General features: G+C 45.6%; 50 protein-coding genes and 1 tRNA gene. 38 read left to right on the forward strand and 13 right to left on the reverse strand.

From position 1 onward, the window contains the following. Positions 1-627: 627 nt before the first annotated feature. Positions 628-1,749: an HD-GYP domain-containing protein gene (locus ACFTRD_RS20275; protein WP_379383157.1), complete on the reverse strand. Its 1,122-nt coding sequence runs from the start codon at positions 1,747-1,749 to the stop codon at positions 628-630. Positions 1,750-1,966: 217 nt separating this feature from the next. Next, positions 1,967-4,522 carry a DNA gyrase subunit A gene (gene gyrA, locus ACFTRD_RS20280; RefSeq protein WP_379383159.1) on the reverse strand — a complete coding sequence of 852 codons (2,556 nt, stop codon included), beginning with the start codon at positions 4,520-4,522 and terminating at the stop codon, positions 1,967-1,969. A gap of 422 nt (positions 4,523-4,944) precedes the next feature. Here gyrA and ACFTRD_RS20285 point away from each other — a divergent pair, with 422 nt between their 5' ends. Continuing rightward, positions 4,945-5,889, forward strand: coding sequence for a YheC/YheD family protein (locus ACFTRD_RS20285; protein ID WP_379383161.1), 945 nt, complete (start codon positions 4,945-4,947; stop codon positions 5,887-5,889). Between the two features lie 88 nt (positions 5,890-5,977). Here ACFTRD_RS20285 and gyrB read toward each other — a convergent pair whose 3' ends face one another. From gyrB to ACFTRD_RS20330, 9 genes are all read right to left on the reverse strand, one after another. After that, complete coding sequence (gene gyrB, locus ACFTRD_RS20290; protein WP_192272193.1) at positions 5,978-7,888, reverse strand: DNA topoisomerase (ATP-hydrolyzing) subunit B; 1,911 nt, start codon at positions 7,886-7,888, stop codon at positions 5,978-5,980. Positions 7,889-8,031: 143 nt separating this feature from the next. Then, the gene (remB, locus tag ACFTRD_RS20295) at positions 8,032-8,280 is read right to left on the reverse strand and encodes an extracellular matrix regulator RemB (protein ID WP_017691405.1); all 249 of its coding nucleotides are present in this window, start codon (positions 8,278-8,280) and stop codon (positions 8,032-8,034) included. 13 nt (positions 8,281-8,293) lie between these two features. Next, on the reverse strand, positions 8,294-9,406 hold the full coding sequence (gene recF, locus ACFTRD_RS20300; protein ID WP_192272191.1) for a DNA replication/repair protein RecF: 1,113 nt from the start codon (positions 9,404-9,406) through the stop codon (positions 8,294-8,296). Between the two features lie 57 nt (positions 9,407-9,463). Continuing rightward, the gene (gene yaaA / locus ACFTRD_RS20305; RefSeq protein WP_062327663.1) at positions 9,464-9,679 is read right to left on the reverse strand and encodes a S4 domain-containing protein YaaA; all 216 of its coding nucleotides are present in this window, start codon (positions 9,677-9,679) and stop codon (positions 9,464-9,466) included. Between the two features lie 16 nt (positions 9,680-9,695). After that, entirely contained in the window at positions 9,696-10,838 is a 1,143-nt protein-coding gene (gene dnaN / locus ACFTRD_RS20310; protein ID WP_192272189.1) for a DNA polymerase III subunit beta, read from the reverse strand. Positions 10,839-11,058: 220 nt separating this feature from the next. After that, positions 11,059-12,405 (reverse strand): chromosomal replication initiator protein DnaA, encoded by a 1,347-nt coding sequence (dnaA, locus tag ACFTRD_RS20315; RefSeq protein WP_062327668.1) that lies wholly within the window; start codon positions 12,403-12,405, stop codon positions 11,059-11,061. Positions 12,406-13,233: 828 nt separating this feature from the next. After that, positions 13,234-14,781: a gluconokinase gene (gntK, locus tag ACFTRD_RS20320; protein ID WP_379383167.1), complete on the reverse strand. Its 1,548-nt coding sequence runs from the start codon at positions 14,779-14,781 to the stop codon at positions 13,234-13,236. Between the two features lie 62 nt (positions 14,782-14,843). Beyond that, complete coding sequence (locus tag ACFTRD_RS20325; protein ID WP_379383169.1) at positions 14,844-16,205, reverse strand: GntP family permease; 1,362 nt, start codon at positions 16,203-16,205, stop codon at positions 14,844-14,846. Positions 16,206-16,460: 255 nt separating this feature from the next. Then, a complete protein-coding gene (locus ACFTRD_RS20330) occupies positions 16,461-17,135 on the reverse strand; it encodes a GntR family transcriptional regulator (RefSeq protein ID WP_379383171.1) in 675 nt (224 codons plus the stop codon). Positions 17,136-17,802: 667 nt separating this feature from the next. Between ACFTRD_RS20330 and rpmH the strand changes: the two genes are divergently transcribed. The 12 genes from rpmH (at position 17,803) to ACFTRD_RS20390 (ending at position 30,087) form a co-directional block, all read left to right on the forward strand. Then, a complete protein-coding gene (rpmH, locus tag ACFTRD_RS20335; protein ID WP_024629517.1) occupies positions 17,803-17,937 on the forward strand; it encodes a 50S ribosomal protein L34 in 135 nt (44 codons plus the stop codon). A 362-nt stretch (positions 17,938-18,299) separates the two neighbouring features. Beyond that, positions 18,300-18,650, forward strand: a complete 351-nt coding sequence (gene rnpA, locus ACFTRD_RS20340) for a ribonuclease P protein component (protein ID WP_053781949.1) — start codon at positions 18,300-18,302, stop codon at positions 18,648-18,650. 74 nt (positions 18,651-18,724) lie between these two features. Beyond that, a complete protein-coding gene (locus ACFTRD_RS20345) occupies positions 18,725-19,609 on the forward strand; it encodes a YidC/Oxa1 family membrane protein insertase (protein ID WP_379383174.1) in 885 nt (294 codons plus the stop codon). Next, complete coding sequence (gene jag / locus ACFTRD_RS20350) at positions 19,606-20,307, forward strand: RNA-binding cell elongation regulator Jag/EloR (RefSeq protein ID WP_379383178.1); 702 nt, start codon at positions 19,606-19,608, stop codon at positions 20,305-20,307. The genes ACFTRD_RS20345 and jag overlap by 4 nt, the downstream gene beginning before the upstream one ends. A 177-nt stretch (positions 20,308-20,484) precedes the next feature. Further along, the gene (mnmE, locus tag ACFTRD_RS20355) at positions 20,485-21,861 is read left to right on the forward strand and encodes a tRNA uridine-5-carboxymethylaminomethyl(34) synthesis GTPase MnmE (protein WP_379383180.1); all 1,377 of its coding nucleotides are present in this window, start codon (positions 20,485-20,487) and stop codon (positions 21,859-21,861) included. Between the two features lie 213 nt (positions 21,862-22,074). Further along, positions 22,075-23,964 (forward strand): tRNA uridine-5-carboxymethylaminomethyl(34) synthesis enzyme MnmG, encoded by a 1,890-nt coding sequence (gene mnmG, locus ACFTRD_RS20360; RefSeq protein ID WP_379383182.1) that lies wholly within the window; start codon positions 22,075-22,077, stop codon positions 23,962-23,964. Continuing rightward, positions 23,964-24,686 (forward strand): 16S rRNA (guanine(527)-N(7))-methyltransferase RsmG, encoded by a 723-nt coding sequence (rsmG, locus tag ACFTRD_RS20365; protein ID WP_379383183.1) that lies wholly within the window; start codon positions 23,964-23,966, stop codon positions 24,684-24,686. The genes mnmG and rsmG overlap by 1 nt, the downstream gene beginning before the upstream one ends. A 760-nt stretch (positions 24,687-25,446) precedes the next feature. Further along, on the forward strand, positions 25,447-26,265 hold the full coding sequence (noc, locus tag ACFTRD_RS20370) for a nucleoid occlusion protein (RefSeq protein ID WP_379383184.1): 819 nt from the start codon (positions 25,447-25,449) through the stop codon (positions 26,263-26,265). 188 nt (positions 26,266-26,453) lie between these two features. After that, a complete protein-coding gene (locus tag ACFTRD_RS20375) occupies positions 26,454-27,215 on the forward strand; it encodes a ParA family protein (protein WP_379383186.1) in 762 nt (253 codons plus the stop codon). Beyond that, on the forward strand, positions 27,208-28,053 hold the full coding sequence (locus ACFTRD_RS20380; protein ID WP_379383188.1) for a ParB/RepB/Spo0J family partition protein: 846 nt from the start codon (positions 27,208-27,210) through the stop codon (positions 28,051-28,053). Before ACFTRD_RS20375 ends, ACFTRD_RS20380 begins: the two co-directional genes overlap by 8 nt. Before the next feature lie 153 nt (positions 28,054-28,206). Further along, on the forward strand, positions 28,207-29,367 hold the full coding sequence (locus ACFTRD_RS20385; RefSeq protein ID WP_379383190.1) for an aminotransferase class V-fold PLP-dependent enzyme: 1,161 nt from the start codon (positions 28,207-28,209) through the stop codon (positions 29,365-29,367). A gap of 219 nt (positions 29,368-29,586) precedes the next feature. Then, positions 29,587-30,087: a DUF4446 family protein gene (locus ACFTRD_RS20390; RefSeq protein WP_379383192.1), complete on the forward strand. Its 501-nt coding sequence runs from the start codon at positions 29,587-29,589 to the stop codon at positions 30,085-30,087. Here the strand turns inward: ACFTRD_RS20390 and yyaC are convergent. Next, on the reverse strand, positions 30,062-30,667 hold the full coding sequence (gene yyaC / locus ACFTRD_RS20395; RefSeq protein WP_379383194.1) for a spore protease YyaC: 606 nt from the start codon (positions 30,665-30,667) through the stop codon (positions 30,062-30,064). The two genes, ACFTRD_RS20390 and yyaC, sit on opposite strands and share 26 nt — an antisense overlap. 106 nt (positions 30,668-30,773) lie before the next feature. Between yyaC and ACFTRD_RS20400 the strand changes: the two genes are divergently transcribed. The 4 genes from ACFTRD_RS20400 (at position 30,774) to ACFTRD_RS20415 (ending at position 32,412) form a co-directional block, all read left to right on the forward strand. Continuing rightward, positions 30,774-31,037 carry a putative Se/S carrier protein gene (locus tag ACFTRD_RS20400; protein ID WP_029880815.1) on the forward strand — a complete coding sequence of 88 codons (264 nt, stop codon included), beginning with the start codon at positions 30,774-30,776 and terminating at the stop codon, positions 31,035-31,037. A gap of 14 nt (positions 31,038-31,051) precedes the next feature. Then, the gene (locus ACFTRD_RS20405) at positions 31,052-32,011 is read left to right on the forward strand and encodes a mechanosensitive ion channel family protein (RefSeq protein WP_192272162.1); all 960 of its coding nucleotides are present in this window, start codon (positions 31,052-31,054) and stop codon (positions 32,009-32,011) included. Then, positions 32,001-32,210 carry a DUF951 domain-containing protein gene (locus ACFTRD_RS20410; protein WP_192272160.1) on the forward strand — a complete coding sequence of 70 codons (210 nt, stop codon included), beginning with the start codon at positions 32,001-32,003 and terminating at the stop codon, positions 32,208-32,210. The genes ACFTRD_RS20405 and ACFTRD_RS20410 overlap by 11 nt, the downstream gene beginning before the upstream one ends. 111 nt (positions 32,211-32,321) lie before the next feature. Continuing rightward, positions 32,322-32,412: transfer RNA gene (locus ACFTRD_RS20415), tRNA-Ser, on the forward strand. Between the two features lie 418 nt (positions 32,413-32,830). Here the strand turns inward: ACFTRD_RS20415 and ACFTRD_RS20420 are convergent. Next, positions 32,831-33,025: a YjzC family protein gene (locus tag ACFTRD_RS20420; protein ID WP_379383197.1), complete on the reverse strand. Its 195-nt coding sequence runs from the start codon at positions 33,023-33,025 to the stop codon at positions 32,831-32,833. Positions 33,026-33,226: 201 nt separating this feature from the next. Here ACFTRD_RS20420 and rpsF point away from each other — a divergent pair, with 201 nt between their 5' ends. The 21 genes from rpsF to ACFTRD_RS20525 all read left to right on the forward strand — a co-directional run bounded on the left by rpsF (position 33,227) and on the right by ACFTRD_RS20525 (position 57,112). Then, a complete protein-coding gene (rpsF, locus tag ACFTRD_RS20425; protein ID WP_024629534.1) occupies positions 33,227-33,520 on the forward strand; it encodes a 30S ribosomal protein S6 in 294 nt (97 codons plus the stop codon). 48 nt (positions 33,521-33,568) lie between these two features. Beyond that, positions 33,569-34,054, forward strand: a complete 486-nt coding sequence (ssb, locus tag ACFTRD_RS20430; protein ID WP_024629535.1) for a single-stranded DNA-binding protein — start codon at positions 33,569-33,571, stop codon at positions 34,052-34,054. 55 nt (positions 34,055-34,109) lie between these two features. Further along, on the forward strand, positions 34,110-34,382 hold the full coding sequence (gene rpsR / locus ACFTRD_RS20435) for a 30S ribosomal protein S18 (RefSeq protein WP_017691433.1): 273 nt from the start codon (positions 34,110-34,112) through the stop codon (positions 34,380-34,382). A 221-nt stretch (positions 34,383-34,603) separates the two neighbouring features. Then, positions 34,604-35,197, forward strand: a complete 594-nt coding sequence (locus ACFTRD_RS20440; RefSeq protein WP_379383200.1) for a M15 family metallopeptidase — start codon at positions 34,604-34,606, stop codon at positions 35,195-35,197. A 729-nt stretch (positions 35,198-35,926) separates the two neighbouring features. Next, on the forward strand, positions 35,927-36,925 hold the full coding sequence (locus tag ACFTRD_RS20445) for an ABC transporter ATP-binding protein (RefSeq protein WP_379383202.1): 999 nt from the start codon (positions 35,927-35,929) through the stop codon (positions 36,923-36,925). Between the two features lie 4 nt (positions 36,926-36,929). After that, positions 36,930-37,862: an ABC transporter ATP-binding protein gene (locus tag ACFTRD_RS20450; RefSeq protein WP_379383204.1), complete on the forward strand. Its 933-nt coding sequence runs from the start codon at positions 36,930-36,932 to the stop codon at positions 37,860-37,862. Positions 37,863-37,869: 7 nt separating this feature from the next. Further along, on the forward strand, positions 37,870-38,832 hold the full coding sequence (gene opp4B, locus ACFTRD_RS20455) for an oligopeptide ABC transporter permease (protein WP_379383206.1): 963 nt from the start codon (positions 37,870-37,872) through the stop codon (positions 38,830-38,832). A gap of 29 nt (positions 38,833-38,861) precedes the next feature. Further along, a complete protein-coding gene (locus tag ACFTRD_RS20460; protein ID WP_192272150.1) occupies positions 38,862-39,767 on the forward strand; it encodes an ABC transporter permease in 906 nt (301 codons plus the stop codon). Between the two features lie 19 nt (positions 39,768-39,786). Then, entirely contained in the window at positions 39,787-41,613 is a 1,827-nt protein-coding gene (locus ACFTRD_RS20465) for an oligopeptide ABC transporter substrate-binding protein (RefSeq protein ID WP_379383208.1), read from the forward strand. 300 nt (positions 41,614-41,913) lie between these two features. Continuing rightward, positions 41,914-42,804, forward strand: coding sequence for a D-alanyl-D-alanine carboxypeptidase family protein (locus ACFTRD_RS20470; RefSeq protein WP_379383210.1), 891 nt, complete (start codon positions 41,914-41,916; stop codon positions 42,802-42,804). A 166-nt stretch (positions 42,805-42,970) separates the two neighbouring features. After that, the gene (locus ACFTRD_RS20475; RefSeq protein WP_379384417.1) at positions 42,971-45,391 is read left to right on the forward strand and encodes a S9 family peptidase; all 2,421 of its coding nucleotides are present in this window, start codon (positions 42,971-42,973) and stop codon (positions 45,389-45,391) included. A gap of 233 nt (positions 45,392-45,624) precedes the next feature. Next, positions 45,625-47,202 carry an MFS transporter gene (locus ACFTRD_RS20480; RefSeq protein WP_379383212.1) on the forward strand — a complete coding sequence of 526 codons (1,578 nt, stop codon included), beginning with the start codon at positions 45,625-45,627 and terminating at the stop codon, positions 47,200-47,202. Between the two features lie 254 nt (positions 47,203-47,456). Then, complete coding sequence (locus ACFTRD_RS20485; protein WP_379383214.1) at positions 47,457-48,491, forward strand: LCP family protein; 1,035 nt, start codon at positions 47,457-47,459, stop codon at positions 48,489-48,491. Between the two features lie 185 nt (positions 48,492-48,676). Next, positions 48,677-49,102, forward strand: coding sequence for a CBS domain-containing protein (locus ACFTRD_RS20490; RefSeq protein WP_192272138.1), 426 nt, complete (start codon positions 48,677-48,679; stop codon positions 49,100-49,102). 260 nt (positions 49,103-49,362) lie between these two features. Further along, positions 49,363-49,665 (forward strand): MazG-like family protein, encoded by a 303-nt coding sequence (locus ACFTRD_RS20495; protein ID WP_024629547.1) that lies wholly within the window; start codon positions 49,363-49,365, stop codon positions 49,663-49,665. After that, positions 49,662-50,582: a DUF2232 domain-containing protein gene (locus ACFTRD_RS20500; protein WP_379383216.1), complete on the forward strand. Its 921-nt coding sequence runs from the start codon at positions 49,662-49,664 to the stop codon at positions 50,580-50,582. The genes ACFTRD_RS20495 and ACFTRD_RS20500 overlap by 4 nt, the downstream gene beginning before the upstream one ends. Before the next feature lie 11 nt (positions 50,583-50,593). Next, complete coding sequence (locus tag ACFTRD_RS20505) at positions 50,594-52,582, forward strand: DHH family phosphoesterase (protein WP_379383218.1); 1,989 nt, start codon at positions 50,594-50,596, stop codon at positions 52,580-52,582. Beyond that, positions 52,579-53,022: a 50S ribosomal protein L9 gene (rplI, locus tag ACFTRD_RS20510; RefSeq protein ID WP_192272132.1), complete on the forward strand. Its 444-nt coding sequence runs from the start codon at positions 52,579-52,581 to the stop codon at positions 53,020-53,022. Before ACFTRD_RS20505 ends, rplI begins: the two co-directional genes overlap by 4 nt. Position 53,023: 1 nt before the next feature. Then, on the forward strand, positions 53,024-54,385 hold the full coding sequence (gene dnaB / locus ACFTRD_RS20515) for a replicative DNA helicase (protein ID WP_024629551.1): 1,362 nt from the start codon (positions 53,024-53,026) through the stop codon (positions 54,383-54,385). Positions 54,386-54,828: 443 nt separating this feature from the next. After that, positions 54,829-56,115, forward strand: coding sequence for an adenylosuccinate synthase (locus ACFTRD_RS20520; RefSeq protein ID WP_379383221.1), 1,287 nt, complete (start codon positions 54,829-54,831; stop codon positions 56,113-56,115). Positions 56,116-56,326: 211 nt separating this feature from the next. After that, positions 56,327-57,112, forward strand: coding sequence for a hypothetical protein (locus ACFTRD_RS20525; protein ID WP_379383223.1), 786 nt, complete (start codon positions 56,327-56,329; stop codon positions 57,110-57,112). The last annotated feature ends 559 nt before the right edge of the window (positions 57,113-57,671 follow it).

Genomic DNA, 57,671 nt, shown 5'->3' on the forward strand with positions numbered 1-57,671 from the left:
TGTATTAGGCATGCCGCCAGCGTTCGTCCTGAGCCAGGATCAAACTCTCCAATAAAGTATTGAAAAGAGCGATTAGCTCATTTTGAATCTGACGAGATTAAAAATCTCATTTGTGCTTCGAAATCATATCGTCCGAAGACGAATACTGATTTCTCAGCGTCGATCTTGCAAGCAAGATCGTTACTCACTCGTTGTTCAGTTTTCAAAGATCAAACTTATTTCACTGCCGAGCGTTGTTTTCCTCAGCAACTTTTATATCTTATCACATCCGAACCAACTTTGCAAGCTCTTTTTTCTTAAGTTTCTTACGAAGCTTATTTGATTTGCTTGCCGCACCGTGTTTCTCGTGTTTTCTTGGCCGGAATTAGAATATACCATGTACAGATTCCGATTGCAAGCTTTATTTTCAATAAACTTACCTGTTTCTACTCTCTCTCGAATATAGGTCCTATCTCTGGCTAAACATCTATATATTATTTTGCTTTATTACATCGCGAGAGAACTACTTCACCCCGCATTTACTTGCTATCCTTATGCTTCTCTTACTTTACATCACATTAAGTTAATAAAAAAAGCCTCCCCATATTGGAAAGGCCCTATTCACATATATATGAACTGAAGATTAAGCTAGCCAATGACTTCCTGGATATGTAGCTGCCTTTGTTGCATCAGATTGATAATCGTTCCCTCTACCGATACCATCGGCCGTGTAGGATGATCCCGATCCGAGAATACGATCTCACCGATTTGATTATTGCTAAGCTTCACTCGAATACCATTATGGATCTGTGTGGAACGTTGAATGAATACATTCACGATGGCAGGATCCAATTTGCCAAAAGCCTCACTTTGAATTTGTTCCAATACCAGGTATGGTGACTGTGCCTTGCGATAGATCTTCTCCAAGGTCATCGCATGGAAAATATCCACAATCGCAACAATCTTGGCATAAATATGTATCTGCGTGCCGCTGAGTTGCAGCGGGTAACCTGATCCATCCACTTTTTCATGATGCTGCAATGCTGCGAGTCTGGCTCCTTCATTGATTGCCTTCGCCTGTTTAAGTACCTGATAGCCATATTTCGTATGCTGACGGATTTCCTCCTGCTCTGAAGCAGTTAACGTTGAGGGCTTATAGAGGATCTGTGGGTCCACCTTGTTATTACCGATATCATGGAACAATCCTGCAAAAGCCACCTGCATCCAGTCCTTGGACGGCAAATCCATCCACTGGGCCAACTGATAGGACGTAATCGCACTTAATACGGCATGGTGATAAACATAATCATGTTCTTGCATGACTCGTGGACTAAAGGTGAGCACATTATATTGTTTGAGATGAGTAAACAAAACTTCAAGCTGTGTCCGAAGCTCATATACAGGCAATTCAGCTGCCAGAGATGATAGGAACGCATTTTTAGTTAATGCCACCATCTTCTCATACTCTTCGTGCAGGGACGGTAATACTGGTGCAGAGACAGTGCTACTGCCTTTACCTCCCCGCTCTCCGTTCTTCTCATTACCTGCTGCCTGGCCTGAAGACGTTGATGAAGCCTTAGAACCTGAACTGCTTGCCCCCGTTCTCTCTTGCTCAATGTCCACTTGATGAATCATAAAGGCTCTGAGCACTTCCACATCCTTGGGCAAAATGACTTTGCCCTTTTGAAACAAAACATTGCCACGAAGCGTTTGCACGTCATTTCCCAGTTTAAGTCCTGGTTTGACTTCAGACAGGGTGATTAATCCCATGTTTATTCCCCTCACTCATCATTCTTCTATAATAATTAACAAGACCATAGTCCTGGTTTTTCACGTTATTTCCCATTATATTACTCAAAAATCAGGCTGTACATCCCGATTTCAAGGAGAATGGTCCTGAAGCTGTGTAAATAACAAAGGGCTCCCATATGGGAGCCCTCCAACTTCATTGCAATCATGAAATATTTTTCGTTATAGAATATGGATCCTAGTTGTCGGAACCTGAATCATCGCCCTCAACTTCAGCATCGGAAACCACGCCCTCATCCAGAGTTGACTCTGGACCTTCAGAATCAGCGGCTTCTGTACCTTCAAGCAATTCATCGTCGTCTGGTTCTTCCTCATTCTTGTCAATTCGGCTGACTGTAGCTACGGCATCTTCATCACGAATATGAATCAGCTTCACACCTTGCGTGTATCGACCCATAGTGGATATGCCTTCCATACTCATCCGAATTAACGTACCGCTGGAAGTGATGATCATCAGATCTTCTTCTGTCTTAACCATTTTCAGGCTGACTACCGCACCGTTCTTATCTGTGACGTTAATGGTTTTGATCCCTTTACCGCCACGAGTCTGCATCCGATAATCGCAGACAGGGGTACGTTTACCATAACCTTTGGCTGTAACAATCAGAACATCCAGTTCCTGATCTACAACGTCCATACCAATTACGACGTCCTGCTCATCCAGCGTGATCCCTTTAACCCCGGTTGCACTCCGTCCCATGGAACGAACATTTCCTTCCGAGAATCGGATCGACATCCCGTGAGCTGTACCCATAATGATCTCTTGCTGTCCGTCTGTCAGCTTAACATCAATAAGGGCATCATCATCACGCAGGGAAATCCCGATCAGACCGCCTTTGCGAATATTCGTGTAATCCTCAAGTGGTGTCTTCTTCACAACCCCTTGACGGGTAGCAAAGAACAGATACTTGTCACTTTCGAATTCCTGAACCGGAATCACGGCATTGACCGATTCGCCCTGCTCGATCTGAATCAAGTTGATAATCGGTGTTCCCCGTGCTGTACGTCCAAGCTCTGGAATCTCATAAGCTTTGAGACGATACACCTTACCCTTGTCCGTAAAGAACATGAGGTAATTGTGAGAATTGGTCACAAACAGATGCTCAACAAAGTCGGTATCTTTGGTGTCCATTCCCACAACCCCACGTCCGCCACGCTTCTGGCTGCGGTACGTGGATACTGGCAGGCGTTTCACATAGCCGGTATGGGTAATGGTGATGATAACTTCTTCACGAGGAATCAGATCCTCATCAAGAATGCTCTCTTCACCCACAGTGATTTCGGTACGACGATCGTCACTGAAGCGATCACGGATTTCTTGCAACTCCGTGCTGATAATTTCAAGCACCAAGTGCTCGTTGGCCAAAATTTCACGATATTCCTTAATTTTGACCATCAGTTCGTTATACTCATTTTCGATGCGCTCGCGTTCCAGACCTGTCAGGCGTTGCAGACGCATATCAAGAATAGCTTGAGCCTGATCATGACTGAGCGAGAAACGCTCAATCAGACCTTCTCTGGCTGCATCTGTATTGCTGGATGAACGAATCAACGCAATGATTTCGTCGATATGATCCAGCGCGATACGCAAGCCTTCCAGAATGTGTGCGCGTGCTTCGGCCTTTTTCAGTTCGAACTGCGTACGTCTACGAATAACCTCAATCTGGTGCTGCAAGTAGTGATACAAAACCTCACGCAGATTCAAAATCTTAGGCTCTTTATTTACAATCGCGAGCATGTTAATCCCAAAGGTGGACTGCATCGCTGTATGCTTGTACAGGTTATTCAGTACTACACCCGGATTCACGTCTCTGCGAAGCTCAATCACAATCCGCATACCGTTACGGTCAGACTCATCACGGAGATCCGTAATGCCATCAATCTTTTTATCACGCACCAACTCGGCAATTTTCTCAACGAGTCTTGCCTTGTTCACCTGATAAGGAAGTTCCGTAACGATGATCCGTGCCTTGTTATTATTTTCTTCGATGTTGGTTTTGGCCCGCATCGTTACTGAACCACGTCCGGTTTGATACGCCTGGCGAATTCCGGAGCGTCCCAAAATATAACCGGATGTAGGGAAGTCTGGTCCATGAATGTAATCCATCAATTCCATGGATGTAATGTCTGGATTTTGGATCATCGCCTGTACGCCGTCAATGACCTCTCCCAGGTTATGAGGGGGAATGTTGGTTGCCATACCTACCGCGATTCCACCGACACCATTGACAAGCAAGTTAGGAAAACGAGCAGGTAGAACGATAGGTTCACTTTCCTCACCGTCATAGTTCGGCTGGAAGTCAATCGTATCCTTGTTGATATCTCTAAGCATTTCCATGGCAATTTTGGACAACCGTGCTTCCGTGTAACGCATGGCTGCTGCCATATCGCCATCCACCGATCCAAAGTTACCATGTCCATCTACATGCATGTAGCGCAGGGAGAAGTCCTGTGCCATCCGTACCATCGTTTCGTACACAGCAGAGTCACCGTGCGGATGATACTTACCGATAACTTCGCCGACGATTCTGGCTGATTTTTTATGTGGTTTATCGGGTGTCATGCCGAGCTCTGACATTGCGTACAGAATACGCCGGTGAACCGGCTTCAATCCGTCACGAACGTCAGGTAAGGCACGGCTCACAATAATGCTCATCGCATAATCCATAAACGATTCACGCATCTCGACGCCAATATCCCGATCTTTAATCTGCGAGTTCATTTCTTCCGCCATGCTGGACCTCCTTCTTGTCCTTCAACAAACATTCCATTCGTCATTCAAAATCGATTATATGTGAAGAGCCTAACAAGGCTAAAACCGCACAAGGACGCTACTCTTTATTATATTACTTTCACAAAAGGTAAACAATTAAACGTCCGCTGGGCAATAGCCTTTCTTTCGGGAACTTCAGAGCGTCTGGGGGTTCGCCCTGCCTTCCTCCCCATTCACACATACAATGCTAGAAAAGCGGCAGATGTACGTGTGTATTCAGGCATAAGCCGTTCCCGTATTACGATCAAACTACAAATGTGCAACTAAACCGCACAAAACGCCATATTTCTCTATTATACCACTGAAATCATCTCTTGTCCTTTGATTTCTCCGCGTCTATCACTCTTAGAAAGCACCACATAACAGGAAAGGACTGATGGCTCTTGGGCATCCAGCGTGTCTCCAGCAAATGGACCAAGACAGCTGTGTTACAACGCAGCCGTAGTGTGAATGGATATATACCGGTAACCAGACAATATAGCCGCCAAACCCTGGAACGGATGACTGAATTATTTGAGTCAAACTACATCAAGCCGGATCGGGGAACCTACGGCAATGGCGTAATGCGGGTGAAAGCCACCCGTGTACAACCGCTGCCGATCCATTCCGTGAATTCCGACACGGAAGAAACAACATCCGAAAACGCTGATGAACGACTCTCTCCTTCCACAGCTGAAGTTGACGCCGAAATCTCTGCTGAGTTCCCCATAACAACGTATGAGCTTCGATATGGGACAGAGGAGAAATACTTCAATTCCCTCGATGAACTGGCTTTGGCGCTTAATGAGCATATCCAGAAGCGGGATTACATCATTCAGCAAGGCATCCCGCTGATGAAACATAATGGGTTGCCTTTTGACCTCCGGGTACTGACTCAGAAAAATCTACAACACAACTGGGAAACGACAGGTATCCTGGGGAGAGTTGCTGCGCCGGGCAAAATCATTACCAACATTCATGGCGGCGGACGACTGGCCACCTTTAACGAGTTGGTGCGCCCCCATTTTGACCTGAAACGATTCGAGCAATTGCGCAGTGAGCTATATCGCTTAGGCATTCATTCAGCGGTACAGTTACAGAAGTCATTTCCAAGAATCAAAGAGATTGGTATCGATATCGCTCTGGATGAAGACGGACAGCCATGGATTCTAGAAGTCAACACATTGCCGGGCATCTATGCTTTTGGCTTACTCCCTGATAAAGAAACGTACCGGAAGATCAAACGTTATGCGAGGGCTTACGGCAGATTACCCTCCAAAAAAGGGAAAACGTCTCGTGCATCCCATAAAGCCAAGGCCTCTTCTGCCAAAAGCAGTGTACGCCGATAGGAGAAACACAACTGTTCATCTTTATATTCTCTATTTCATGACTCCATAATGTAAAAAGGCGCCCTCGCAGGCGCCTCTTCCGATATCGTTAGATGTCGAGGTTTTTCACGTATTTTGCATTTTCCTGAATAAAGTCACGACGAGGTTCAACATTATCTCCCATCAGGGTGTCAAACATGGCGTCAGCCAACATCGCATCGCTGATCGATACCTGCAGCATGGTACGGCTCTCAGGGTCCATCGTTGTTTCCCACAGCTGTCCGGCATTCATCTCACCGAGACCTTTGTAACGCTGGATATTGAACTTCGCATTTTCGCCGAGAGTTGCAATAATTTCATCGCGTTCCTTCTCGGAACCAGCATAACGAATCACTTTATTACGCTCAATCTTGAACAATGGCGGTTGGGCAATGTATACATAGCCTGCCTCAATGATTTTACGCATATAGCGATAAAGGAATGTGAGAAGCAATGTCCGAATGTGAGCGCCATCGACGTCGGCATCCGTCATCAAGATAATTTTGTGATATCGCGCCTTGGCAATATCGAAGTCATCACCAATTCCTGTACCCATTGCGGTAATGATTGCTCTAATCTCTGCATTACCCAAAATCCGGTCAAGACGGGCTTTTTCCACGTTCAGAATCTTACCACGCAGTGGTAAAATCGCCTGGAAATGACGATCTCGTCCTTGCTTCGCTGATCCACCTGCGGAGTCACCTTCGACAATGTACAATTCGCTGATTGAAGCATCCTTGGATGAACAGTCGGCCAATTTACCTGGCAAAGAGCTGACTTCGAGTGCACCTTTACGACGCGTCAGTTCACGCGCTTTACGAGCTGCTTCACGGGCACGGGCTGCTTGCAGTCCTTTTTCCAAAATGCGACGGGATACGGAAGGATTCTCTTCCAGGAATTCCTGCAGCTTCTCAGCAAACAGGGATTCGACAATTCCGCGCACTTCACTATTGCCCAGCTTGGTCTTGGTCTGTCCCTCAAATTGCGGTTCAGGAATTTTGACCGAGATGATCGCTGTCAGACCTTCACGTACATCATCCCCAGAGAGGTTACCCGTGCTGTCTTTAATTACGCCCGCTTTGCGCGCATAATCATTGATAATCCGGGTAAGGGCACTCTTGAATCCAGATTCATGCGTTCCGCCCTCATGTGTGTTGATGTTATTCGCAAAAGAATAAATATTCTCGGTGTAGTTGTCATTGTATTGCAACGCAACTTCCACTTGGATGTTGTCTCTTGATCCTTCCACGTAAATCGGGTTTTCGTGCAACACTTCGCGCTTCTGGTTCAGGAAGGAGACATACTCGATAATACCACCTTCATACAGGAACGAGTTGGTTACACCTGTACGCTCATCGGTTAAGGTCATGCCAATGCCCTTGTTCAGGAACGCCAGCTCACGAATACGCGTAAGCAAGGTTTCATAATCGTATACCAGGGTCTCTGTGAAAATTTCCGGATCTGGGTGGAACGTTACCGTTGTTCCCGTTTCGTCTGTTGTCCCGATCGTTTTCAAGTCATACTGTGGAGCACCACGACGGTATTCCTGTTGGTAAACATGGCCATCAACCTTAACTGTGACAACAACTTTTGCAGACAGAGCATTGACGACGGATACACCCACACCATGTAGACCACCGGATACTTTGTATCCGCCGCCACCAAACTTACCTCCCGCATGGAGAACAGTCATAACCACCTCAAGTGCAGGACGTTTCATTTTGGCATGTTCGCCTACGGGAATTCCACGTCCATTATCGACTACAGTGACGCTGTTATCTTCATGGATTGTAACTTCGATATGATCACAGTAACCTGCGAGTGCTTCATCGATACTGTTGTCCACTACTTCCCAGACTAGATGATGCAGACCTTTGGCACTGGTGGAACCAATATACATCCCTGGACGTTTCCGAACGGCTTCCAGTCCTTCAAGAACCTGAATTTCATCTGCACCATATGACGGTTGATTCATAGACATGCTTTCACCTACTTCTATAGATTCAATATCGTAAATATGCGTTAACTAAGAATGCATGCTGAAATGGGGATCTTCCCTTGATTTCGGCATGCTGTCTAAATAAAGACAAGCAGCAGAAGGCACAATAACTCGTACCGCAGATGCTAGAGATCAGGAAAAATGTGAGCCCGCTTCTTGAGCGTTGCTGAGGAAATAGGCGAGTAGTACACAATGTTTTTGGTCACGACAATGGACTTGGCTTCCTCTTCGCCAATATGCTCCACTGTTTTTTCCTGTTCGGCATGTGTGACATACTGCTTGGAGATTTTTGAGGATTTTTCAATCGATATATCAAAAATAGCGACCAATTCGGAAGAACGGATGATTTTCTCACCGCCCAGATGAATGTACATAAGCCCTCACTCCTTAGCGTTCAACCTGTCCGGCATGAACGTGATAAATACTGGCATCTTTGAGCTTGTCAACGTTCAGGCTCTCGATCCCGGTAGCCGTAATAAAGGTTTGCACCTTGCTCTGGAACGTTTCAATCAGCTGTGTCTGACGAAAAGGGTCCAGTTCAGACAATACGTCATCGAGCAGCAGGACCGGATATTCTCCAATTTCTTCATGAATCAGTTCAATTTCCGCAAGTTTAAGGGACAACGCCGTTGTGCGCTGCTGCCCCTGCGAGCCATATGTTTGTACTTCCCGATCGTTAATGAAAAAGGACAGGTCATCCCGATGCGGCCCACTAAGGGTTGTGCCTCGGCGAATCTCCTGCTCTTTCATTTGTGATAATTTTATCATAAATTGGTCCATTAAGACAGCTTCATCTTCCTCAGCAGCTTCGCTGAAGGAAGGAAGGTAGGCCAGACGCAGTACTTCTCCGCCTCCAGTGATCCCCTGATGGATCGTTTCTGCCCACTTTTGCAGTTTCTTTATAAATTGTTTCCTTTTTTTGACGATTTTAACACCATGCTCCACCAGTTGTTCGTTCCACACCTCAAGCATGGTCTGGGCTGAAGCACTCTTTCCCCATAATTGCTTGAGCAGATTGTTACGCTGGACGAGCACTTTTTGATATTGCTGCAGATGATACAGGTAGCCTGGGGCCACCTGTCCGATCTCCATGTCAAGAAACCGGCGGCGGACCCCCGGTGTGCCTTTGACAATTTCGAGATCCTCCGGTGCAAACATCACCACATTAAGTGCTCCGACAAAATCACTCAGTTTGCGCTGTTCCAGTCCGTTGATCTTTGCTTTTTTCCCTTGTTGCGACAAAGATAACTCGAGCTTGACCGATCCGTACTTTTTGTCGACCTCTGCTGCAAGTCTGGCACGTTCTTCTCCGAAACGGATTAATTCCTTGTCGCGGGAAGTACGGTGGCTTTTGGTGAGTGCGAGCACAAAAATGGCTTCTGCAAGATTGGTTTTACCTTGGGCATTTTGCCCGATCAACAGGTTCACAGGACCGAAAGAGTCCAGTCTCAGATGTTCATAATTGCGGAATTGCTGCAGATCAATGCTGTTGACAAACACGCGGTACCCTCCCTTTTATCCCGTCCGTCAGGAGGCAGCAGGATCCAACTGGTTTTCTTATTGTGCGACAACTTCGAACGAACCTTCTCCGTCCACCTCAACGATATCCCCAGGGTATAACTTGCGTCCCCGGCGTTCCTCAGGCTCTTTATTCACACGTACAAGTCCATCCTGAAGCAGTGCTTTGGCCATACCTCCGGTTGGTATACAATCGGCCAGTTTCAAAAATTGGTCAAGCTTAATATATTCTGTTCGAATCGGCACTTGATTCACTATGATCTTCCTTTCGTTAGTTGGTTGTCCGGTAAGGCAATATGACGTACAAGCTGTGACTGTCGTCAAGTGGTTTGAGGATGATCGGGCTCATGACGCCGGTAAAAGCGATCATCAGCTGCTCACTCTCCACCACTTTCAGCACATCCAGCATATATTTGGAGTTGAACGAGATTTTCAGTGGTTCACCGTTAAAGTCGGCAGGCTCGATTTCTTCTCTTACTTTACCCAGCTCGGAAGAGCTTGATGAAATTTCGATCGACCCGGAATCCATCGTTTGCATCCGCACAATGTTTGTTTTTTCTTCACGCGACAGCAAATAAGCCCGGTCAATGGATTCGCTTAATTTTTTTGTATCCAAAACCAGTTCTGTTTTGTACGAAGTCGGAATAATTCTAGAAGTATCCGGATAAGTTCCGTCCAAAATACGCGAATAAAAGAGAACACGATCGATTTTGAACAACACCTGATTGTCAGCGACAACGATATCCACAAGGGTATTTTGATCAGGCACAATTTTGCTGAGTTCATTCAGCGTTTTACCCGAAATCACCACATTGTTGAAACGTATGCCCTCTGCATTATCCAGCATTGCTGAACGAGTAGCAAGCCGGTGACGATCTGTTGCCACAAATTTCAGTTCGTTATCACCCAGACTCCAAAGGACGCCTGTCAGAATCGGGGTTGTTTCATGTGTGGAGATGGAGAACACGGTTTGTTTGATCATATTTTTCAGTAAATCTCCTGGAATGGAGACGGTTTGGTTTTCTTCGATACTTGGCAATACAGGGAATTCTTCCGGATCTAGGCCAACCAGCTGAATTTCAGTGGCCCCAGCAGAGATAAAGGTGTTGAAGTTTTCTTTGACCTCCATGTGCACTTCTTGTGATGGCAGCTTCTTAATAATCTCGACAAAAAACTTGGCTGGAAGCACAACGCTACCTGGTTGTTCCACCTGAACAACACTTTTATCGCCATCTTCAAGCGGAATAAAAGATTGGATGGAAATATCGGTGTCGCTTGCTGTCAACGTCACGCCTTGATGATTCACGTCGAATTTGATGCCGCTCAGAATTGGAATTGTTGTACGGCTTGAGATGGCTTTGGATACTTGCTGGATGGAATCGTTCAAGTAGTTTTTCATTATGCTGATTTTCATGGTTTCACTCCTAGCGGTTTTTTTGGGTGTTTGGTGTTGAATTGTACTTTTCAAAAGGCCGGAGGCCGAGCTTCGAAATGGCTGTTTTGGAGATGATATCTTTTAGATCTTTATAGTAATAATAGTAATAGGGGCACTGAATATGTGGATAAGTGGGTATAAACCCGTAATCCCAAGCCTATCCACATGTGTACACGTTGTGCATAGGCTTGGGACTTGTTCAGGTTGGATTCTTAATTTTTTCGGTTAAGTTGTTGATAACTTTATAGAGATCCTGATCGTTTTTAATCGCCTGTGAGATCTTTTCGTGCGCATGTATGACCGTCGTGTGATCTCGGCCTCCGAATGCCTCCCCAATCTTGGGTAGAGAGAAGTCTGTTAGTTCTCGAGAGAGATACATGGCAATCTGTCTTGGAAAGGCAACGGCCTTGGTCCGTTTCCGTGCTTTGAAATCTTCAAGCTTAAGGCTGTAATACTCGCCGACCTTTTGTTGGATGTCGTGAATAGTGATCATTTTTGGACGGCTGGACGGAATGATATCCTTCAATGCTTCAGCTGCCAGATGCGTGGTCACATCTTGATTCGTCAGTGAAGAATAAGCAACGACCCGAATGAGGGCCCCTTCCAGTTCGCGAATATTGGTGTCAATCTGATTAGCGATATACATCATCGCTTCATTCGGAATATCCAGGTTTTCCGCACGTGCTTTTTTCCGCAAAATTGCAATCCGTGTCTCCAGATCCGGAGGCTGAATATCCGTAATTAATCCCCATTCAAAACGGGAACGAAGCCGTTCTTCCAGTGTCGGAATTTCCTTCGGTGGTCTGTCGCTGGAGATGATGATCTGTTTCCGTTCCTCATGCAGCGCATTAAACGTATGGAAAAATTCCTCTTGTGTCGATTCTTTTCCAGCTAAGAACTGAATATCATCTATGAGCAGGATATCGACACTACGATATTTGTTGCGGAAACTCTCCCCACGGTTATCACGGATGGAGTTAATGAACTCATTCGTAAATTTCTCAGACGACAAATAAACGACTTTGCTGCCCGGATCATGTTCCAGTACGTAATGTCCGATCGCATGCATCAAGTGAGTTTTGCCGAGACCTACCCCCCCATATAGAAACAGAGGATTGTATGCTTTGGCGGGCGCTTCAGCGACCGCCAGCGACGCGGCGTGGGCAAAACGGTTGCCCGGACCAATGACAAATGTATCGAACGTATATTTTGGATTAAGCATGCTGAGTACCGCTTCTTCCTGTACAACCGTAGGCGTTGGTGCCGGCAGTTGAGGGTCCGGTTCAACAGGCTTATTCTCTTCGATGACAAATTTCACATCGACCTGTTTGCCAAGCAGTTCATATACCGTTGATCCAACCAGTTTCGTGTAACGGCTCTCCAGCCATTCGACGGCAAACGTGGTTGGCGCGGAAATGACGATCGAACGATCATTCAGCTTGGTTGCTTTGGTTGCTTTGAACCAAGTGTCAAAGCTGGGTTTGCTGAGTTTGTTTTGTATGATTGATAAAATTTGCTGCCATAAATCAGAAGTATGGCTGTCCACAGACTGTCACTCCTTTTACATGTTCCAAGTGTGGCTTAAGCCATGATGCAGTGTCGAAATACGAGATATATTGTTGAATTTATCCCCAAACCCCCGCAGGTCGAAAACAAAAAAAGAATGAACAACGGAAAATTGTTCACAACTTTATCCACAGGCTGTTGATAATATTATGGGTCAGATCACATATTCACATCCAAAAGTAATACAATCATAGCAAAAGAAGCCCGGCATTTCAATGTATCGCGTGATTTTATCCACAAATTCAATAACTTGTGTATAATTTTTAATCACAACACAATATATTGTTTATAAATTGTTTAACTTTCGACAAGATGACCCAAAAACCCAAATTATTTTATACACAGGTTATCCGTCAGATTATGCTGATTTGTGTGTAAAAGTATTCTCTGTTTGTGAATAACCTCTCTGTGGATAACCGTGATGTGGAAATGATCGTATATGTGGGATTCAACAGGGGGCTGATCTTCATCCTCATTTTCATTTATCAAAGAGACAGAATAGAAGGACGGCAGAATCAGACGCCTGAAAGGGACGAATTGATGGAGGTCACCTTAATCAGTGAACATGAAAGTAGAGCAGTTTAACGAAAGCCTGTTTGAATAGAAGGTCTTTTGAAATGCATTTTCTAAGCAGATTTTGAATACTGGTAGTAAAAGAGGTAGAAGAGGCCTGAGAAAATTGGAGGCACTAAAGTGGTCGGGACCATTTTCAATGGATTTGAACGCATACCAAAAAGAGGTTGCTCCTTAAGGCCGAATGGGGGTCTAAGGGAATAACCTCTTTTTGGGTTGTTATATGAGGAAGGAATTACTTCGTATGGACGGACCATTTGCGTTGAAATTCCGCGATGTCTGCATATTCTTCTTCCAACTTTCGCGAGATGCGAATGAAGATGGGGAGCAGTTCCTGATAGATCGATGCGTGTTCTTTAACAGGGGTATGCTTATGCGTTGTACCTACCATAGATGAAACGGCATGAAGCGACTTAATACGCCCTGTTGCATAGAGACCAAGCACAACAGCACCCAGGCAGGAACTTTCGAAACTTTCGGGCACAACGACTTCCTGGTTGAAAATATCCGACATCATCTGACGCCAGAGGGGGGAACGTGCGAAGCCGCCAGTAGCCTGAATGGAGGTAGGCTGCCCAATCTGTTCCTCCATGGCGAGCAAAACGGTGTACAGGTTGAAAATAACCCCTTCCAGCACAGCACGGATCATATGCTCTTTCTGATGATGGAGGGTCAAACCAAAGAAGGAACCACGGGCGTCCGGATTCCATAAAGGGGCGCGTTCCCCCGAAAGGTATGGATGGAACAGAAGTCCCTCCGAGCCGGGACTGACCCGTTCCGCAATCTTGGTGAGCACGTCGTAGGAATTGATGCCGAGCCGCTTGGCTGTCTCCACTTCAGATGCAGCGAATTCGTCCCGCACCCAGCGGAACAACATTCCGCCATTATTCACGGGTCCGCCGATGACCCAAAGATTTTCGGTGAGAGCATAACAGAAGGTTCGACCTTTTGGATCTGTAATGGGACGGTCAACGACCGTACGAATGGCACCACTGGTACCGATGGTCGCTGCGACAACACCGGGTTCTATCGCATTTACCCCGAGATTGGACAATACACCGTCACTCGCTCCGATGACGAAGGGAGTAGAGGGGGAAAGCGCCATTTTATCAGCCCAGGTCGTATCCATTCCCTCTATAGTATGTGTGGTCGGAACAAGCTTCGACAGATGGTCTGGTGTAATGCCTGCAACCTCAAGGGCCTCGGCATCCCAATCCAGTTGTTCCAGATTGAGCAGGCCTGTACAGGAGGCGATGGAGTGATCCACCACATACTGACCGAACAAACGAAAGAACAGATATTCTTTAATAGAAATGAATTTGGCTGTGCGCTGAAAAAGTTCCGGCTCATCGTGGCGCAGCCACATTAATTTGGTCAGTGGAGACATGGGATGGATAGGGGTACCTGTTCGCAAATAAATGCGATGTCCAAGCCCATTCTCTTGCAGTTTCTCCGACCAGGCGGCACTCCGGTTGTCAGCCCAAGTGATGCAGCGGGTCAGGGGGCTGCCATCCTGGCTCATAGCGATGACACTGTGCATGGCCGAGCTGCAAGAAACGAACATGATTTGTTCCGCGGGTACGCCGCTCTGATCCATGACGCCGCGTACAGAGCGAATAGCAGCTTGCACAATTTGTTCCGGATCCTGTTCGGCAACATCGGGAGCCGGAGTGTATAAGGGATACTCCTGAGTTGAAGTACTTACGACTTCACCCTGTTCCGTAAATAGTACGGATTTTGTACTGGTTGTCCCAATATCCATACCAATCATATAGTTGTTCATTCTATATTAACCTTCTTTCCAGTGGACCTTTCAGAATTTTTCCTTCTATATATCAAGTGAAGTTAAACGACTGTACTTAGCAGCAAAATAAAGATCAGTCCAACGACAGACAATAGTGTTTCCATAACGGTCCACGTCTTGAGTGTCTGGGACACGCTCATATTAAAGAACTCCTTGATCATCCAGAAGCCAGCGTCATTCACATGGGACAGAACAAGGGAGCCTGCACCGGTAGCGAGTACAACCAGCTCAATATTGGCCCCTGGTGTGAGCGCAAGAACTGGAGCAACAATACCAGCTGCTGTCGTCATCGCAACGGTTGCTGAACCGGTGGCTACCCGAATGAGTGCGGCGACAAGCCAGGCGAATAGAATGACGTTAATATTCGCATGTGTGGCCACTTCTGCAATGGCATTTCCTACACCACTATTGATCAGGACCTGCTTGAATGCACCACCACCACCAATAATGAGGATGATCGTCGCCGTAGGCGCCAGACATTCACTGGTGAAACGGGAGATTTCATGTTTGTCGAAGCCGCGTGAGAATCCGAGTGAAAAGAGGGCAAACACAACGGAGATCAGCAAAGCTATAATTTCATGGCCGATAAATTCACAGAAGACCGTAAATCCGCTTGTAGCATCCGGGTCCACAATATTGGCGATGGAACCAATGAGCATCAGAATGACCGGCAGCAAGATTGTAAACAGGGTGATTCCGAAACCGGGCAAGCTGTTACTTTTTTTCGCAGCAAATTGTTCAGCCAGCTCCGCTGGCGGCTCGGTATGTATTCTTTTACCGATAAATTTACCGAACAGGGGTCCTGCGATAATGGCTGTTGGGATACCTACAATAAGGGAGTACAGGATCGTTTTACCCAAATCGGCGCTGAATGCTTCGATGGCAATCATGGGAGCCGGATGAGGCGGAACCAGACCATGTACTGTGGAGAGACCTGCCAAAATCGGAATACCGATTTGTAGCAGTGACATATTGGTTTTACGTGCAACGGTGAAAATGATCGGAATTAGCAGAATGACGCCGACTTCGAAGAAAACGGGAATACCGACGATAAATCCAACGATCATCATTGCCCAGTGCACACGTTTTATACCGAAACGATCCACAAGCGTAGTGGCAATCCGTTCAGCACCGCCGGACTCAGCCATCATCTTACCGAGCATGGTGCCCAGACCGATAACGATGGCGATTGTTCCGAGTGTGCCGCCAAGTCCTCCCGTAATTGATGTAATGACGTCGGCAGGCTTCATGCCTGCAAGTAAACCAAGCATTAATGCAGATATCAAAAGAGTAATGAAGGGATTCCATTTGTATTTGGAAATCAATACGATCAGAAATACAATCGCAATCAATGTCCAGATCAACAATGTTGCATTGTGGGATAGTCCAAAAAGAGTGCTCATGAGGTATGCTCCTTTTATCTGATATATAACGCTTACAAGTGAGATAAACATCGGTCAGTGAAACGGAAATTTTATGAACCATGCAGTTCAGGTGAGCTTGATTCACCCTTAATATACCCAAAAATTAAAACAAAATCGCATTTTGTATACTTGTCGACAAGTTATGGCGCAATCATTCACAATGGATATGATTGCGCAGCCCCCAACACTATAGATGAACAACCCATAGGTGAATGGAAATTCATCATAGCTTTGTTAGGAATCAAAGCTTTCATTCAACGTCTTGCCGGAATCCTTAAAATAGGTGTGGACTCCAGCCTGAATCCGTGCTTTGTCACCCGATTCAAGCGCCTCAATCAGCAAACGATGTTTGTTAATTACAGCGCTTACCTTCTGTTCACCTTGAACAAATACCCTGCGGGTCGTCAGCAGCATGACGGTCATAACGACATAACGGATGCTTTTCCATAGATGTAAAATACGAGCATGCTGGGCAGCTTCGATAATACTCTCGTGAAAAGTCAGGTCCTGGTAAGCGAATTCAACTGCATCCTGATGACGCCCGGCGAGTTCCATCTTGTCCAACACGTTGCGAAGATGTGTGATTAATGGTTCTGGAACATCACTTGCGAGTCGCTGTTGTACAAAACTCTCAATCAGGAAACGGACATCATACAATTCTTCGACATCCTTAATTTTCAATCCCAGAACAACTACACCCATGCGTTCCAGCCGAATAAGCCCTTCATTCGACAAGGTTCTTAACGCTTCACGTACAGGTGATCGACTGCTGTCAAAATCAGCGGCAATCCGATTTTCTGACAAAATCTCTCCAGGATGAAGGGTTCCGCTGATGATCCGCAGCCTTAATTCGCAGGCGATCGCTTCCCCGCGGGAAGCTCCCTGAAGCCAGGAAGAAGGAAATAGCATATTGGCTAACGCTCCTATTGTAAGTAATCAGTTCAATACTGATCATATCACAACTATTTTACGGGTTAAGCATTTTGTCCCAATCCGGAGAACGATCAAAACGCCAGAATGCACCATGCATGTTTAATGTCTTACATTGTATAAAAATATAAATGGATTTTTCAAGGAGCTACAAGGTGAGATATCTCCCCTTAAGTATACTTGTATACAAGATGTGATTTTTATCCTACACCTTTCTAGAAAACTTGTAAACCATAAGAGTAAAGCGGATACATTAAATTTTAAATTCATTAGGCTGTAGAGCCATATTGCTTAAATATCGAATAAAAATCCTTATCCACATGTGAATAACTTTATATGAGAGTCAAATATGGTATATGGAGGGTTTCAGAGGGTGTGGATAAACATAAAAAGGACCTTTTGATGAATCCAATCAGGTATTGGGGATAACTTTAGAGATTTCTAAATACGATTCTGAAAGGTTATAAACAGAGATAGGCAGGGTGAAGTTCTAAGGGAGGTTGGAACAGGCAATAAAAGGAGGAGGGAGTCAAGAGGCTCACAGTTGACTTTTCCAGGTGTTCATGGTTAAATATATAAAGGTGTTTTCTGTGAAGATGAAAATGATTCATCACATAAGTATTTCCTTGTAAGGAGGTGCAATACATTGAGACCTACATTCAAACCGAACGTTAGCAAACGTAAAAAAGTTCATGGTTTCCGGAAAAGAATGAGCACGAGCAACGGACGTAAAGTTCTGGCTGCACGTCGCCTTAAAGGCCGTAAAGTCCTGAGTGCTTAAATGCATGTGAAGACCACCGAGGTGGTCTTTTTTTTCTTAAATAGGTCATTTCAGACTGGATGCTCGTATAGGTCAGGTCTGAATTGGCTGCGCAAAAGCCTGCGTATACATCTATGCTCGATGAATGAGTTGTCCGTTTTTTCGAAAACGTTCCTTATATAAGGATGATCGCTTGCCCGGTTCAAGTTAGCCGATCAGCAATCATCCCGGATGAATGCTTGCCTGGTTCAAATAGCCGGTCAGCAATCATCCTGAATGAAGTTGCCGCCAAGACGGTTTATCGTTATTCAAGAAAGCCTATACTAAATCAGTAATGAGGCCTCCGTCAATAATGATGGTGGAGAACAGCAAGGAGAAGCGCCGTGTATAAAAGACTGCGTTTACGGAACCGGGCCGACTTTAGTCGCGTATACCGGTATGGGAAATCGTTTGCCAATCATCAATTTGTGGTGTATGGCTGTCGTCGTAAAGATACAGAACAATTCCGAGTCGGTGTATCCTGTAGCAAGAAAATCGGGAACGCTGTCGTTCGCAACCGAATGAGACGCATGATAAAGGAAATTGTACGCCATCATGAGAAAGAGATTGTCACGCAGATGGATCTGATCTTTATCGTCAGAAAAGGTGCATTGGACATGTCCTATAAGGAGATGGAAAAAAGCCTGCTGCATGCGATGCGCAAGGGCTCTCTTTTGAAGTCGGGCAAGCGGTAAGCTTCGGTTTATTTGTCCTCCTAATTATGGTATGATTTACGGTGGAATGGAATGGTTAAGAGAGGGGTTATGAAGTGTCGCGATTGAAGACATCAAAGGGGAAGTGGATTCTCCTCATTGCAGTCATTGCAATGGTCACTGTACTCGCCGGGTGTACTCCACAAGGAGCCGGGGTTACTACGGAAGATCTGAAGAATAGTGATTCTTTTTGGCAAGCCAATGTTATTTATTGGTTCTCACTGGCGCTCGATACATTTGCCAACTGGTTTAACGGTGAATATGGACTGGCCGTCCTTGTGATGGTGTTAATTGTACGGACGTTAATCTTGCCGCTGACAATGAAGCAGGTTCGCAGTTCCAAGGCGATGCAAGCTATTCAGCCGCAGTTGAAAGAAATTCAAGCCAAGTATAAAGATACACCTGAGAAAGTTCAGCAAGAAACAATGAAGTTGTTTCAGGAGAACAAAGTTAATCCGATGGCCGGTTGTCTGCCACTTATCATTCAGATGCCGATTTACATCGCACTTTATAACTCAATTTACGGAAACTCCAGTCTGAGAACACATGATTTCTTGTGGCTACAACTCGGATCACCCGATCACCTGTTTATTTTGCCAGTGCTGGCAGCTATCACAACATTTGTGCAAACGTGGATGATGATGCGTATGAATCCTGCACAGCAGGTCGGACCGATGCAGTTTATGCTGTGGGTGTATCCGATATTGATCTTTGTTATGTCTTATCAGTTCCCGGCTGCATTGCCGCTGTACTGGTTCTACAGTAACATCTACACGATCGTGCAAAACTATTTCCTTTACCGGAATAATGATAAAATCGTGGCTGAGGTCAACGTGAAGCAGAACAGCTCTTCCAAAAATGGAAATGGAGCTAAACGCAAAAACGGTGGCAAGGCAACTGTCTCTGGAAAAGGGTCGAAAGGGGCCAAAAAATCGAAATGACCAAAGTCATTGCGTCAGGAAAAACCGTTGAAGATGCTGTAAACCAAGGATTGGCTGAGCTTGGCGTAAGCCGGGACAAGGTCGAGATACAAGTGTTAGAGCAGCCGTCAAAAGGATTCCTGGGTTTGTTCGGGGTAAAGGCCGCTAAAGTTGAACTGAAACTTCTACCTGTGCCTGAACCTGTTTCACAGCCGATCAAACCAGCCGCACATATACCTCAGGTTGAAACGACACTTGAGGGTGTGGCAGCTAAAAATCCCTATGAGGAAGCGGCTGCTTTCTTAAAAGAAGTGGCAGCAGGTATGGGACTGGATGTTGAGGTGCATATCAAAAAACAGCGTGACGGACATATCTTTAATATTGCCGGGGAAGACTTGGGCATGATTATTGGGAGACGCGGACAGACGCTGGATGCACTTCAATATTTAACGAACATTGTGGCGAACCGATATTCGGAAAGCTTCGTTCGAATCGTACTGGATGCAGAAAATTTCCGCCAACGTCGACGCAAGACGCTGGAGGATCTGGCTGAACGCTTAGCTGGACAAGCCATTCGCACCGGTAAAGAAGTTGTACTGGAGCCTATGCCTCCGCTCGAGCGAAAAGTCATTCATGCTAAGTTACAAAATAACCCGCAGATTAAGACCTACAGCAAAGGCGAGGAGCCTAATCGGCGCGTGGTCATTACGACGAAATAACACGAATTGAAGACGCAATGGCTTCCTGCCCGGTGCAGAAGCCATTGCTTTTTTCGTACAGAAGCATTTTATGAACATTTAAATAGTGGCTTTAGAGGCATGTGCCTTGACCCATTTGAAATCAATATAGCGTCCTGCGGGGCGCAATTTTAAAATAGAGCAAGGGGAGAGATAACCATGATCAGTGATACGATCACAGCGATATCAACGGCTGTCGGAGAGGCGGGAATCGCAGTAATCCGGGTGAGCGGCCCGGATGCGGTGTCGGAGACGGAGAAGATTTTTCGCAGCAAAACCCCACTAACACATGCAGCATCCCACACGGTCCATTACGGTCATATTATAGATCCGGGGACTGGCGAGAAGATTGAGGAAGTCTTGGTGACGGTGATGCGGGCGCCACGTTCCTTCACAACAGAGGATGTCGTGGAGATTAGCGCTCATGGCGGTGTGGTGTCTGTTAAACGTGTCATGGATCTGCTGTTGCAGCTGGATATTCGTCTCGCTGAGCCCGGCGAGTTCACGAAGCGTGCATTTCTTAATGGACGGATTGATCTGTCCCAGGCGGAAGGGGTCATGGATCTCATTCGTTCCAAGTCCGATCGGGCATTCTCGGTTGCGCTCAAGCAAGTAGAAGGCAAATTGTCATCCAAACTGCGTGATCTCAGATACACATTGGTCGAGACGCTTGCTCATATTGAAGTAAATATCGACTATCCGGAGCATGATGTGGAGTCGTTGACATCCGATTTTATTAAAGAAAAGTCCAGTCAGGTCATGATTGAAATCGATAAATTGCTGGTTACAGCAGAACAAGGAAAGATACTGAGGGAAGGGATTACAACGGCGATCGTTGGACGACCTAACGTAGGCAAATCCTCATTGCTCAATACGTTGGCCCAGGATAATCGCGCAATTGTAACGGACATTCCAGGTACAACACGTGATGTTATTGAGGAATTTGTTACAATTAACAATATACCGCTCAAGCTGCTCGATACAGCAGGTATCCGGGAAACGATGGATGTCGTGGAGAAGATCGGGGTGGAACGTTCGCGTTCTGCTGTGAATGAGGCGGATCTGATATTGATGGTCATTAATGCTGCGGAGCCGGTACATGAGGATGAAATTGAATTATTGGAACAAATACGCGGTAGACAATCCATTATTATAATGAATAAAATGGACTTAGCGCCGCAGGCAGACCGTGAAGTCCTGCTTCGTTATATTCCGGAAGAACGGCTTGTTCCGATGTCGGTAAAAGATGATCTGGGCGTAGACCGATTGGAAGATGCCATCTCAACGTTGTTCTTCAGTGGCAAGCTGGAGTCAGCCGATCTGACGTATGTCAGCAATGTGCGTCACATCGCTTTGCTCAAAAAAGCGAAACAGTCGCTCATTGATGCCTATGAAGCTGCCGAACAGCTGATTCCCATTGATATGATCCAGATTGATGTCCGTCTGGCATGGGAGCAGTTGGGTGAAATCGTAGGTGATACGGCACATGATGCGTTGATCGATCAGATTTTCTCTCAATTCTGCCTCGGAAAATAACACCGGACAAACATACCCGCTCTGAAAAGTAGTATGATAATAAAGTCCATCTGTGGGTGGTCAAAGAATCCGCGAAAATGTCTGAAGTGAATATAGACTTGATGGCTTAATATATATCGGATACGCGTGTATGTGGAGCGTGTTCGCGTTTTAAACAACATAGTTCGCGTACGTGTATTAACAAGTGCAGCGGCAAAAGGGAGGTAAGTAGGGATGGCTTTTAATGGCGGAAATTATGATGTAATCGTCGTTGGTGCAGGACATGCTGGTGTGGAATCGGCACTGGCTGCAGCCCGTATGGGGTCCAAAACACTAATGATTACGATCAATCTGGATATGGTGGCTTTCATGCCTTGTAACCCATCTATTGGCGGACCGGCAAAAGGACATGTGGTACGTGAGATTGATGCACTTGGTGGAGAGATGGGACGGAATATCGATAAGACCTTTATTCAGATGCGGATGCTTAACACAGGTAAAGGACCTGCGGTTCATGCACTTCGTGCTCAGGCGGATAAATTCTCTTACCAACATACGATGAAAGAAACGATGGAGAATGAACGCAACCTGACGATGCGTCAAGGGATGGTTGATCGCTTGATCGTTGAGGATGGACATTGTGTGGGTGTGGTTACGCAGACAGGCACAGAGTACCGTGCCAAAGCCATAGTTTTGACAACAGGTACGTACCTGCGCGGTAAAGTTATTATGGGCGAATTGATGTACGAAAGTGGCCCAAATAATCAACAGCCTTCGCTTAAACTGTCGGAGCATCTGCGGGAGCTTGGCTTCGAACTGGTTCGATTCAAAACAGGTACACCACCGCGTGTGCATAAGGATACGATTGATTTTAGCAAAACGGAAATTCAGCCGGGTGATGACGAGCCGAAGTTCTTTTCTTATGAAACAGAATCTTCTGATAATGAGCAGCTGCCTTGTTGGTTGACGTATACGTCTGTGGAAACACACCAGATTATTAACGATAATCTTCACCGTGCACCCATGTTCTCAGGGGTGATTGAAGGTACTGGACCGCGTTATTGCCCATCGATCGAGGATAAAATTGTGCGTTTCAGCGACAAGCCGAAGCATCAGATTTTCCTGGAGCCAGAAGGCAAAAACACATCGGAGTACTATGTACAGGGGCTGTCGACCAGTCTGCCAGAGGATGTTCAATTGGCGGTTCTGCGTTCAATCCCGGGTATGGAAAAAGTAGAAATGATGCGTAACGGATACGCTATTGAATATGATGCGATGGTACCTACACAGCTGTGGCCTTCACTGGAAACGAAACGTCTGCCAGGTCTGTTTACAGCAGGGCAGATTAACGGTACTTCCGGGTACGAGGAAGCGGCAGGACAAGGCGTGATGGCCGGCATCAACGCAGCGCGTAAAGTACAGGGGAAAGATCCAATCGTTCTTGACCGCTCCCAAGGTTACATTGGTGTGCTGATTGATGATCTTGTAACCAAAGGTACGAATGAACCTTACCGTCTGCTGACTTCCCGTGCAGAATACCGTTTGTTGCTTCGTCATGATAATGCAGATATGCGTTTGACAGAAATCGGTCATGATATTGGATTGATCACTGAAGAACGTTACGCCAAATTCCTGGATAAAAAGGCAAAAGTTGAGCAGGAAGTAGCTCGACTGAAAGTGGCGAAAGTTCGCCCTGTCGAGGTGAATTCGAAGCTGGAAGAGATTGGCTCTACACCGATTCAGGATGGCAGTACACTTCTTACATTGATGCGTCGTCCAGAAATCGGATATGACTGGATTGAACAGATCTCACCTTCTGAAGTGGAACTGAGTCCAGATATGAAAGAGCAAGTGGAAATTCAAATTAAATATGCGGGTTATATTGAGAAACAATTGATCCACGTGGAACGTTTGCTAAAAATGGAGAAAAAGAAAATTCCGGATACGATTGTATATGACGAAATTCATGGCCTTGCTATGGAGGCAAAGCAGAAGCTCGCTAAGATTCGTCCAATCTCGATCGGACAGGCGTCCCGTATTGCCGGAGTCACTCCTGCGGATATCTCCATTCTGCTGGTTTACCTGGAGCATTATAACCGTGTAACCGCAGCAAGGGGACAATAATGGACGATATTCAACAGCAGCTACAACGGCGTCTGAAGAAACATGGATTGGAGCTGGATGAACGCCAGCTGGAACAATTCGAATTGTATTTTCAGGAGCTGGTGACCTGGAATGAAAAGATGAATCTAACCGGGATTACCGAACGTGAACAAGTATATACAAAGCATTTCTATGATTCGGTATCGTTGGCGTTTTATACAGATATGTCAAAGGTAACCAAGCTTGCAGACATCGGTTCAGGAGCAGGATTCCCTGGACTGCCACTTAAAATTTGTTTCCCGCATATCAAGCTGACCATCGTTGATTCACTGAATAAACGTATTGGCTTTCTGCAGCATGTCGTGAACACACTCGGCTTAACGGATGTAGAACTGATTCACGGGCGTGCAGAGGAACTGGGGCGCAAGGAAGGGTACCGTGACAGCTACGATCTGGTTACAGCGCGTGCAGTAGCCAAGTTGGCGGTTCTTAACGAGTTCTGTCTGCCATTTGTTCGGAAAGGTGGATTATTCGCTGCAATGAAGGGCGGAGACCCTCGCGAAGAAATGAAGGAAGCTGAATTTAGCTTTAATCAGCTGAAAGGACGGGTAAAAGTAGTACATCCGTTTCAGCTGCCGGTTGAAGAATCGGAACGCCATATCATTCTGATTCAGAAGTTTGACAGAACTCCATATAAATATCCACGTAAACCGGGAACACCACTAAAAACACCTTTGATATAGTCTTGTAGGTTGACTGGTTTACTTGATCAGAGTTTTCTATGCAACATCGTATATAGTTTAAAAGGTAAGATGATAATTGTTCGTTTTATTAGCGAAGAATATGGAATAAGAGTAAAGAGGATGTTTCACGTGAAACATCCTCTTTTTGTGTTTTTTTTATCATCATTGTATAGATAGCCTCTACATCTTCATTACATAGAACTGAGAAAAGAAAGCCAAGAATTAATTTTTAAAGAAAAAACGAACCATGCGATAGATTATTTCTGTGGTACACCTATACTCGGTTGTATGGATTGCTATTCTTGGAGAAAGAAAGATATAGGGGAGACAGCAAAGCATAGGGTTGTTCTGCCCATGGTGGAATGGAAAATCGAAATTCAAGTTGTATTCAGCAGGCACACAAGGCAGCTACTATGAGCAAGTGCTATGTGTAGAGGTCATTCATATCTTACTGTGTGTGAGTAGTCTTATGGCTAATGTTTATGAAGAAAAAGCAGGAAAATTAGAAGAGTTTAAAGAATAGGTAAACATAGGATTATGGAAGAAAAGATGATAGAATAGAAGTATCCGGTTCTGGATTACAGAGATCATAGATTATATGTATAGATAGATTTTGGAGTATTATTGTGTGGGTTACACAAGGCGTCTTGGAAGGCACAACTTATTCGAACAACGACAGCATATGAAAGGGTCGCTTATTGAATAAGAAGCACCTGCAACTCTGCGGGAGCTATTACGAAACTAGGTGGTAATATACGGAATGAAAGAACAATTTTCGAAGTTGTTTGGTTTGGCGGAGCGCAATAACGGAGATGAGATTAAACAAATTCCGGTCAATGAAATTGTGAGCAGCCCATATCAACCCCGTACTATTTTTGATGATGATAAAATTGATGAGTTGTTGCAGACGATCAAGACACATGGAGTTATTCAGCCTATAGTCGTCCGCGTACGAAATGGATCATATGAGATTATCGCCGGGGAACGTCGCTGGCGTGCAGTTCGAAAACTTGGTTTGGATCACATTCCAGCCATTGTACGGGAATTCAACGATTCTCAGGCAGCATCCATCGCATTGATTGAGAATCTGCAGCGTGAGGGACTGACTTCCATTGAAGAGGCTGTTGCTTATCAGAAATTGATTGATTTGCACCAACTTACACAGGAAAGTCTTGCGCAGCGTTTGGGTAAAAGTCAGTCAACCATTGCGAACAAAATTCGATTGTTGCAGCTTCCAGACGGCATTAAGACGGCATTGATGGAACGTAAAATTTCGGAGCGCCATGCCAGAGCATTGCTTTCGCTGGATACGGAAGAGCTGCAAATGAAATTGCTCGGAGAAATTATTGATAAAGAGTTAAATGTTAAACAAACGGAAGCAAGGGTTGCCTTTTACAAGGAAGCCTCGAAGATCAAAAAATCCAGACGTGTCTCTTTCACCAAGGACGTTAGACTTGCTCTTAATACGATTCGTCAATCCATTGATATGGTAACAGGCTCCGGTCTGGACATCAAGACCAAGGAAGCAGATCATGAGGACCATTACGAGATCGTTATTCATATCCCGAAACGCAAATAGTTGAAGCTCTTACAGCGGCAATGGGCCGCTTTTTCTGTCTATAAAGTGGAGAATGTTCTGAACAGCGCAGAAGAGCACCATGAAGAAAACGGAAGTTGATGTTTGAGTGGATGATAGCCACCTGCTTTTTGTTAACTGTAGTTCACAACCTACAAGAAAAGACTCCTATTTTATTTGAGGTGAAGTAATTGTCTAAGATTATGGCCGTAGCAAATCAAAAGGGCGGTGTGGGGAAAACGACGACATCTGTTAACTTGGGTGCAGGACTGGCTTCACTCGGGAAAAGGGTATTGCTTGTCGATATTGATCCCCAGGGGAATACAACCAGCGGAGTCGGAATCAACAAGGCAGATGTGGCCAATTGTATATATGATGTCATTATTAATGATGTCCCCCCCCAGGAAGCGATTGTGGAAACTCAGATTGAAGGCCTTCACATCATACCTGCAACGATTCAGCTTGCCGGAGCCGAGATTGAATTGGTATCCACGATATCACGGGAAGTGCGCCTGAAAAAATCACTCGCCATGGTGAAAAAAAACTATGATTACATACTGATCGATTGCCCACCCTCCCTTGGCATGTTAACGATCAACTCGTTGACAGCTTCCGATTCGGTGATCATTCCGATTCAGTGTGAATATTATGCGCTTGAGGGCTTGAGCCAATTGCTCAACACCGTTCGTCTGGTGCAGAAACATCTGAATACTTCCCTGCAGATTGAAGGGGTATTACTGACTATGTTTGACGCGCGTACGAATCTGGGCATTCAAGTGATTGAAGAAGTAAAGAAGTATTTTCAACAAAAGGTGTACCAGACGATTATTCCGCGCAACGTGCGGCTTAGTGAAGCACCGTCTCACGGACAGTCCATCATTACGTATGATCCTCGATCCCGAGGGGCAGAAGTGTATTTAGAGCTCGCAAAGGAAGTGATTTCTTATGAGTAAGCGGCTTGGAAAAGGCCTTGATGCCCTCATTCCTTCGCTTTCAATTAATGACGATGATAAAGTCGTAGAAATCCCGATTAGTCAGCTGCGGGCAAACCCTTACCAACCTCGCAAAGTGTTTGATGAAGATGCAATACATGAATTAGCCGAGTCAATTCGTCAACATGGTGTTATACAGCCCATTATTGTACGTTCTGTTCTAAGAGGTTATGAGATTATCGCTGGCGAACGGCGTTTCAGAGCTTCCCAATATTGCGGTAACGCGACCGTGCCTGCCGTAGTTCGTAATTTCAGTGATCAGCAGGTTATGGAGATTGCTTTGATCGAGAACCTGCAACGGGAAAATCTGAATGCGATGGAGGTTGCATTTGCTTATCAGGGGTTGATGGACCAGTTCGGGTTAACCCAAGAAGAGCTCTCTGTAAAAGTGGGCAAATCCCGTTCTCACATTGCTAACTTCCTCCGATTATTATCATTGCCTGAAGAAGTGAAGGATCATGTTTCACGTGGAACATTGTCGATGGGACATGCCCGTGCTATTGTCGGGGTTAAAGATGAAGCCCTTGTTAAACAACTAGCACAACAAACCATCGATCAGCAATGGAGTGTTCGTGAACTTGAGGAAGCTGTTCAACAGTTGGATCGTTCCAAATCGGGTGAGGTCAAAGCCAAATCCAAGGTGAAGAAAAAAGATCCATTTATTGATACATTAGAAGAGTCGTTGCGTGAACGGTTTAAAACAACGGTGAAAATCAAGCATAACAAGGATAAAGGGAAAATTGAGCTCAACTACTACAGCAAACAAGATCTGGAGCGACTGTTGGAACTGTTGCAATAATAGTCATGATTCCATGATCCATTTACAACATGCGGGGCTTTTTCATGTGATGACATATCGCCTCTGTACCATGGAGAAACGATATGTCATTATTTGTTTATAGGTACCTACCAAGAAGAAGAACAATCAATTAGGGACAGAGGTGGTTATGAGGTGGAGGGAGTTATCTATCTGGATCATGCGGCGACATCTTGGCCTAAACCACCTGCTGTCGGTGAAGCCATGATGAAAGCTCTGGACATTGCAGGAGCCAATCCGGGCAGAGGCAGTCATCGGATGGCTGTACAGGCGAGTAGGGTATTATTTGGTGCCAGAAAAGCGATATCTACTCTTTTTGGTATTGGTAATGCCAATGACATTGCATTGGGTGCTAATACTACAGAAGCTTTAAATCTGGCTATTCAAGGTTGGTTAAGAGAAGGCGATCATGTCATTGCTACCATGGCTGAACATAATTCAGTAAGGCGGCCACTGGAGTATATGCGCAGAATACGAAATGTAGAGATCGATTATGTACCTGTTAATGCTGCTGGGGCGATCGATCTTGTTCAATTCGCACGCCTGTTTCGATCCAATACTAGATTGGTTGTCTGCACACATAGCTCGAACCTGCTTGGTAGTATTCTGCCAATTGGTGAGATTGCACTAATGTGTCAAAAACATCAGGTGACTTTACTTGTGGATGCTGCTCAAAGTGCTGGTGTGATGCCGGTAGATGTGAAGCAACTAGGTATTGATATGCTCGCCTTTCCAGGTCATAAGGGACTATTGGGGCCACAAGGAACAGGGGGCCTGTATATAGCCCCTGAGTTGGATGTGCAGCCGTTACTTCATGGAGGGACAGGCAGCCAATCGGAGGCGATTGAGCAGCCGCTTGTTCGTCCTGACCGATATGAGGCGGGTACGCCGAATACTGTAGGTATAGCAGGGCTAACAGCTGGAGTCCAGCATGTGCTTGAACTGACACCTGAATCGATTTATAAACAGGAGTGGGATTTGACTCAGCATATGATGAATGGGTTATCATCGGTACAGGGGATTCGAATGCTTGGTCCTGAAATTGGACAGCCGCGTACCGGATTGTTATCTTTTACTGTTGAGGGATATGATTCGGCTCAGCTGGCGTTCCAATTAGACCGGAATTATGGCATTGCTGTGCGTTCGGGTTTCCATTGTACACCTCTTGCCCATGAATCGGCAGGGACAACAGCAAGTGGGGCTGTCAGAGCGAGCGTGGGGTACAGTACATCAAGAGGAGATGTCGACTCGTTGATCGAAGCGGTTATTGAATTAACTGCATCAAAACTCATATGAAGCAGCACCAATAAAACCTGAATTTCTAATGCTCAAAGAGCATGATTCAAGAGCGTAAAACGATGATTAACTACGAGGGTTATCTGGTGAATGATAGGTATGCTTGAGAGATCATTTGAACGTGTGATGGCATACTGGATGCAATGATCGATGAAGTGGAACGGGCTTGATGCTACAGACGTTAATCTGAACAAACCAACAGAGGGGTAGTTGCACTACATGGCTGAATTAAATGAGCTGATTCTGGAACAGCTGATATGGATTGTTGGCGGCATGGCATTACTTATGGTGATCTTGCTCATCGTAAGTATCGCTCAAGGCGCAAAGTTACGAAAGTTAAAACGGAAATATGAAGCCATGATGGCTGGCAGTGGAGTGGAAGATCTGGAGTCACTGTTGATCAATCTGAAAATTCAGATGGACAGCATTGAGGACGAACATAAGCTGCAAACGGATGAGTTAAAGACTGTCATGCAGAAGTTGACCCGCATTCAGGGTAAAGTGGGTGTGAAAAGGTACAACGCTTATGGAGAGCTTGGCAGTGACCTGAGTTTCTCCATGGCCATGGTGAACGATAACCAAGACGGCATGGTACTTACTGGTATTTATAATCGTGACGGCTCCTATGTATATGCCAAACCTCTAAAGGGGGGAGAGTCCACGTATACACTATCCCCTGAGGAGAAGGAAGCCATTACTCTGGCACAGCAAGCAGAGTAGAGCGTGTATGCCATTCGCGAATGGCCGAGTATAGACTGCTGGATATAATCTCAGACATACGCATGACAAGACTGAGACGTGTATTCTGCAAAACAAAGTATTCCATAAAGCCGCCGACGTTAACGATACCTGTAAGATGGATATCGCCGACCGGCGGTAATTCTTTATTTACACCTGCTCCCGGTTTGAGCGGTCCATTCACGACCTGGATGCATCCTACACTCGAAGACTGTCCCAGACAAGCATCAATGCCAATCACATAAGGGTTGTGATGGGTGGCTGTGATTTTGTGAAGGGTGTCCTGCAGGTTCATCGCATGTACGGGTTCATCCAGTGTGCCATAGAGATGGAATAGAGGGCTGTCCCACTTGGCAAGCGACGAGCCAACGAGGGGGCCGAGGCAGTCTCCGGTAGATCGGTCTGTACCGATGCAGACAACGACTACATTTTGCAGTGAATGGGCTTTATAGAGATGAAACATTAAACGATGAATGATGGCTGAGTGAATGCCTGGATCTGTATGTGGGATTTTCAGACTGGTCATGTCTTGAGATGAAAAGGAATGCGAGATGGGATTCATAGGATCTATCCTTTCCCTTGGAATGGTAGTAACAGTATATGGAAGGATAGAACGTTTTATACTTCGTAAGGACAAGCTTTTTCAAAGGGATTGAAAGGAGCAGGACATGGACGAGTGGATAGATGATTGGATGCTGATTGCTTTTGATTCTACCCAGCAGGCACTGCGGGCAGAGATGTTGTTGGAGTTTGCCGAGATAGAGATTGATTTGTTCCCCACCCCCAAAGAGATCACAGCGGGATGTGCTCTATGTATTCAATTTCCGAAAGAAGACCTGGAGAGAGTGAAGCAGATCATTCGTAATGAGTTTGTTGAGATCCGTGGCCTCTATTTCAAAACTGCAGACAGCTATGATAACATACCCATGTAGAGGAGGTTTGATCTATGCTGCCATTTAAGTTTGCTGCTGCAGCTCCTACTGATCCGGTGGATGACCCTAACGCTATAGAAGACACTGTAAAAAGTGCTATAAGCTGGACAGATCGATTATGGAACAAAGTCGCCGATGCAGATATGTGGTTTAATATTCTGTTCAGTTCGATCCGTATCGTTATTATTTTCATTATTACGCGTATTGTGATCAAGATTGTATCACGTATTATAGATCGTACGATGGCACGTAAGCAGGAAGGCAAGATCCGCGTCAATCCGCGCCGATTTATAACGGTGGGAGAGTTGATGAAAAATGCGACATCCATAACATGTAATTTCATTATGATTCTGTTACTGTTATCTGAGATCAATGTGAAAGTTGGACCCTTGTTAGCAAGTGCGGGTGTGCTTGGACTTGCCATTGGTTTTGGTGCCCAAGGATTGGTGAAAGATGTTATTACCGGTTTCTTCATTATATTGGAGGATCAATTTGCAGTAGGTGATGTTATTCAAACAGGAACCTATAAAGGAACTGTTGAGGTCATTGGCCTGAGAACGACCAAGCTGGTTAGCTGGCAGGGTGAGGTGCACATCATTCCAAATGGTACGATTGCAAGTGTAACCAACTTCTCGATGTCGAATTCACTTGCGGTTGTGGATATTCCGATGAAGGGTGAACAGGCCCTGGACGAGTCAGTACACTTGGTGAAACGAGCATTGGCTGGAATTGAGGATCGTGATCTGAATATCGTTAAAGTACCTGATGTGCTTGGTATTCAGTCGATGTCTACCTCGGAATATGTGGTTCGCATTGTTGCTGAGTGCCTGCCGAACTCCAGAGCCTCTGTAGAGCGTCAAATTCAGAGTGATGTGAAGAAAACAATGGAGTATCATGAGATGAGCAATCAGGCAGCATTAGAGCAAGCAGCAGCTCAGGAGAAGGATGAGGGGGATGGCATAGGTGGAGCGTAAAATTTTTCAGCTTGGGGACATAGTACAAATGAAAAAGCAGCATCCATGTGGCAGCAATGAGATGGAAATCATCCGGATGGGTATGGATATCCGCATCAAGTGTGTAGGGTGTAAACACAGCGTACTAATTCCCAGAGCGAAATTCGAGAAAAACATGAAAAAGGTCCTGCGCTCGACAGAAGATACAGCTGAATCCTAGGAATAATACAAGGGAATTTTACTTTTTGTGCAGCCCATAATAACGTTTACATGGAGGCATGGCTTAGGTATTGCGTTCTGTAAATGATCATGCTATAATCATTATTGCTGCGGAAAGGTACCCAAGAGGCCCAAGGGGGCTGACTCGAAATCAGTTAGGCGTGTCACAGCGTGCGTGGGTTCGAATCCCACCCTTTCCGCCACTAATCAATCTTGTTTAGTGAAATTGTAATTTACTCAACGTGAGTCGAGCTTTATATATGTAATATGACCTCCATTATTGGGAGGTTTTTTTGTTTGGATTTTCTTATTTAATCATTCAAGCTTAAACAAAACAAAGAGCCCCTAAGGGCTCTTCATTCGGCGGTGCATTCGGTTTGTTAGGAAACAATCGGTCGTAACGATCAAGAAACCTGGCGTACGTACTGCTATCGCAATACTCGTGTTTCAGACAAAGGCCTTACACACAACCATCTTGCTTCTTAAATTACGTGATGAATCTCCAACATTAAATGTTCGGCTTCGTTGTCCAACGGAACCACACCTCTCTCGTGCACCGCCTAATTGTATTATGTGCATTAGTACGTTTTGTATACATCAGTCTGAAAAAAATCATTACAATTAGTGGACACGAGCCTTGGTAAGCTTCTTCCACTTGCGATTGTGATTGCTTGTTTCAGGGAAAGCTTCACCCCTTTGCAGGGTTACCCGTTTCGGGTTGTTAATTTCTGTATGAAAGCTCTTCTCACCAACCTCGGTGTACTCACCATCGTTTGGAGCTTTGTCTCCTGGTTCAAACTCGGTTTTTTCACCCATGATAAAACCTCCTTGGCATAATGGATTTCAATGTTACTTCTGTAGTGTGCTCCATTGGAGTTATGATCATGTGTAATAAGAAGAGGGAACGTTTGCTTGCATTGAGACGGCATTTTTGTTATATTAATATAGTTCGAGTTTGTGCTCGTTCCTTGCTCTCAACCTAGATTGAGGGCCAGAGTCCATAAGGAGGTGAAAATTATGCGCAAATATGAAGTGATGTACATTATTCGTCCTGATGTTGAGCAAGAAGTTGTTCAAGCTACAGTCGATAAATTCCAAGGCATCATCTCCAACGGCGGTGGTGAAGTTACAGCTCACGACGTTATGGGTAAACGCCGTCTTGCGTATGAGATCAAGAAATTCCGTGATGGTGTTTATGTTCTGGTACACTTCACTGCTGAACCAGCAGTTGTTACTGAACTTGAGCGTCTCATGAAGATTTCTGACGAAGTTATTCGTTATCTCATTACAAACGACGTTAAGTCTGCTTAAGACAACTCGTGATTAACGCACCAATACGCTCTGAAGGAGGGGATTACATTGTTGAACCGTGTCATTCTGATCGGCCGGTTAACCCGGGATCCTGAGTTGCGTTATACTCCAGCTGGAGTAGCAGTTACGCAATTTACTTTGGCAGTGGACAGACCGTTTACAAGCCAAGGGGGAGAACGGGAAGCGGATTTCATTCCGGTCGTAACCTGGAGACAGCTTGCTGAGACTTGTGCAAACTATTTGCGCAAAGGACGCCTAGCTGCAGTCGAAGGACGCATTCAAGTACGGAATTACGAGAATAACGAAGGAAAACGTGTATACGTGACCGAAGTCATTGCCGATAACGTCCGTTTCTTGGAGTCAGCTAACCGTGATAATAACGGTGGCGGCGGTGGGCAACCGATGCGTGAAGAGCCTTCTTATGGAGGCGGCGGGCGCGCGAACAATAACAATAATTCGCGTAGCAACAATCAGGATCCTTTTTCCGATGACGGAAAACCGATTGATATATCGGATGATGATTTGCCATTTTAACGTGAATCGACACTCTTAGAGTGATTGGTTTAACGATAGGAAAGGACTGAAAAGCATGGGCTTCAAGCAAAGAGAAGGCGGAGACAACGATAAAAGACCGGCACGTCGTGGCGGCCGTAATAAACGTCGTAAAGTGTGCTTCTTCACAGCCAACAAAATTACTCACATCGATTATAAAGATACGGACTTGCTTCGTAAATTTATCAGCGAACGTGGAAAAATTTTGCCACGCCGTGTAACAGGTACTAGCGCTAAATATCAACGCATGCTGACGATTGCCATCAAACGCTCCCGTCAAATCGCATTGCTGCCATACACAACTGAGTAGTCTTACTCAGTATGGATACAAAGCAGTCGGCTTATAGCCGGCTGCTTTTTTGCATATATTTATATAAAATAATGGGAGGGAACTCCTTAATGGCAGGACGTGGAAGGTTGCGGTGATGAAGCAATTAACGCTTAAATGTTTTATAATAGAATCTATTGTAGTATTGGGCTAGTTGGTAGGGTGCGTTCAAACGAATATAGATTCCACCATCAGGAGAGAGTATGAATACAACCAAACGTAAAGTAAAACAGCAACGAAGGAGTAGTTTGCGATTCTGGATTGTAGCTACGTTGTTGCTTTCCATTATATATATCTGGCTACAGCAAAAAGGAGACACCTATGACATATGGCCAGGAAATAACGTGCAAGAAGCGATGCCAATTACAGGACTTCACCCGGTCGTAGCAGAAAGTGAGAAATTGTTGGTTCGGAAGGCGGCAAGGCGAGGAATAGAGATTGTAGTTACACACGGTTACCGCAGCATGGAGGAACAAGATGCGCTGTATAATCAAGGGCGTTCGAGTGCGGGCAGTATTGTGACCAACGCGCAAGGAGGAGACTCTTATCACAATTATGGACTAGCGATTGATTTTGCATTGCGTACTCCTGAAGGTGATGTGGTCTGGGACATGGATCGTGATGATAACGGGAATGGGCAGGCCGATTGGATGGAGGTTGTTGACCTTGCCAAGGAATTGGGGTTTACATGGGGCGGGGATTGGGCCAACTTTCCGGATTATCCTCATCTGCAAATGGACTTCGGACTTAGTATCAATGAATTAAAGCGTGGTAAAAGACCACCAGAACCCCATTGAACATTGGTATTATATATACATGTAACTGTATAAATATTAGAAATGCCTTGCATTTTGCAGGGCTTTTTTCTTTCTTTTGTAAAATAAATGATAAAAGATTACAATTTGCTCTTTACATACGCGAATAAATAAAACTATACTATAATAACTAGATTTTTCATTACGATACGGTAGATTATATAAAGCATATCTGTGATTGCATAATTTAGTTATTAATCAAATGTACTTCAAGATTGAAATCCACCTCCATACATTCCTCATACATGACATTATAATTTTTTATATAACAATATTCAACATTTAGTTATACACCTTATGTAATGTTAATGTAATATATTCAGAAAGATCAAGCTTCTGCCTACTTTTCTCTGACCCATAAAAGGACACCCTAGTATCTAAAACCCCTTGATATTTACCTTTAAAGTATAACAAATATCCATAACTGTATTATTAAAAACATTTATACCAAAAATCTCAAAATAAGCATTGACGTCACCTAAATTTACACGTATGATTACATTAATTATTTTGCTTAATAATCCCGCTAGGAATTATCAACATTAATTGACCATCGGTCTAAATACCAGTACGGAAACTTGGTTCTCCTAATGAATTGATATTTTGTATAAACTTTCGTTCATTATCTTCAAGAACATGGAAATATACAGAGAATGCATTCTTCTACACTTGAATACAGTCTGCAGAAATTATGGGGTTAGGGTGATTGATTTGAATACAGAGCTACTGGAAGTCAGAAATCTAACTACATCATTCAGAATTGAAGATGACTATTATGCGGCAGTTGATCACGTTAACCTTTCGGTTAAGAAAAATGAAGTGTTGGCTATTGTGGGAGAATCAGGATCAGGCAAAAGTGCTTTTGCATTTTCAATTATGGGGCTACATAACAAAGCCAAAATTGACGGTGAGATTCTGTACAAAGGGCAGAATATAGCGAATATATCGCCTAACAAGTTAAACAAACTCCGCGGTAAAGAAATGGGAATGATCTTTCAGGACCCACTTTCCGCACTAAACCCTCTGATGTTGATCGGTGACCAGATCGAAGAGATTCTGACATTGCATCAACCCAAGTTATCTTCGAAAGAGAAGAAAGACAAAGTTATTGATTTGCTTAACCAAGTAGGGATACCACGTCCCGAACATATATACAAGCAGTATCCTCACGAACTATCGGGTGGTATGAGACAGAGAGTTGTTATCGCGATTGCGATTGCCAACAAACCTGAATTGCTGATTGCTGACGAACCAACGACAGCGCTTGACGTTACGATCCAACTGCAAATTCTGGAGCTTATCCGGGAATTGAAGAACGAGATTAACGCAGGAATCATCCTGATCACGCATGATCTGGGAGTAGTCGCCGAGATGGCTGATCGCGTAGCGGTCATGTATGCAGGTGAAATTGTTGAGATTGCAGATATCTATACTCTGATGACGGATGCCAAACATCCATACACACGTTCTCTACTAAACTCGATTCCTACCATTTCTGAAGAAAAATCGAAGCTTCATGTCATTCAAGGCATTGTTCCTTCACTGAAAAATCTTCCTCGCCAAGGGTGCCGATTCAAGGCTCGAATTCCATGGATAAGTGATTCGGCTCATGAAGAAAACCCACAGATGCATGAAATTGCCCCAGGTCACTTTGTACGGTGTACCTGCTACCAGCACTTTCATTTTCCTGATCAAGCTGAGGAGGAATAACATAATGGCACTACTCGAAGTAGAAGGACTCAAAATACACTTTCCAATTCGCGGCGGGTTGATCAAGCGTGAAATTGGCAACATCAAGGCAGTTGACGATGTGAGTTTCTCCATTGAGCAAGGTCAGACCTATGGTCTTGTAGGTGAGTCTGGCTCAGGCAAAACCACGACAGGCAGAGCCATTATCGGTCTGAACCATGTGACGGACGGGAGAATTCTTTTTAATGGAAGAGATCTGGCAAAAGAGAGGCGGAAAGATCGACAGCTGCAGCGGGATGTGCAGATGATCTTCCAGGATCCGTACTCTTCTCTTAATCCCAAGAAACGGGTAATCGACATTATTGCTGAACCGCTCCGCAATTATGAACGACTAACGGCTACGGAAGAGAAACGCCAGGTCAGAGATCTTCTGGAGAAGGTAGGCCTGAGCCCTGAGTCGATCTATAAGTACCCTCATGAGTTTTCCGGAGGACAGCGGCAGCGGATTGGGATTGCTCGTGCGATTGCACTGAAGCCAAAGTTGATTATCGCTGATGAGCCGGTATCTGCATTGGATGTATCGGTGCAAGCTCAGGTGCTTAATTTCATGCAGGAAATTCAAAAAGAATTAAATCTGACCTATCTGTTCATCAGTCACGATTTAGGTATTATCCGACATATGTGTGATCAGATTGGAATTATGTATAAAGGCCGATATGTGGAACAGGGAACAACCGAAGATATTTTCGAGAATCCACAACATATCTATACCAAGCGTTTAATTGCAGCCATTCCGGATATGGACCCAACCAAACGTGAAGAAATGGTAGCCTTCCGTCAACAGGTCAAATCCGAGTATGAACATTCATACCGAAATTTCTTTGATGAGGAAGGGCTGGCTTACTCGCTCCAATCCATTTCCGATACTCACCGAGTAGCTCTACCTCAGAAAGGTTGAAGACCATATGTGGAAAACGATAGTACGCAGAATTATCATTATGATCCCTCAGATCTTTTTGCTTAGCCTGTTGGTCTTTCTGATGGCAAAAGCGATGCCTGGGGATGCACTTACCGGATTACTCGACCCGAGTATTGACCCCAAAGCACTTGAGGAACAGCGGGAACGACTGGGATTAAACAATCCATGGTATGTGCAATATTGGGATTGGATCAAAAATGCTGCACAAGGCGATTTTGGACAATCTTTCCGATTCAAAATGCCCGTATCTGATCTGATTGGGCAACGTGTTGCCAATACGTTCTGGCTTGCACTGGCGACACTTGTGTTTACTTATCTGATTGCCATTCCACTTGGCATTATCAGCGGACGTTACAACGATACTTGGTCCGATCGATTAATCACAGGTTACACTTACTTGGGCTTTGCAGCCCCGTTGTTTATCTTCGCATTGGTGATGTTGTGGATTTTTGGATTCCATTTTGGTTGGTTCCCAACCGGGGGAAGTGTGGAACCTGGACTTACGCCAGGTACGTTCAACTATGTAGCTAGCAAATTCTATCATCTATTATTACCAGCATTATCAATGGCATTGATTACAACGGTATCTACCGTTCAATATTTGCGTAGTGAAATTATCGATATCAAGCACAAGGAATTCGTTCTTACTGCGAGAGCCAAGGGCGCCTCGGAATCCCGAATCTACAACAGGCATATTTTAAGAAATTCCCTGTTGCCGATCGCCGCATTTTTCGGTTATGAGATTACGGGACTTATTGGCGGTACCATCTTCATTGAAAGCATATTCAGTTATCCGGGTATGGGACAGTTATTTCTGAATTCAATTTCCCTTCGGGATTTCAGTGTGGTGACTGCACTTGTCCTGTTATATGGCATAGCTACAATCCTGGGATCGCTGCTGTCTGACATTATTCTGGGAATTGTTGATCCACGTATACGGATCAAGTAAGAACTTGAAGATTTCGGGGTGAAAATAAGATGAGCAAGACCAATGATGTCGTTATAACTTCACAGAAGATTGATAAGAGTCCCTCCAGCCTGAGTATCTTGTGGAGGGAGCTTGTCAGAGATAAGGTGGCACTAATCTCGCTCATATTTTTGGGACTGGTCATACTGCTGGTCTATGGCACTTCTTTGATCCTGGATCAAGCGGAAATTGTTAAGGTCGACTTGTTCGCATTATATGAACCACCTTCTGCGCAATATTGGCTAGGGACAGACTACGGTGGTCGCGACGTATTTGGACAACTGGTCATCGGTACGCGTAACTCTCTAACCATTGGTATTATCGTAACGCTAATGACTGGATTTATAGGTATATTGATCGGTCTGTTATCCGGTTACTTCGGCGGAATGATCGATAACCTGTTCATGCGCGTTGTTGATTTCTTTATGATTCTTCCGATGCTGATGATTGTTATCGCGTTTGTAACAGCAGTGCCCAAATATAATATTGTATCTTTCTCATTAATTATGACAGCCTTTCTCTGGATGGGAATTGCCAGGTTAATCCGCTCCAAGGCATTACAGGAACGGGAGCTGGACTATGTAAAAGCTTCAAAAACATTAGGTTCTTCCCATCTGAAGATCATGCTCTCACAGGTTCTTCCTAATCTTAGCTCTATTATCATCGTAACGATGACGCTAAACCTCGCTGCCAACATTGGCCTCGAATCCGGGCTGTCTTTCCTGGGATTTGGTTTTCCTGAAAGCACACCCAGTCTTGGAACGCTCGTAAGCTATGCTCGTAATCCGCAAACACTGGAATCCAGATGGTGGATATGGCTACCCGCGTCAGTACTTATTCTGGTATTGATGTTGAGTATAAATAATGTCGGACAGGCCCTGAAGCGTGCGACTGATGCAAGACAAAGAAGAGGTTAAAAAAAGGGAGGAAAGGTTCATGAAAAAGGGAATTTTTTCAAGGGGACTATTTTTCACGATGATGTTGGTCTTCGTACTGGCGCTTGCGGCGTGCTCGGAGAAAGAGGCGGCAACACCAACGCCTTCTACGAACTCAGGAGAAACAAAAACGGAGGAAAAGCCTGCTAATGAAGAGGGCGTTTACTCCATCGATGACTTCAACAACGTTAAAACGAATGAAGGTACTGCAATTGAGGGTGGATCCATTACTTACGGACTTGTATCCGATACTGCATTTGAAGGAACACTGAATTTTAACTTTTACTCCGGTAATCCGGATGCAATGGTCCTGGGCTGGTTTGACGAAGGTCTGCTGACTTGGGATAAAGACTATGTATATACCAACGACGGTGCAGCAACGTATGAAACATCAGAAGATGGCAAAACGTTCACACTGACCATTCGCGATAATGTAAACTGGCATGATGGCAAGCCTGTAACGGCTGAAGATCTGCAGTTTGCTTATGAAGTGATCGGTAACAAGGCTTACGATGGTCCTCGTTACGATTCCAACTTCACAAGTGTAGTAGGTATGGATGAATATCATGCTGGAAAAGCAAAAACGATCTCTGGAATCAAGGTTCTTAGCGATAAACAAATTAGCATCACATATAAGGAATCTACACCTTCCCTGCTAACAGGTGGCGTGTGGACATATCCGCTGGCTAAACATATCTTTGGTGATATGGATGTAGCCAAGATGTCTTCTTCCAAAGAAGTACGTGAGAAACCAATCGGTTTTGGTCCATTCAAAGTGGAATCGATCACTCCAGGTGAGTCCGTAACCTTCGTTAAAAACGAGGACTACTGGCGTGGGGCTCCAAAACTGGACAAAGTGACTTTGAAAGTAATCAACCCAACAACGGTTGTTCAAGAACTGAAATCGGGTGGCGTAGACCTCGTGGATTCGTTCCCGACAGATCAATATAAAGATAATGCGAATATGTCCAACGTTGAATTCCTGGGTGCGATCGATCGTGCATACACGTACATCGGTTTCAAACTGGGTACATGGGATGAAGCCAATGGAAAAGTGGTAACAAACCCGGATGCAAAAATGGCTGACAAAAATCTGCGTAAAGCGATGTGGATGGCAGTAGATAACGACCAAGTTGGTAAACGTTTCTATAACGGTTTGCGCTGGAATGCAACAACGCTGATTCCACCGTCTCACCCGGAATTCCATGATTCGAACAATCCGGGTGTAACTTACGACCCTGAAGCAGCGAAGAAATTACTGGACGAAGCAGGTTACAAAATGGATGGTGAATTCCGTACGAAACCAGACGGTTCCCCACTTGAAATCAACTTTGTATCCATGACAGGTGGCGACACGGCTGAACCACTGGCACGTTACTATGTTCAATCATGGGCAGCAATCGGTCTGAAAGTAAACCTGGAAATGGTTGAGTTCAACAACTTCTATGATCGTGTAGGTAACACGGGTAAAGATGATCCAAAAATTGATGTGTATCAAGCTGCTTGGGGCGTTGGTATTGACGTAGACCCAGCAGGTCTGTATGGCCGCGATGCACTGTATAACTTCTCCAGATTCTCTAGTGAAGAAAACGACAAATTGCTGGCACAAGGTGTATCTGCTGAAGCATTTGACGTAGACAAACGTAAAGAGATCTATAACCAATGGCAGCAGTACATGGTTGATGAAGTTCCTGTATTCCCGACTTTATACCGTGCAGAAGTAGTGCCGGTGAACAAACGTGTAATGAACTATGCGATTGGCGATGGAACGGGTATCTACCTGAACGATCTGGCTGTTAATGCAGATAAAGCGGTTGTAGCTGAGTAATAAAAACTCTGTATAACTTTAAGTGTCCTGATTTCAGTAAAAGGTCACTTTCAGTTACGTAGCAACGGTAGGGATTGGGGTCCTTTTAAGAGTTCGGTTGCTAGATCTAATTAAAAAATGCTTCTAGGTTATGATAAAAAAAGTCTTGAAAAACATGGATTCTGTACACTCTGGCATGGGGGTATGGAGTCCATGTTTTTTTATGGTTACAAAAAAATAAAAAAAATTTAACTTTTTTTATAAAAATTGCAGACAAAATGCCTCTTCACTTCGTCTATATCAGTAAGAGGTGATTTTCTGATGAAAAAATGGTGGATACGAGCAGGCATGCTGCTGGCTCTACTGGTCATTATATATTTGGGTGTTAAACCGGACATGCTGGTAGGCAAACCCGGAATCAAAGCTGAAGCGGCAGTACTAATGGACATGAACTCCGAACAGATCCTGATCAACTATAATGGTTCCGAATCTATTGCACCTGCAGGGATCAGTAAATTGATGACAGAACTGCTTGTGATGGAAGCTGTTATCAACGGAGAGGTGCGTTGGGACGATCCAGTTAATATCAGCTTGTATGCGAGCTCGGTAGGAGGCAACCATCTGGCTTTGAAACAAGGAGAACAGTTCACTGTACAGGAACTATTCCAGATTGTAGCCGTCTATTCCGCGAATGACGCTGCCGTTGCTCTGGCTGAACATATCAGTGGGACAGAGCAAACTTTTGCACAAAAGATGAATCAGAAGGCTGCGGAATTAGGATTGTCTGATAAGACGGAATTTACCAATTCAACAGGTCTAAGTGAAAAGCGGCTTGGCCCCAATCGTCCAAAGGAAATACAAGGGCAGACCGTAATGACTGCTGTAGATGCATGCAAGCTTGCACGGTATCTGCTCCATAATCACCCTGAATTCTTGAGCGTATCCAGCCAGATGCAGGTGTCGATGCACCAAAAGGGAATGTACATGAGTAACACCAACTGGATGTTGTCTTCCATCGGTGGACCATATGCCTATGATGGAAATGATGGATTGAAGACCGGTTATGATGAGAATTCCGGATATCACTTTGTTGGAACGGCAGAGCGGGATGGCAAGCGGCTGATTTCAGTTGTGCTAGGTTCGGATAGTCAAGAAGGGCGTTTCATCGAAACGCGCAAGCTGTTCAATTATGGTTTTTCCGGCTCTAAGTAGACCATATTTCGATCATTACTTGACGGTGTTACACAACCCGTACCCCGTAATCGATATTCGGGGTGCTCTACGCTGTTAACCTGTGGTTGAGCATGGTAAAATGATTTACGTATAATTCCAAATTATCTTGTAATTCACTTTAAGAGGGGGAATTGGTTTGGACGCAATGAGTAAAAAGGTATATGCTCTTACGCTTAGCATGGCGATGTCCATCGCTCTGATTCAACCAGCGGTCCAGGCAGCAGAAGCAGTGAAGCCGACGGCGACAGTCGCAGAAACCATTGCTTCGAAGGCAACACAGACACTACAGCAACTGGGATACATAGACGGCATAACAGATGGAATGAAAGAGTCACAAACACCAATTACTCGCGCCGAGGCGGCAATCATTCTGCAGCGTGTACTTAAACTGGACGCTCCAGCCTCTCTTACAGGCTTCGCAGATGTTTTGGCTAAGGATGAAGCTGCTCCTGCGATTTACGCGCTGAAGCAAAGCGGACTTATTCAAGGACAAGCCAAAGGATTCGCACCGGATGCTCCACTTACACGAGCACAGATGGCATCGTTGTTTACTCGGGCATTTGAACTGAAGGATAATGGCATTCAGGTTGTATACAGTGATATGGTGCAGATTCCGAAGGTACATACGGAGGATGCCATTCGTCTGAAGCAGCATTTTATTATTGAAGGCAGTGCGTTTAACGCCAAAAAATCAGTGACCCATGGTGAGTTTGCTGATGCGCTGTACCTCGCTCTTGGACTTGATGTGCAGTCAGAAGGTCTTACACCTCTGGAAGACTTCTTCAAACAGCCGGCTCAAGAAGGATTCCAAATGTCTCCGGATGGTAAACATCTGGCTTACATGGAGCCTTGGAACAACCGAATGAATATTGTGGTGAAAGAGAATGGTCAGGACAAGCCGGTACGTATTACAGGTGAGACAGAGCGCAGCATAGCTGCATTTGTGTGGGCAACGAAAGATAAGCTACTGTATGTAAAAGATGAAGCTGGGGATGAGAACTATCATATTTATGTAACGGATATCGATGGCAAAAACAGCAAGGATCTGACCCCATATCCGAATACAAGAGCGATCCTGGTAGACTCTCTGGAGAATATTCCGGATGAGATTCTTGTGGGAATGAACAAACGCGATCCTCGGATTTTTGACGTGTACCGGATTAACATCAAGACAGGTGAGGCTGTGCTTGCTGCAGAGAACCCGGGCAATATTACGGGATGGCTCACGGACCATGAGGGTAAAATCCGTGTGGCCATATCGAGTGATGGTAACGTCTCTTCGTTGATGTATCGTGAATCGGAAGATAAACCATTTGAGAATTTGATGACCACCAAACTTGGAGAAACATTTGCTCCGGTGATGTTCACGTATGATAACAAAAACATCTATGCTGTATCCAATTTGGATCGGGATAAAACAGCTATTGTCGAATACAACCCAAGCAGCAAAAAAGTAACGAAAACCATCTATGAAAATAAAGATGTGGATGTATCCAGTTTTGTTCCTTCTAAAGAAAAGGGCACAATCCTTGCAGCTGTCTATGAGACGGACAAGTTGAACTATGAATACTTAGACAATGATTTCAAAAAATTGATGCAGGATATTCAGGCAAAGGTTCAGGGTAAAGAAATAAGTATTTCAAACATAAGTGATGAAGGCCAGGTTTTGTTTGTTGCGTATAGCGATAAATCCATGGGCACCTATTACTTCTACGATTCCAAGACAGGTAAGCTGGATAAATTAGCTGACGCGGCTCCTTGGATCGATGAGAGTAAAATGTCGGATGTAAAACCCATTACGTACAAGTCACGCGATGGTTTAACTCTTCATGGTTATCTGACATTGCCACAAGGTGCTGAAGCTTCGCAATTACCACTGGTTGTTGTTCCGCATGGTGGTCCATGGGCTCGCGATTCGTGGGGCTTCAATCCGGAAACACAATTTCTTGCAAGCCGTGGCTATGCCGTACTACAGGTGAACTTCCGCGGGTCGACCGGATACGGCAAGGCATTCCTGGATGCCGGGAACAAAGAGTGGGGGAAAGCAATGCAAGACGATCTCACAGACGGTGTAAATTGGCTGGTTAAAGAGGGAACAGTTGATCCGAAGCGTGTAGCCATTTATGGTGGATCGTATGGCGGATATGCCGCTCTTGCAGGATTGGCTTTTACACCGGATGTCTATGCCGCAGGCATTAGCTATGTTGGGCCTTCCAACCTGTTCACGCTGCTCGATTCACTTCCGCCTTACTGGGAATCGGAGCGCAGCATGTTCTATGAGCGCATGGGTGATCCGGAGAAAGACAAGGAGCTGCTGACAGCTGTCTCACCACTGTTCCATATCGATCAGATGAAAGCTCCATTGTTCGTAGTCCAGGGTGCCAATGATCCGCGTGTCAAACAGGCGGAGTCCGATCAGATTGTGGAGGCTCTGCGCAAACGTGGCGTGGATGTGCCTTATATGTTAAAAGCCAATGAAGGACATGGCTTCGAAAATATTGAGAATCAGCTTGATCTGTACCGCGCAATTGAGAAGTTCCTGAATCGGCATCTGATGAAGCAATAGCAGTAGAGTTAGAGATGAAAGCCGCCCCGCAGGCTATGGTGAATCTGTGGGACGGTTTTATTTTATGGAGCAGGGATTAAACAGATGGGGGTAACATAGTATTGAATTGACATATGGAATGGATTTGCACTAAAATGACCAATGAGTCATAATTATTCAATACAGTTTAATATATATGTAACATTCCAGCCTTACGCTGCTAAATTGCATTTTGATCGGGGAGGAAACATGTGATGCAAAAACAAATGAAATGGCCGCTTATCCTATTTGCTATTGGGGTGTTTATGGCTGCGCTGGATAACGGGATTATTACCTCGTCCCTGACGACTCTAAACGCATCGTTTGAAGTGTCCCCCACGTGGGGAGCATGGACGATCACGCTCTATACGCTCGGACTTGCGGTGAGTGTGCCGATTGCGGGTAAGCTCTCAGACCGTTATGGTCGCAAGAAGCTGTTTCTGATTGAAGTGGCTCTCTTTGGGGTTGGGTCATTGCTTGTAGCACTAAGCACATCATTTACCTTCTTCCTGATCGCTCGTGTCATTCAAGCGTTAGGTGGTGGCGGCATTTTCATTATTGCCAGTTCGTATGTACTGAGTAAGTTCCCCGCAGAACGGCAAGGTACAGCGCTGGGTCTGCTGGGTGGCATGAACGGTGTTGCTGCGATTCTGGGACCGAATATTGGTGCTTTTATTCTGGATATTACAGGGAATTGGCACTGGTTGTTCCTGATCAATGTACCGATTGCCATTCTGCTGTTTATTGCAGGCATCCGCTATATTCATGAAGAGCAGGAACTGAGTCGTGCGGCGGTGGACTGGAGCGGGATTGCGGTTCTGACGCTCGGCGTGCTCAGTCTGATGTATAGCTTCAGCAATCTGGACGGTGTAAATATGCTGCAAAGTCTCGGCTCACCGATGTTCTACGGCTTCTTCCTGGCAGGTGTGGTCATTCTGGTTCTCTTCTACTTTCTTGAAAAAAGACTGGAAGGATCACAACGTGAACCTGTCGTATCCACTCAGCTTCTGGGCATCGCGTCCTTCCGTTGGACACTGCTGATCGCTTTTTTCTCGGGTGCCATTCTCGCATCCGGTTTTGTTGAACAATACCTTGGGGTATCCAACACAGCTTCTGGCTATTGGTTTACACCGCTTGCTCTGGCTTCCGGGATCGGAGCGGGTGGAGGCGGTTATCTTGTGGACCGCAAAGGGCCGATCTGGACGTTATCGGTGGCCGGACTCTTATCCGCTATTGGCTTCCTGTTATTCCCGCTATGGGTTGAGCATATCTGGCAGTTTGTAATTGCGAGCATACTCGTGGGGGTCGGCTTTGGCATGATGCTGGGAGCACCAGTGAACGTGCTGGTTACCGAGCAGGCGGGTGAGGACAACAAGGGTATCGCCGTCGCAACCAGTTCCCTGTTCCGTCAGATGGCTATGGCGATTGCGCCTACCATTTTTGCCGGCTTTCTTGCTCGCTCCTTCTCTAATCTGGGCACGAACATTCAGAGTGGCCTTGCAGATCAGGGCATTCAAGTGCCACCTGAGGTGCTTCAGCAATATGCCTCCGGCGTCAGTGCAGCGTCAGGCAGCGATCTCTCCGGCTTAACAGAAGGTCTGTCTCAAATCCCTGATCCGGGCATTCGGGATGTATTGTTACAAGCCGTTCACCATACGACAGGCCAGGGTTATAGTGGACTGTTCTGGTCGGCAGTCATTTTCAGTATACTCACGCTGGTGGCGGCGCTTATTACAGGACGTCTGCGTCATAACGAGAAGAGGAATCTTGTGGAGACAGCATCAACGAGATAAATGAATAAATAGTTCATATGAATAGAACAGTGCCCTTTTTTGATCCCCAAAAGGATACACTGTTCTGTTCAATTTAACCGTATTGTAACTTTTCATCATCCAGCAATGATTACAATAGAACGAGCGTGAGCGGTATCCTCTTTCAAATAGAGAAAACTTCAGAGGACACCGTGTCATAGGCCATCGCCAAAGTTTAATGATGTTTAGCAGGAATGAAGAGCAATTCATTTTGACAGTGAAGAAGGAATCGATGGATGACAAGCAGAACTAAAGATAAGAAGAAGAAACGAAGAAAAGGTCTATATATAACGCTCGTATCGCTCGTAGTTTTGTTAATCGGGGGCTATTTGTTTCGTCAGCAGCTTGCTGTAGCAGCCTTCGATCTGTTTCTCGCTGGTTCAGTTGAAGATCAGTTGTCCCGTTCCTATGTTCCCCAAGAGGGAAATAATACACCAGACCCTACTGTTTATCGTAAAGAACCGTTCTCGGTGTTGTTACTAGGCTCGGACAAACGTGCCTATGAGAAAACGCGTGGTCGCTCAGATACGGTCATCTATGCCGTTGTTCGTCCGAAAGAATCCCGTGTGCTCCTGGTATCCATTCCTCGTGACACCTATGTGCAGATTGTTGGACGAGATGCCAACAAGGATGGTGAGGATGATTATGACAAGCTCGCGCATGCCTACGCTTTCGGTGGGGAGAATATGTCTATCAATACGGTGGAGAAGTTTCTCAATGCGGATGTAGGTTACTATGCAACGATTAACTTTGACGGGATCAAAAAAGTGGTTGATGCACTTGGCGGCGTGAAGCTGCCCATTGATGAGGACATTGTGAACAAGAACCCGGAACATGTGCAGTTCACGATTGAAGGTGGTAAGCCGATCTACGACGGACAGGAAGCACTATATTATGTACGATACCGTGAGGATAGCGATTTTAATCGGACCAAGCGGCAGCAGATTTTCCTGAATGCGATGGCAAATGAAATGCTTAACCTTAACGCCATCGGTAAAATTCCGGAGTTGATTCAGATTATGGGGGACAGCTTCCAGACGGATATGCAGCCTTCCTTTATTATTGATCTCGCCAAACAGGTACTGACTCAGGAGAAACCGCAAATCTCAAGCTTCACCATTCTGGGCGAGGGGATGCGGAAAGACGGAATTTATTACGGCAAGGCAGATGAGAAAGACGTCCAATATGCCAAAGAGCTGATTAACAACTGGATGGATCAATCGACCCCAGCCGGTGAAGTGATGATTCCTGACCGGCAGCAGATCGAGTAACCAATTCCATACAGACGTTAGGTTTCAGACAACAATCAGCAGTGCGTTTATTGGCGGGCTGCTGTTTTTTTTTACTTTGTAGAAGAAATCATGTCCTTTTGGAACATCTTGCGTTCTGATTCGTACTATGTAAGTTGAGCGAGAAAAGTTGAACGATGAAATTCACAAGGAGGATACGTAAGGGTATGAACATCGCATTTTTTTTGCTGCCCAAACAAGAAGTTACATGTGTAACGTCGGATTCTACTCTGCGGCAAACGTTGGAACGGATGGAATATCATCGGTTTACAGCGGTGCCCATTTTGAATAAGGAAGGCAAATATATCGGCACAGTAACCGAAGGTGACCTGCTGTGGTATATGAAGAACTCTGAGGGAAAGATTTCATTTGAAAACGCTTCAAAATTTCTGCTCAAGGACGTTCCGCTGCGACTCGATATCAAGCCAGTATCCATTGACGCAAATATGGAGGATCTGATCAATCTGGCCAAAGTTCAGAACTTTGTACCAGTTGTTGATGATATGGAGCGGTTCATTGGTATTGTAAGACGGAGTCAGATCATTGAATATTGCGAAGGTATTGTGTCCAAGGAATCCATAAAGGCTAAGTAAGTCGTACAAATTTCATATTTGTTGCCTTATCGCGGATAATCAAAGCCGTCCGGTATCATGTTAAACTTAAGATGAGCTGAACAATAGCGAACTTAAATGAATTTTCTACTAATGAAGAGATGATTTGTTGTACGGGGTTCCCGCAAAGTACCTAGATGAGTCTCGGAGGATGACTCCGCTTTTTGGGGTAATTTTGCGGCCCCCCTTTTTATGCTATAATGGAGAATAAAGCTTTTTCGGGGAGAGTGACTTTCGCCAATATGCCTAAAGAACTGGATGTAGCCAAACGCGCTAAAGTGATTGAATGGCTGAAAACCGAAGTGCTTGATCAGGTATCCCGATTATTCAAAGCGTTGTGGGAAGGCAGTACGACCCGGATCGGGGACAGTCTCGCCAGCTTGATGATGAGTAGTTACATATTGGGCCGCAGGCTCGGTATTCCTTTCAAGGATTTGGATGCACTGCTTGTTGAGAAATTGAAAAAGCATAAACAAGAAGGTCACCAGCTGGAAGACTGGTACCAGGATATTTCCGCGCTAGAAGATCACATGCGTAAGAGGTGAATTTGTTGAAATTTAGCTTTAAATCAGCTGTCTGGAGCGTCGTTTATCTGCTCTTGCTACTTTCGCTGTTAACGCCTTTATCGGTCTTGGCCATATTTTTCATGATGATTCCAGGAGTGATTTTGTTTGCTTCTCTATCGGTGAAATCATTTATATGGCATCTCGTCCCTGTGGCGATTATTTTGACTGTGTTTAGTCCGATTTATCTGTTACTACTGCTATTGTTCACCCTGCCGGCCATCATCATGGGCAATGCGTACAAGAAAAAGAAATCGGCCCTGTTCGCACTAATGGCGGGAAGTGGAGCCATGCTGGCCGAATATCTGCTGCTCCTGTTGATTGGAAGTGTAATCTTCCAATTTGATTTGTCGAGTTATATTGATGATGTGGTCAGGCTGACCATTGAACCTCTGACGAATACATCCAACCAGATGGTGAATGGGTTTGCATGGACACCTGAAATGACTCAGGATGTCGCTCGGCAGACACAACTTATGATTCCATTCGCCTTGGTGGTCACGTCCCTGGTCATGGCTCTAATTACACATTTGATTGCCCGTCCAATTCTGAATGTCATGGGCGTTATTGTACCTAAATTTCCACCTGCGCGTGAATGGCGTATGCCGCGTGCCCTGATCTGGTATTATTTTTTGGCATTGTTGTTCGAAGTTATATCCAGACAGAGTGACGGAACGTACTGGACCATGATTGCCATGAATCTGTCGCCTCTGATTAACCTCGGCTTCATGATTCAAGCCATCGGATTCTTTTTCTTTCTCTCGCATGCAAAGAAATGGAATCCGGTTGTACCGTATTTGCTGGCGGCGGCAGTATTCTTTATCGGACCGCTGCGGATTATCGGGATTATCGATCTGGCGTTCCCGCTTCGCGAGGCAATATCGAAACCAAAACGATAGGGTGATGAGTCATGCCTAAATTTCTCAAGAAACGCTGGCACGGCTACTATACCGTATGGGCGTTCATACTGCTGCTACTGCTTGTTATGTTCGTGACCATCTATAATTGGGAGCTTGGTTTGATTAGTCTGATACTCGCTTCGGCGCTGGGAATCGTCATGATTAAGGCGGAACTCGCGTTCCGCCGTGAGCTTAACGACTATATTAATGGCCTGTCCATCCGGATCAAACGGATGGAGGGGGAAGCGGTCAGCATGCTCCCATTCGGTATTGTGCTGTATAGCGAAGATCGTACGGTAGAGTGGCACAATCGCTTCGTCGCGGACATGTTCCAGGAGAAGTCGATGGTTGGCAATCCGCTGCAAAATTTGTTTCCCAAACTTCCTCAACCAAAAGAGAAGAAGGATGGGTCCAAGGAGCCGTCCAAGGAACTTCATGATGAATTTCAGTTGGACGATCGGTATTATGGAGTTATTCATAATCCGCAGGAGCGGTATGTATATGTATACGAGATTACGGAGCTAGCCATTCTCCGTGACAAATATGAGAATGAACGTATTGCACTGGGCATTTTAGTGCTGGATAACCTGGACGAAGCAGCTCAGGGCATGGACGATCAGCAGCGAACGGCGCTGATTGCTCGTGTGACGAGTGAGATTACATCTTGGGCGAAGCGGTATGAAGTATATCTGCGTCGCCTGTCCTCTGATCGTTACCTCATGATGTTAAACCATAAGTCTTTACAGGAGCTGGAGCAAAGCCGGTTCATCATTTTGGATGAAGTCCGGGAGATGACTGCTGATCTTAAGGTGCCGATGACCCTAAGTGTTGGACTGGCATTCGGTTCGGATAGCATCAGTGAGATGGGTGAACTGGCTCAGTCCAGTCTGGATATGGCACTTGGCCGCGGTGGCGATCAGGCTGCCGTGAAGTCGGGCCAGCGGTTATCCTTTTACGGTGGAAAGTCCAACGCGGTGGAGAAACGTACACGGGTAAGAGCCCGGGTTATTGCCCATGCGTTGCGTGATTTGATGCAAGAGAGCGATCGGGTCATTATCATGGGACACAAAATGCCCGATATGGATGCGATTGGTGCTTCAATCGGGGTATGGAAGGCCGCGAGCTTGTATAACGTGGAGGCACGAATCGTGCTCGACGGACCTAACCCTTCCATTGAACGCCTGATGGAACAGGTGAGCAAGGATGAGAAGTTGTCCAAAGCATTTGTATTACCGGAACAGGCGACCCAGATGATGACAGAGCATACCCTGCTTGTCGTTGTTGATACACACAAAGCATCCATGACAATGGAGCCAAAGCTGGTTCAATCCGCTACACGTGTAGTGGTCGTGGATCACCATCGTCGGGGTGAGGAATTCATCAACGATGCAGTTCTGATCTACCTGGAGCCATATGCTTCCTCGGCAGCAGAACTGGTGACGGAGCTTCTTCAGTATATTCACGACAAGGTGCAATTCACTCCGCTGGAAGCGACGGCGCTATTAGCCGGAATCACGGTGGATACGAAGCATTTTGCACTCCATACGGGTTCGAGAACGTTTGAAGCAGCAGGTTTCCTGCGTCGTAGTGGTGCAGACACCATTATGATCCAGCGGCTGATGAAGGAGGATCTGTCAGAATATATTGCTAAGGCAGAAATCATAAAGCATGCTAAAATGGTATACGGGAACATTGCGCTGGCGGTCACGGACCCTGGCAGCAAGATTCCACAGATGATGATCGCCCAAGTGGCGGACATCTTGCTCAATATGACCGACGTGGTCGCTTCATTTGTCATTAGTGAACGTCCGGATGGGCTGATCGGTATCAGCGCGAGATCACTGGGGCGAATGAATGTTCAGGTGGTTATGGAACGACTGGGCGGTGGCGGGCATTTGACGAATGCTGCCGTGCAGCTTGAAGGAACGCTTGGAGAGGCGGAAAAACGGCTGACGAACGTACTGGCTGAAATCGAAAAGGAAGAGGGTTTGTTCGAATGAAAGTCATTTTTATAAAAGATATGAAGGGTCAAGGCAAAAAAGGACAAGTGAAGGAAGTATCTGAGGGTTACGCACAGAACTTCCTTCTGCCACGGGGAATCGCACGTCCAGCAACAGACGGAAACATGAAAACACTGGATAACCAGAAGGCTGCAGAAGATAGACGCAAACAGGAAGAGAAGGCAGAAGCGGAAGCACTCGCCAAAAAGCTGGAAGCAGAAACAACCGAATTGAAAGCTAAATCCGGCGAAGGCGGTCGTCTGTTTGGTGCAATTACGAGCAAACAAATTGCAGAAGCTCTGGCAGCGAAAGGTCTGAAAGTCGACAAACGCAAAATTGAGCTGGACGAGCCTATTCGCACACTCGGCGTAACGCAAGTCACCGTCAAGGTTCACCCTGAAGTGAAGGCTACCTTGAAGGTACAGGTAACGGAGGAGTAAGATGGGCGGCGAAATGTTATTCGACCGGATTCCCCCACAGAACCTGGAAGCCGAACAGGCTGTGCTGGGTGCAATCCTGTTGCAGGGCGAAGCCCTGATTACAGCGATGGAACGGGTGCAAACCGAGGATTTCTATGATAAACCCCATCAATTAATCTTTGAAGCGATGATCCAGCTTGGCGAGGGAAATCAACCGATTGACCTCGTGACACTGACTTCGCTTCTGAAGGATAAAGGCGAGCTGGAAGACATCGGCGGCGTCAGTTATCTGGCGAAGCTGGCTCATGGTGTACCGACCGCCGCCAACGTGGATTATTACGCGCAGATTATTGAAGAGAAATCCATGCTGCGTCGCCTGATTCGTACCGCTACCCAGATTGTGAGTGAAGGATACACGGGCGGTGAAGATGTTGCGGCTATGCTAGGAGAAGCAGAGCGGCGCATTCTGGAGATTTCCAACCGACGCTCCAGTAGCGGTTTTATAGCCATTCAGGATGTACTGATGGAAGTATTCGATCGGGTAGAGACGCTGCATCAGAACAAGGGCACTACAACGGGCATTCCGTCCGGGTTCATCGATCTGGACAAGATGACCGCGGGATTCCAGCGGAGTGACTTGATCATTGTAGCGGCACGTCCATCTGTAGGGAAGACCGCCTTCGCCCTGAATATTGCTCAGAACGTAGCGATTCGGGCGCAGGAGACGGTTGCGATATTCAGTCTGGAGATGTCAGCCGCACAGCTCGTACAGCGTATGATCTGTGCAGAGGCCAATCTGGATGCGGGTGTTATGCGTATGGGTGACTTCAAAGGTGATGAAGATTGGCAGAAGCTGACGATGGGCATTGCAGCCTTGAACGAAGCAAACATCTACATTGACGATACGCCAGGGATCACCGTGGCTGACATTCGTGCCAAATGCCGCCGTCTCAAGAAAGAGAAAGGCCTTGGCATGATTCTGATTGACTACCTTCAACTGATTAGTGGACGCGGTAAAGCTGGCGAGAACCGTCAACAAGAGGTATCGGAGATCTCGCGTACACTGAAACAGATTGGCCGGGAACTGGAAGTTCCAGTTATTGCCTTGTCTCAGCTGAGCCGGGGGGTAGAGCAGCGTCAGGATAAACGTCCGATGATGAGTGACTTGCGGGAATCAGGTTCGATCGAGCAAGATGCCGACATCGTAGCGTTCCTGTACCGGGATGACTACTATAATCAGGAGACCGAGAAGAAAAACATTATCGAGATTATTATCGCCAAACAGCGTAATGGTCCGGTAGGTACGGTGGAACTGGTCTTCTTGAAAAACTTTAATAAATTCGTTAACTATGAGCGGGCACATAATGATGCCTTTGCCATGTAGGGGACAGGCACTGACTGCTTCGATATGGAAGTGAAATCGTCTGTCCTGGCATCAACCATTAGATCATATGAACTCATAAATACGTTGCGAATACGAGATATAGCGTTGAATTGGAATACGCATGGTATAACCGGGGTTAGCCGTCAAGCAAGCTTTGACTGGCTTCGCCGGTTTTTTGCGTCGGAATTTGGAGTCAATTCCGAACATTAGAGTTTGTCTATATCTAATTGTTCGCCATTTGATTTGACTTTGAAAAAAGGGACTGGTACACTAGTACTGCTGCGTTAAAGCAGCGAAAACCTTCCCTTGGATGTAAATAGAGGGGGATTTTCACTGTCCGTTAGCACGCTTCTCCGCTGGTAATTTCACTTCTAATTCCTGCCGAGATAGAGGACGGACAGACCAATACAAAGGTGCGCAAGGCACCCACGGAGGTATGTACGATGTCAACGGTAGTTGTAGTGGGAACGCAATGGGGAGACGAAGGTAAAGGCAAGATTACGGATTATTTGGCGGAATCCGCAGACGTGGTTGCTCGTTACCAAGGCGGTAATAATGCAGGACACACGATTCTGATCGACAACAAAAAATATAAACTGACGATGATTCCATCGGGTATCTTCTACACGGATAAAGCATGTGTAATTGGTAACGGTATGGTTATCAACCCGAAAGCACTCATCGAAGAAATTAACTATATTCATGACAATGACTTTACGACCAAAAACCTGTCCATCAGCGAACGCGCACACATCATCCTGCCATATCACATGGTATTGGATGCATTGGAAGAAGAGAGCAAAGGCCCGAACAAAATCGGTACAACAGGCAAGGGAATTGGTCCAGCTTACATGGACAAATCAGCCCGTATCGGTATTCGTATGGTTGATCTGCTCGATGCTGAAGAGTTCGAACTGAAGCTGCGTCATTTGGTCAAAGAAAAGAACCGTGTAATCGAGCAAGTCTATGGCGGCGAGCCTGTAGATGTTGAAGAAATTCTGAAAGATTACCTGGGATATGCGGAAATTCTGCGTCCGTATGTACGTGATACATCGGTTGTGCTCAACGAATATATCGATGAGGACAAAAAAGTATTGTTTGAAGGCGCACAAGGCGTTATGTTGGATCTTGATCAAGGAACTTATCCATTTGTTACTTCATCCAATCCGTCTGCAGGTGGCGTATGTATCGGTTCGGGCGTTGGCCCAGCTCGTATCCAGCAGGTTATCGGCGTGGCTAAAGCCTACACAACACGTGTGGGAGACGGTCCTTTCCCGACAGAGCTGCATGATGCAATTGGTGACCAAATCCGCGAAACTGGTCATGAGTACGGTACAGTAACTGGACGTCCGCGCCGGGTTGGCTGGTTCGATAGTGTCGTTGTTCGTCATGCACGTCGTGTTAGCGGAATTACAGGCCTTTCCCTGAACTCCCTGGATGTGATGACAGGCCTGGAAACGGTGAAAATCTGCACGGGATACAAATTCCGCGGTGAGGTTATCACTCACTATCCGGCAAGCTTGAAAATGTTGGCAGAATGTGAAGCGGTATACGAAGAGCTTCCAGGCTGGAGTGAAGATATCACTACGGCGAAGAAGCTGGAAGATCTGCCTGTGAACACACAGAACTATGTGAAACGTGTTTCGGAACTTACAGGCATTCCAATTGCGATCTTCTCTGTAGGCCGTAACCGTGAACAAACGAACCAGGTTCTTCCAATCTACGAGTAATTGAAGAGAAGAAGTGAAGATAGAATTGAACTTTAAGCTGCTGTTGAAGCAGAATAGAGCTCCAGTTGTCGCTTGAATAGCGATGGCTGGGGTTTTTTTCGCATGATACCCTGATAAATCCTCGAATTTCCGTCAATACTGGTTAACAGTAGACTCATAGGCCCTGCATATCGAATGGTATAGGGGGTCGGAAATCGGAGGGAAAACGGGTATGAAGTTGCTTCAATGGTTCATTAAAGTATTGCTTACCGTGCTGCTGGTCAGTTCACTGACTCTGCTGACAACCGGATTAATTGTTCAGTCTTATGTCAAATCGCTGCTGGCGAGTTTCAATATACAGTGGGAGGGCCAGCCAATGGGGTTAACGGCCATGTTTCAGGGGGCACTGGGAGGGAAGTCCGGTGAAGAGAAGAAGCAGGGAACGGGTGGCACGACAGATCAGCCGGCAGGAGCGGAGGAGGAACACGTTCCAGAAGATGCGATATCGGTTATGGGCAACGGGACAGAAAAAGGAGAATCTGGCGACACAGGCAACAGCTCAGGTGAATCTACGGGCTCAGACCAGGGTCATGGAGCAGATTCAGGAACAGACTCTTCGGCTACGGGATCGAGCTCAGAAGGGAACTCAGACAAGGGAACAGACGCGGATGCCAACACAAGTGCAGGTACTGGTTCAGGGACAGCAACGGGTAAAGGTACAGCATCAGGCAACGGAGCTGGTACAAATTCCAATGGTATAGCTTCGTCGGGTAATGATGAGATTGTGGTATCTCCAGATGACATTACTGGTAAGAAGGACAAGCTGCCACTGGAGGAAAAAGAGAAAATATTCAGCCTGTTGATGAACAAACTGCCCCAGAAAGAGATGCAGCAGATCTCAGGCGCTATGGAAGGCGGTCTGACTGAACAGGAGCTGAGCGATATTGAGCAGGTGATCTCCAAGTATCTGACTAGTGAGGAGTATGACAACCTGATGGAGGTCCTTCAAGCTGAGTGAGCCGAGTTACATGCCTGCCATGAATGGATTTTCATATTAGAGTCATTCGATACGGTTGCGTGGAAATCATGTAGGAGAGCAATCTAGCAAGGGTCCCTTGAAGAGTCCACTCGGAAAATAATAGCATAGCGGCAATCCAAAAAAACGTAAAGTCCTTCACCGGATCTGATCTGGTGGGGATTTTTGAATTTGTATTTTTATGAAAATAAAAACAAGTTTCAGTGGGTCTTAGAACCTAGTCTCAAAAAGTGACCAAAAGTACATAGTATGACTGAGATAGAGGCATAATGGGTAAGAATACTGGCCTGCTATCTTGTGGATAATATAGGAAAACCATGCGTGGTGCGGCTTTGCACTGTGACGAGTAGAGTTGAAATGAGTGTAAAACCTGTGTTAAAGTATACGGGTGTGATTAAAGGTTAAAATTTTGACACTTTTAAGAGCGCAGCCAAAGTCCTGATTTTCGGACGCCCGAATACAAATATCGACAAGCATAGGACAGGCACAATGGGTGTTGTCTTAACAGAAATGCGAACTAAGAAGTGCTGAAAAGGAGAGA

The sequence above is a fragment of the Paenibacillus sp. NPDC056933 genome (assembly GCF_042674385.1).
Taxonomy (GTDB): domain Bacteria; phylum Bacillota; class Bacilli; order Paenibacillales; family Paenibacillaceae; genus Paenibacillus.

Coding starts and splice junctions, on each gene's coding strand:
- ACFTRD_RS20465 (WP_379383208.1), top strand. CDS start 39,787: ATGAAAAAGGGAATTTTTTCAAGGGGACTATTTTTCACGATGATGTTG.
- rpsR (WP_017691433.1), top strand. CDS start 34,110: ATGGGCTTCAAGCAAAGAGAAGGCGGAGACAACGATAAAAGACCGGCA.
- ACFTRD_RS20475 (WP_379384417.1), top strand. CDS start 42,971: ATGAGTAAAAAGGTATATGCTCTTACGCTTAGCATGGCGATGTCCATC.
- mnmG (WP_379383182.1), top strand. CDS start 22,075: ATGGCTTTTAATGGCGGAAATTATGATGTAATCGTCGTTGGTGCAGGA.
- noc (WP_379383184.1), top strand. CDS start 25,447: ATGAAAGAACAATTTTCGAAGTTGTTTGGTTTGGCGGAGCGCAATAAC.
- ACFTRD_RS20495 (WP_024629547.1), top strand. CDS start 49,363: ATGCCTAAAGAACTGGATGTAGCCAAACGCGCTAAAGTGATTGAATGG.
- ACFTRD_RS20485 (WP_379383214.1), top strand. CDS start 47,457: ATGACAAGCAGAACTAAAGATAAGAAGAAGAAACGAAGAAAAGGTCTA.
- ACFTRD_RS20505 (WP_379383218.1), top strand. CDS start 50,594: ATGCCTAAATTTCTCAAGAAACGCTGGCACGGCTACTATACCGTATGG.
- ACFTRD_RS20490 (WP_192272138.1), top strand. CDS start 48,677: ATGAACATCGCATTTTTTTTGCTGCCCAAACAAGAAGTTACATGTGTA.
- ACFTRD_RS20450 (WP_379383204.1), top strand. CDS start 36,930: ATGGCACTACTCGAAGTAGAAGGACTCAAAATACACTTTCCAATTCGC.
- ACFTRD_RS20390 (WP_379383192.1), top strand. CDS start 29,587: ATGGCTGAATTAAATGAGCTGATTCTGGAACAGCTGATATGGATTGTT.
- dnaB (WP_024629551.1), top strand. CDS start 53,024: ATGGGCGGCGAAATGTTATTCGACCGGATTCCCCCACAGAACCTGGAA.
- jag (WP_379383178.1), top strand. CDS start 19,606: ATGACCAAAGTCATTGCGTCAGGAAAAACCGTTGAAGATGCTGTAAAC.
- ACFTRD_RS20460 (WP_192272150.1), top strand. CDS start 38,862: ATGAGCAAGACCAATGATGTCGTTATAACTTCACAGAAGATTGATAAG.
- ACFTRD_RS20275 (WP_379383157.1), bottom strand. CDS start 1,749: ATGGGATTAATCACCCTGTCTGAAGTCAAACCAGGACTTAAACTGGGA.
- ACFTRD_RS20380 (WP_379383188.1), top strand. CDS start 27,208: ATGAGTAAGCGGCTTGGAAAAGGCCTTGATGCCCTCATTCCTTCGCTT.
- rplI (WP_192272132.1), top strand. CDS start 52,579: ATGAAAGTCATTTTTATAAAAGATATGAAGGGTCAAGGCAAAAAAGGA.
- ACFTRD_RS20440 (WP_379383200.1), top strand. CDS start 34,604: ATGAATACAACCAAACGTAAAGTAAAACAGCAACGAAGGAGTAGTTTG.
- ACFTRD_RS20325 (WP_379383169.1), bottom strand. CDS start 16,205: ATGAGCACTCTTTTTGGACTATCCCACAATGCAACATTGTTGATCTGG.
- remB (WP_017691405.1), bottom strand. CDS start 8,280: ATGTACATTCATCTGGGCGGTGAGAAAATCATCCGTTCTTCCGAATTG.
- ACFTRD_RS20470 (WP_379383210.1), top strand. CDS start 41,914: ATGAAAAAATGGTGGATACGAGCAGGCATGCTGCTGGCTCTACTGGTC.
- ACFTRD_RS20480 (WP_379383212.1), top strand. CDS start 45,625: ATGCAAAAACAAATGAAATGGCCGCTTATCCTATTTGCTATTGGGGTG.
- ACFTRD_RS20330 (WP_379383171.1), bottom strand. CDS start 17,135: ATGCTATTTCCTTCTTCCTGGCTTCAGGGAGCTTCCCGCGGGGAAGCG.
- rpsF (WP_024629534.1), top strand. CDS start 33,227: ATGCGCAAATATGAAGTGATGTACATTATTCGTCCTGATGTTGAGCAA.
- dnaN (WP_192272189.1), bottom strand. CDS start 10,838: ATGAAAATCAGCATAATGAAAAACTACTTGAACGATTCCATCCAGCAA.
- ACFTRD_RS20525 (WP_379383223.1), top strand. CDS start 56,327: ATGAAGTTGCTTCAATGGTTCATTAAAGTATTGCTTACCGTGCTGCTG.
- rsmG (WP_379383183.1), top strand. CDS start 23,964: ATGGACGATATTCAACAGCAGCTACAACGGCGTCTGAAGAAACATGGA.
- ACFTRD_RS20400 (WP_029880815.1), top strand. CDS start 30,774: ATGGACGAGTGGATAGATGATTGGATGCTGATTGCTTTTGATTCTACC.
- yyaC (WP_379383194.1), bottom strand. CDS start 30,667: ATGAATCCCATCTCGCATTCCTTTTCATCTCAAGACATGACCAGTCTG.
- gyrB (WP_192272193.1), bottom strand. CDS start 7,888: ATGTCTATGAATCAACCGTCATATGGTGCAGATGAAATTCAGGTTCTT.
- ACFTRD_RS20405 (WP_192272162.1), top strand. CDS start 31,052: ATGCTGCCATTTAAGTTTGCTGCTGCAGCTCCTACTGATCCGGTGGAT.
- opp4B (WP_379383206.1), top strand. CDS start 37,870: ATGTGGAAAACGATAGTACGCAGAATTATCATTATGATCCCTCAGATC.
- gntK (WP_379383167.1), bottom strand. CDS start 14,781: ATGAACAACTATATGATTGGTATGGATATTGGGACAACCAGTACAAAA.
- ACFTRD_RS20520 (WP_379383221.1), top strand. CDS start 54,829: ATGTCAACGGTAGTTGTAGTGGGAACGCAATGGGGAGACGAAGGTAAA.
- gyrA (WP_379383159.1), bottom strand. CDS start 4,522: ATGGCGGAAGAAATGAACTCGCAGATTAAAGATCGGGATATTGGCGTC.
- mnmE (WP_379383180.1), top strand. CDS start 20,485: ATGATCAGTGATACGATCACAGCGATATCAACGGCTGTCGGAGAGGCG.
- ACFTRD_RS20420 (WP_379383197.1), bottom strand. CDS start 33,025: ATGGGTGAAAAAACCGAGTTTGAACCAGGAGACAAAGCTCCAAACGAT.